Below are 57,671 nucleotides of genomic sequence, written 5' to 3' on the forward strand. Positions count from 1 at the left end.
AGGTTATTTGCATGGATTTATCGTATGCACAATAAATCATAAGGGCAAAATCCAGATGTTGCCAAACTTTGCGTTTACATCTGACCGAGGGTATCCAATACCTTGTGTCCCAGCCCTGTATCATCCCCTCTCAATTTGCCCCCGACCTATTCTCGATCGCCTGCACATCCGCGCATTAGCATGCAGCGCTTTGCAGCGGTCAATGGAGTGACAGTGATGTACAACACCCTGGAACAGGTTTTCGGTTTTACACAGTTTCGCGCCGGGCAAGAGGCGGTCGTCAGTGCCGTGCTGGCCGGGCGCTCAGCGGCGGCTATTTTCCCGACAGGTTCGGGCAAGTCATTGTGCTACCAGCTATCGGCCTTGATGTTGCCGCACCTGACGCTGGTGGTGTCACCGCTGTTGGCGCTGATGCAGGATCAGCTGGCGTTTTTGCAGCGCCACGGTATCGCTGCAGCCAGTATCGACTCGGCGCAGAGCCGCGAAGACGCAAGCGCGGTGATGGCCAAGGCCAAAGCCGGTGAGCTGAAAATTTTGATGATTTCGGTCGAGCGGTTGAAGAACGAGCGCTTCCGTAACTTTTTGCAGCAAGTGCCCATTTCCTTGTTGGTGGTGGACGAAGCGCACTGCATTTCCGAATGGGGCCACAATTTTCGCCCGGATTACCTCAAGCTGCCCGACTACCAGCGTCAGTTCAATATCCCGCAAGCCTTGCTGCTGACCGCCACCGCCACGCCGAATGTGATTGCGGATATGCAGGCCAAGTTCGCCATTGCCGAGTCGGATGTCATAACCACCGGGTTTTACCGCGCCAACCTCAATCTGTGGGTTGAACCGGTGACCGGCGCGGCCAAGCGCGAGCGTCTGGTGCAGTGGATGGGTGAGCGCATCGATCAGCCAAGTATTGTGTACGTCACCCTGCAAAAAACCGCCGAGCAGATCGCCGAACACCTCAGCCGACACGGTATCGGCGCGCACGCCTACCACGCCGGCATGCCCCACGATCAGCGCGAACATATTCAACGCCAGTTTATGGATGGCCAACTGAACTGCATCGTCGCCACGATCGCGTTCGGGATGGGCATCGATAAAAGTGATATTCGCAACGTGGTGCATTTCGATTTGCCCAAGTCGATTGAAAACTACAGTCAGGAAATCGGCCGCGCCGGGCGTGATGGTCAACCGTCGGACTGTCTGGTGCTGGCTAACCGTGACAGCCTTAACGTGCTGGAAAACTTTGTGTACGGCGACACGCCCGAACTGCAAGGGATTCGCTACGTGCTGGACGAGTTGCGTGCGGCAATTCCCGAAGGGCAGTGGGAGTTCATGCTGCTGCCGCTTTCGGACAAGAGCAATATCCGCCAGCTGCCGCTCAAAACCTTGTTGGTGCAACTGGAACTGCGCGGGCTGATTGCCCCACGTTATGCCTACTTCGCTGAATACCGTTTCAAATTTCTTATTGAGCCCGAGGCGTTACTGGCGCGTTTTGAGGGTGAGCGACAACAGTTTGTGTCGGCCATTATTCAGACCTCCACCCGTGCCCGTACCTGGGCCACGGTCAATTTCGACGCGCTGTATAACCAGCACCAGGCCGACCGTAATCGAGTGGTCAAAGCGCTGGATTATTTCCAGGAAAAAGGCTGGATCGAGCTGGAAAGCAAACAGATGACCGAGGTGTACAGCCTGTTGGTGTCGCAGGTTGATGCCGAGGCGCTGAGTCTGGAGCTTCATCAATATTTCAGCGCCCATGAGCGCGGCGAGATTGTGCGAATTCACGCCATGCTGGCGCTGTTTTCCAGTGACACGTGCCTCAGTTACCGGTTGGCGCAGTACTTTGGTGACCAGCAAGCACCGCAGCAGTGTGGGCACTGTTCAGTGTGTGCCGGGCAGGTGGCGCAATTGCCGGAGCCGCCACCGTTAACGCCGCTTGTGGATAAAAACTTCGACGCCCAGTGTGGCGCTTTTATCCACAGGCATCAGGAATACACGGCAAGTTATCCCCCGGCCGAACGCTTGACCCGTTTCCTGTGCGGGATCAGCGTACCGATGTTCACCAAAATGAAAGCGCGTGCCATTCCGGGCTTCGCGGCATTGGAAAACTACCCCTATGCCGAAGTGCGGGAATGGGCTGAGCAACATCTGCAGGTTTTATCCCAGTAATTCGCGCAGGACGCGGGTGAAGTTGCGGCAGCTCGCCTCTTCATCGGCGTGGCGGCCGTCGCGCACCACCTGCTGGCCATTGACCCATACGTCGCGCACCTGACGGTCGCCTCCGGCGAATAGCCATCGATTGAGAATGGCGTCGTCTTGCGCAGTGGCCAGATAGGGGTCATTGCCATCGAGCACCAGCCAATCGGCGCGCTGGCCTACCGCTAGCCCGGCAACGGGTTGGCCCAGCGCTTGTGCGCCGCCTGCCTGCGCGGCGTCAAACAACGTGCGGCCGACCATCGGCTGGTCACTGCGGTACAGCCGATTGCGCCGTTGATCACGCAGGCGCTGTCCGTATTCCAGCCAGCGCAATTCTTCGACCACGCTCACTGAAACGTGGCTGTCTGAACCAATCCCCATTCGCCCGCCTTGGGCGAGGTAATCCACCGCGGGGAAAATACCGTCGCCCAAATTGGCTTCGGTGGTCAGGCAAAGCCCGGCCACCGCTTGGCTCTGTGCCATAAGGCGCACTTCATCGGCGTTGGCGTGAGTTCCATGCACCAGACACCAGCGCTGATTGACCTCAACGTTGTCATACAGCCATTGAATCGGGCGTTTGCCACTCCAGCTCAGGCAGTCGTCGACTTCCTTTTGCTGCTCGGCAATATGGATATGCACCGGGCAACGTGTATCGCTGGCGCGCAACACCTCGTGAAGCTGTTCGGGGGTAACGGCGCGCAACGAGTGAAAGCACAGTCCGACATGTTGTGCAGGCTGTTGCGCCAGCAGCGGCTGTAACTGTTGCTGCAACCTCAGGTATTGATCGGTGCTGTTGATAAAACGCCGCTGGCTGTCATTCGGGGCCTGAGCGCCAAAACCTGAATGGCTATAGAGCACCGGCAGCAATGTCAGGCCGATGCCCGTCGAGCGGGCAGCCTCGCTGATGCGCAGCGCCAGTTCTGCCGGGTTGGCATAAGGCTGGCCAGAAACCTCATGGTGCACGTAATGGAACTCGGCCACTGAGGTGTAACCGGCCTTGAGCATTTCGATGTACAGCTGGCGGGCAATTACGCCGAGCTGTTCGGGGCTGATTTTACCGACAAGGCGGTACATCAAATCACGCCATGTCCAAAAGCTGTCATTGGGGTTGCCTGCCACTTCGGCCAGCCCGGCCATGGCGCGTTGAAACGCATGGGAATGCAGATTAGGCATGCCGGGCAGCAGTGGGCCCTTCACGTGATGAGCGCCTTGCCCGTGCGTATCGGCCTGTACCTGAGTCAGGCGGCCATCGGTGCCGACCACGATTCGGACATTGGTCGCCCAACCTGTGGGTAACAGCGCACGTTCGGCGAAGAAGACGGACATCGGCACCCCCCTGCTTGTAATTTGTATATACATATACGGACGTTTGCCTGCTCGGTAAACTCCGGCAAGCTGCGTCCCTCATGTCTCAACAAGGATTGTCTGTGTCGACTTCGCCCGTCGTGCCCTCGCTGGCTGCCCACGTGGGCGATAGCCCAGCGCCACTTTACGCCCGTGTAAAGCAGATGATTACTCATCAAATCCAGAGTGGAAACTGGCCACCGCATCACCGTGTGCCCTCCGAAAGCGAACTGGTCAGCCAGTTGGGGTTCAGCCGCATGACCATTAACCGGGCGCTGCGCGAAATGACCGCCGACGGTTTGTTGGTGCGCATGCAGGGTGTAGGCACCTTCGTGGCCGAGCCAAAAACCCAGTCTGCATTGTTTGAAGTGAACAACATCGCCGATGAAATTGCGGCTCGCGGGCATCTGCACAGTTGCAAAGTCATCAGCCTGACGGAAGAAACTGCCGGCTCGGAACGTGCTGCGGCGCTCGGCATGCGCGAAGGGCAGAAGGTGTTTCATTCGTTGATCGTGCATTACGAAAACGGTGTTGCCGTGCAAATCGAGGATCGTTTCGTCAACGCCCTCGTGGCGCCGGACTACCTCAAGCAAGACTTCACCGTACAAACCCCCTACGTCTACTTGTCTCAAGTCGCCCCCCTGACGGAGGGCGAGCACGTGGTCGAAGCGATTCTGGCTGACCCGCAAGAATGCGTAATGCTGCACATCGAGCCGGGTGAGCCCTGCTTGCTGATTCGTCGTCGTACCTGGTCAGGGCGTCAGCCTGTCACCGCAGCCCGATTGATTCATCCCGGTTCCCGTCATCGGCTTGAAGGGCGCTTTAGTCAATAAAAGGACGACGCTTGAAGCTCTTTTGCGCGCCCCAACCTGTTACCGACTGCCTCAAAAAAATGCCAATCCCTCTCCAGTAACACCTCATATTTATACCGTTGGGTTGAGCCAGATATGTCCCACGCCTTGATTCACGGGCTTCACGTCGGGTCTGAATAATTTGTTGGGCCCTTCGCTGGCGTTGGTCATTTACTTGCATATGCTTGTATGTACAAGTTAATAGGGGCGCATGACCTATCTCATTCAGCGCCTCTGCCCATCGTTGAGGAGTGCCCCGTGACGTCAACCACCCCACACGTGTCTGCCGGTTTCACCCGTCACCGCGAGGGCGAAATTCGCGCCGCCCGTGGCACTCAGCTCACGGCAAAAAGCTGGATGACCGAAGCACCGTTGCGGATGCTGATGAACAACCTCGACCCGCAAGTGGCCGAGAACCCGACGGAGTTGGTGGTGTATGGCGGTATTGGTCGGGCAGCGCGTAACTGGGAGTGCTACGACAAAATCGTCGAAAGCCTGACTCACCTCAACGATGACGAAACCCTGCTGGTGCAGTCGGGGAAGCCGGTAGGTGTGTTCAAAACCCACAGCAACGCGCCCCGGGTGCTGATCGCCAATTCCAATCTGGTGCCGCATTGGGCCACGTGGGAGCACTTTAACGAGCTCGACGCCCAAGGCCTGGCCATGTACGGGCAGATGACGGCGGGCAGCTGGATCTATATCGGCAGTCAGGGGATTGTGCAGGGCACGTACGAAACCTTCGTAGAAGCCGGTCGCCAGCATTACAAAGGCAGCCTCAAAGGCAAATGGGTGCTGACCGCAGGACTGGGCGGCATGGGAGGTGCGCAACCGTTGGCCGCTACCCTGGCCGGGGCATGCTCGTTGAACATCGAATGTCAGCAAAGCCGTATCGATTTCCGCCTGGCCACCCGCTATGTCGATGAACAAGCCACAGATCTGGATGACGCACTGGCACGTATCGCGACCTACACCGGCGAAGGCAAGGCGATTTCCATCGCCCTGTGTGGCAACGCCGCCGAACTGCTCCCTGAAATGGTTCGCCGTGGCGTGCGCCCGCACATGGTCACCGATCAAACCAGCGCTCACGATCCGCTCAACGGCTACCTGCCCAAAGGCTGGACGTGGGAGCAATACCGCGCCCGCGCCGTGACCGACCCGGCAGCGGTGGTCAAAGCCGCCAAGGCGTCAATGGGTGAGCATGTGCAAGCCATGCTGGCCTTTCAGAAAGCCGGCATTCCGACCTTCGATTACGGCAATAACATTCGTCAGATGGCTAAAGATGTGGGCGTCGAAAACGCCTTCGACTTTCCGGGCTTTGTACCCGCCTATATCCGCCCTCTGTTCTGCCGAGGTGTCGGCCCCTTCCGTTGGGTCGCGTTGTCGGGTGAGGCCGAAGACATTTACAAAACCGACGCCAAGGTCAAAGAACTGATCGCGGACGATGCCCATTTGCACAACTGGCTGGACATGGCCCGCGAGCGCATCAGCTTTCAGGGCTTGCCGGCGCGCATCTGCTGGGTCGGCTTGGGTCAGCGCGCCAAACTGGGGTTGGCCTTCAACGAAATGGTGCGCAGTGGCGAGTTGAAAGCCCCCATCGTGATTGGCCGCGACCATCTGGATTCCGGCTCGGTGGCCAGCCCGAACCGCGAAACCGAGGCGATGCAAGACGGCTCGGACGCGGTGTCCGATTGGCCGCTGCTCAACGCCTTGCTCAATACCGCCAGCGGTGCGACGTGGGTGTCTTTGCACCACGGCGGTGGGGTGGGCATGGGCTTCTCGCAGCATTCGGGCATGGTCATTGTGTGTGACGGCACCGACGAAGCAGCCGAACGCATTGCGCGCGTGTTGCACAACGACCCGGCCACGGGGGTGATGCGCCATGCGGATGCGGGTTATGACATCGCCATCGACTGCGCCAAGGAACAAGGCTTGAACCTGCCGATGATTAGCCAGGCTCGTAGCCGCTGCTGAAGAGCGCGAACCCTGCGGCAGCGGCTACATCGCGGTTTTTTCATTTCGCCAAGGAGTCCACCGTGTTTGAGCTAAATTTGATCCCCGGCCAGTTGAGCCTTGCTCAACTGCGTGACATTTATCAGCAACCGGTAAGCCTTCGTCTGGACGACTGCGCCAGCGCACCGATTGATGCCAGTGTGGCGTGCGTTGAGCAGATTCTTGCCGAACACCGCACGACCTATGGCATCAATACCGGTTTTGGCTTGCTGGCTTCGACCAAAATCGCCAGTGAAGATCTGGAAAACCTTCAGCGTTCATTGGTACTTTCCCACGCGGCCGGCATTGGCGAGCCGATCAGCGATGCATTGGTGCGCTTGATCATGGTGCTCAAGGTCAACAGCTTGAGCCGTGGTTACTCAGGGATTCGCCGCGTTGTGATCAATGCATTGATCGCCCTGATCAATGCTCAGGTGTATCCGCATATTCCGCTGAAAGGCTCGGTGGGTGCTTCCGGCGATTTGGCACCCTTGGCACATATGTCGCTGGTGCTGCTGGGCGAGGGCAAAGCGCGTTATCGGGGCGAATGGCTGGATGCGGTCAGCGCCCTGAAACAAGCCGGGCTTGAGCCGCTGACACTGGCGGCCAAGGAAGGGCTGGCCCTGCTTAATGGCACGCAGGTGTCAACGGCCTACGCTTTGCGCGGTCTGTTTGAGGCAGAAGATGTATTTGCAGCCGCGATCACCTGCGGCAGTTTGACGGTGGAAGCCGTACTGGGTTCGCGCTCGCCGTTCGACGCTCGCATTCACGAGGCGCGTGGCCAGCGCGGGCAAATCGATGTGGCGGGCATGTACCGCGACCTGTTGGGCGCGAGCAGTGAAGTGTCCTTGTCGCATAAAAATTGCGACAAGGTGCAAGACCCCTATTCGCTGCGCTGTCAGCCTCAAGTAATGGGCGCGTGCCTGACCCAGTTGCGGCAGGCCGCCGAGGTGCTGGGCATTGAAGCCAATGCCGTGTCGGATAACCCGCTGGTGTTCGCCGAGCAGGGTGATGTGGTCTCCGGTGGTAACTTCCACGCCGAACCGGTCGCCATGGCGGCTGACAATATGGCGCTGGCGATTGCCGAAATTGGGGCGCTGAGCGAGCGTCGCATTTCGTTGATGATGGACAAGCACATGTCGCAACTGCCGCCGTTTCTGGTGGCCAATGGCGGGGTCAACTCTGGTTTTATGATCGCCCAAGTCACCGCCGCCGCCTTGGCCAGCGAGAACAAGGCGTTGGCCCACCCTCACAGCGTCGACAGCATTCCGACCTCGGCCAATCAGGAAGACCACGTATCAATGGCCCCGTCTGCGGGCAAGCGTTTGTGGGAAATGGCTGAAAATGTACGCGGTGTATTGGCTATTGAATGGTTGGCGGCGTGTCAGGGCTTGGACCTGCGTGGCGGCCTGAAAACTTCCGCCAAGCTCGAAATGGCCCGCTCCACCCTGCGCAGCAAAGTCGCGCACTACGACAAAGATCGTTTTTTTGCCCCGGATATAGAGATCGCCCTGCACCTGCTGGTCACCCGCAGTCTGAACACTCTGATACCGACTGGCGTATTGCCTAGTCTGTAGTGTCAAAGAATGGCGTCTCAAACAAGGACCGATTGAATGAAAACCCTTTGGCAACACTGCAATATTGCGACTATGGCTGATGGCGCTTACTCGATTATCGAAGACGCGGCCATCGTGACGTACGAGGGGTTTATTGAGTGGATCGGCCCGCGGGTGCATGTACCAGAGGCCGAATACGCACAGACCCACGGGCTGGAAGGTGCCTGGGTGACGCCGGGCCTGATCGATTGCCATACCCATGCGGTATTTGGGGGCAACCGCAGCGACGAATTCGAGCAGCGCCTGCAAGGGGTGAGCTACGCCGACATCGCGGCGGCGGGCGGCGGCATTGCCAGCACTGTGCGTGCGACCCGGGCGGCGACAGAAGATGAGTTGTTCGACAGTGCCCGACAACGTCTGGCGTGTTTGCTGCGTGACGGTGTAACCAGCGTCGAGATCAAATCCGGTTATGGCTTGAGCCTTGAGAGCGAACGCAAGATGTTGCGGGTGATTCGTCGTCTGGGCGCCGAGTTGCCGGTCACTGTGCGCAGCACTTGTCTGGCGGCCCATGCATTGCCGCCGGAATACAAGGATCGTGCTGACGACTATATAGAGCATATCTGCACCGAAATGCTGCCTGCGCTGGCGGCTGAAGGGTTGGTGGACGCGGTGGATGCGTTCTGCGAGTACCTGGCCTTTTCCCCTGCGCAGGTTGAACGCGTGTTCACGGCGGCAAGGCAAATGGGCTTGCCCGTCAAACTGCATGCCGAGCAGTTATCGTCCTTACACGGTTCCAGTTTGGCGGCGCGCTATCGGGCGCTGTCGGCGGACCATCTGGAATTCATGACTGAAGAAGATGCCATTGCAATGGCCCGCGCGGGCACCGTGGCGGTGCTGTTGCCGGGCGCGTTCTACTTTTTGCGTGAAACGCAGCAACCGCCGATGGATGCCTTGCGCAAGCACGGGGTGAAAATCGCCATTGCCAGTGACCTTAATCCGGGGACATCGCCAGCGTTGTCGCTGCGTCTAATGATGAACATGGCGTGCACCTTGTTTCGCATGACCCCGCAAGAAGCCCTGGCAGGCGTTACTTTGCATGCGGCGACGGCGTTGGGCATGGGAGAAACCCACGGTTCGCTGGAGCCGGGCAAAGTGGCCGACTTTGTGGCCTGGAACATAGATCGTCCGGCAGACCTGTCCTATTGGTTGGGCGGCGATCTGGACAAACTCGTTGTACAAAAGGGTGTTGAGCGTTAGGAGACGGTTGTGGACAAGGTACTGACATTCAAACAAGGCCGAGTGCCCTTGCTGATCAGCATGCCCCACGCGGGCTTGAAGTTGACGCCTGCGGTCGAGGCCGGGCTGGTGGATGAGGCGCGTAGCTTGCCGGACACCGATTGGCATATGCCACGGCTCTATGAGTGTGCAGCAGAGCTGGGCGCCAGTACGTTGGCGGCTGAGTACTCACGCTTTGTGATCGACCTTAATCGTCCTGAAGACGATGCGCCGCTCTACGTGGGGGCGACCACGGGGTTGTTTCCGGCCATTCTGTTTAGTGGCGTGCCGCTGTTCCGTGAAGGGCAAGCGCCTGGCGCTCAAGAGCGTGCGACGTACCTTGAGTTGATCTGGAAGCCTTATCACCAGACTTTGCAGCAGGAATTGGAGCGCCTGAAGAACGAGTTCGGTTATGCCCTGTTGTTTGATGCGCATTCGATTCGTTCGCGCGTAGCGCTTTTATTTGACGGGCGCTTACCGGATTTCAATGTGGGTACTTTTAGTGGGTTGAGCTGCGATCCGGGGTTGGCTCATGAGCTTGAAGCGATCTGTGCGCAGCATCCGGCGTACAGCCATGTGCTGAATGGGCGTTTCAAGGGCGGGCATATCACGCGTTATTACGGCCGCCCTGTGGAAAACATCCATGCGGTGCAGCTGGAGTTGGCGCAGTGCACCTATATGGAGGAGTTTGAGCCGTTCAACTACCGGGAAGACCTGGCGGGGCCAACGCAGGGGGTGCTTAAGCAATTGCTGGGGCGGATGATTGAGTGGGGCGCTGAACACAAAAGCCCCTCACCCTAACCCTCTCCCGGAGGGAGAGGGGACTTAATAGTGGCGGTTTCAAGTTTTGTACAAATCAGCCCCCTCTCCCTTTGGGAGAGGGTTGGGGTGAGGGCAGGCATGCGCCGCCAATCCCAAGTCCATACCCCGACTAAGCGAATGCTCATTCCGACAATCGGGTTTATGATGCCAGACGGCAACATTTTCCAGCCTTCCCCATGGAGTGCGTAATGCAGACCTTGTTCCCGCAGATCAAACCTTACGCCCGGCATGAACTGGCCGTTGACGGGCCGCATGTGCTGTACGTTGACGAAAGCGGTACACCTGACGGCTTGCCGGTGGTGTTTATCCACGGCGGGCCGGGGTCGGGCTGCGATGCCAATAGCCGCTGTTATTTCGATCCGGGCGTGTACCGCATCATTACGTTCGATCAGCGCGGGTGCGGACGCTCAACGCCTCACGCCAGTCTTGATCGCAATACAACGTGGGATCTTGTCGCCGACATGGAGCGGATTCGTCTGTTCCTGAACATCGACAAGTGGGTGCTGTTTGGCGGCTCATGGGGTTCCACGCTGGCGCTGGCCTATGCACAAAGCCATGCAGAACGCGTTCATGGCCTGATTCTGCGCGGGATATTCCTGGCCCGGCCGCAAGAAATCGAATGGTTTTATCAAGCGGGCGCCAGCCGGATTTTTCCGGACTATTGGCAAGATTACATCGCGCCTATTCCCGAGGACGAACGCCACGACCTGCTGAACGCTTTTCACAAACGCCTCACAGGCAACGACCAGATTGCTCAGATGCACACCGCCAAGGCGTGGTCGACCTGGGAAGGCCGTGCTGCAACGTTGCGACCCAACCCGCAAGTGGTTGAGCGCTTCTGCGATCCGCATCGGGCACTGTCCATTGCCCGGATCGAATGCCATTACTTTGTGAACAATGCCTTTCTGGAACCCAATCAACTGTTGCGCGACATGCACAAGATTGCCCACTTGCCGGGCGTGATCGTGCATGGACGTTACGACATGATCTGCCCGCTGGATAACGCCTGGGCGCTGCATCAAGCGTGGCCGGGCAGCGAACTGCAAGTGATTCGCGAAGCTGGGCACGTGGCCTCTGAGCCGGGCATCACCGATGCCTTGGTGCGTGCCACCGAACAAATGGCGCGAAGCCTGCTCAACTTGCAGCCGGACGAAGCATGAAGGGGCTTTTACAGCGTGTGACGGGCGCACGGGTAGAGGTAGCAGGAGAGGTTGTTGGTTCCATTGATCAGGGTTTGCTGGTGCTGGTCGCCGTCGAACCCGGTGACACGCCAGCCAATGCCGCCAAGCTGTTGCACAAGCTGCTCAACTATCGGGTGTTCAGTGATGCCGACGGCAAGATGAACCTTTCTTTAAGTGATGTGGGCGCAGGGTTGCTACTGGTATCGCAATTCACGTTGGCCGCCGACACTCAAAGTGGCCTGCGGCCAAGCTTCTCTACGGCAGCCCCGCCTGCACTGGCCGAAACGTTATTCAACCACCTGCTCAGTGAGGCCAAACGGCTTCATCCAACGGTCGCATCCGGGCGTTTTGGCACCGACATGCAGGTGCATTTGGTCAACGACGGGCCTGTTACGTTTCTGTTACAAACTTAAAACGTTAAAAAACCCTGTTTTCACGTGAAAACAGTGGTTTTTCACGTGAAATACTTGCTGACAGTAGATGCGTTGTCACGCGGGCTGCTAGATAATCCCACGTTACACAGAGGCTAATCCGACGCGCCAAAGGAATTATTCTTCCCCTGAGCAGTCGGAACAGTGCTCGCCAACCCGGCATGTAGATCGCTGGCCGTTGGTTTCATCATCTGTTTTCGGCGAGGTTGCTCGTGATTGTTAGACCATTAAATGCACCAAAAATGTCTGCCAAGCGGTTACGCAACGCACTGGTGACGGGCTCAGCGCTTTTCTGCTTGCTCGGTGCGGGTCAACTGTGGGCCTTCAGTCTGGATGACGTGGCGGCAGAGGCTAAAACCCTCGCCTCACAGAAATACCAAGCACCGCGCAGCAATTTGCCCAACGAGTTCCGCGACATGAAGTTCGCGGACTATCAAAAAATTCAGTTCAACCGCGACAAGGCTCAATGGGCGGGCGATAAAACACCGTTCAAGCTGTCCTTCTATCACCAGGGCATGCACTTCGACACGCCGGTGAAAATCAATGAAGTGACCGCCACCAAGGTTGAAGAGATCAAGTACGACCCGAGTCGTTTCGATTTCGGCGACGTCAAATTCGACCCCAAAGCCACTGAAAACCTGGGCTGGGCTGGTTTCCGCGTGCTGTATCCGATCAACAAGGCGGATAAGCAGGACGAAATCATGACCATGCTGGGCGCGAGTTACTTCCGCGTTGTGGGCAAAGGTCAAACCTACGGCCTGTCGGCCCGTGGCATGGCAATCGACACCGCATTGCCCTCTGGCGAAGAGTTTCCGCGTTTCACCGAGTTCTGGATCGAGAAGCCAAAGCCGGGTGACAAGCATCTGGTGATCTTTGCCTTGCTGGATTCGCCACGTGCCACCGGCGCCTACCGCTTTACCCTGCGTCCAGGTGTAGACACCGTGGTCGACGTGAAAGCGCAAATGTTCCTGCGTGACAAGGTGGGCAAGCTGGGCATCGCTCCGCTGACCAGCATGTACCTGTTCGGCGCGAACCAGCCGTCCAAAGTGCTGAACTACCGCCGCGAACTGCACGATTCGTCGGGTCTGGCCATTCATGCCGGCAACGGCGAGTGGATCTGGCGCCCGCTGAACAATCCGAAACACTTGTCGGTCAGCAACTTCGCCGTTGAAAACCCGCGTGGTTTCGGCTTGCTGCAACGTGACCGTGACTTCAGCAATTACGAAGACCTCGATGACCGTTACGACAAGCGCCCAAGCGCGTGGATCGAGCCGCAAGGTGATTGGGGCAAAGGCTCCGTTGACCTGGTAGAAATTCCGACTGCCGACGAAACCAACGACAACATCGTTGCGTTCTGGAGCCCGGCGACTCTGCCTGAGCCACTCAAGCCTTTCGACTTCGCCTACCGCCTGCACTGGACGCTGGACGAAGCCGCGTTGCACCCGACTGACAGCGCCTGGGTTGAGCAAACCCTGCGCTCGACCGGCGACGTCAAGCAATCCAACCTGATCCGTCAGCCGGACGGCAGCGTGGCTTATCTGATCGACTTCAAAGGCCCATCGCTGAGCGCCTTGCCTGAAGACGCCGCAGTGCGCAGCCAAGTCAGCGTCGGCGACAATGCTGAACTGGTTGAAAACAACGTGCGTTACAACCCTGAAACCAAGGGCTGGCGCTTGACCCTTCGGTTGAAAGTCAAAGACCCGAGCAAGGCCACAGAAATGCGTGCTGCGCTGGTTCAGGATGTCGAGCAAGCCCCGGCGGCCAAGCCGGCAGCGCCTGCAACCAAGGCTGAGAAAGCCGCGGCAAAGGCTCATGACAAGCACGCCAAGGACGCCAAAGCCCCTGCGGCCGACGCTACCTCCGCCACCCTGGAACCGGTGAAGACTGAAAAAGTCCTGACCGAGACCTGGAGCTACCAGTTGCCTAGCGATGAGTAATGTTCAAGCCCGGCCAGACTCGCTTGCCGAGTACCTGGCGCACCTGCCACTGAGCGAGGAGCAGCGCGCCGAACTGGCCGACTGCACGTCGTTCGACGAACTGCACGCACGGTTGTCGGCGCAAACCGACCTGGACACCGCCGAGGCCGCAGAGGCCTCGGTGGGCTCGCGCCTTAAACTGACTTCGGCAGCTGAACTCGAAGAAGCAGAAATGCTTGTGCTCGATGCCAGCGGCCGGGTGATGCTCAAGGCCACGCCACCGATCAAGCGCACCAAAGTGGTGCCTGAGCCGTGGCGTACTAATATTCTGGTACGCGGTTGGCGGCGCCTGACCGGGCGTAGCAATCCGCCCAATCCGGCCATTGACGAGCGCGTTTTGCCCAAGGCCCGCTGGCGTACGGTGGGTTCGATCCGCCGTTACATCCTGCTGGTGCTGATGCTGGGTCAAACCATCGTGGCCGGCTGGTACATGAAAGGCATCATGCCGTATCAGGGCTGGTCGTTCGTTGACCTGGACGAAGTGCTGCACCAGCCGTTGATGCAAACAGCGGTGCAAGTGCTGCCTTATGCCCTGCAAACCAGTATTTTGATCCTCTTCGGGATTTTGTTCTGTTGGGTATCGGCGGGTTTCTGGACGGCCTTGATGGGCTTCCTTGAGCTGCTGACCGGGCACGACAAATACCGCATTTCCGGCGCCAGCGCTGGCAATGAGCCGATTCCTGAGCAGGCGCGTACCGCACTGGTCATGCCGATCTGTAACGAAGACGTGACCCGCGTATTCGCTGGTTTGCGGGCGACCTACGAATCGGTCGCAGCCTCGGGCGACCTGGATCGCTTCGACTTCTTCGTTCTCAGTGACAGTAACGATCCTGACATTTGTGTCGCCGAGCAACAGGCCTGGCTGGATGTTTGCCGCGAAACAGAAGGCTTCGGCCGGATTTTCTATCGCCGTCGTCGCCGTCGTGTGAAACGTAAAAGTGGCAACCTCGACGACTTCTGCCGTCGCTGGGGCGGCGATTACAAGTACATGGTGGTGCTCGACGCAGACAGCGTGATGAGCGGGGAATGTTTGACCAGCCTGGTGCGCTTGATGGAAGCCACGCCAGATGCCGGCATCATTCAAACCGCGCCACGTGCGTCGGGCATGGACACCTTGTACGCACGCATGCAGCAGTTTGCGACCCGGGTATACGGGCCGCTGTTCACCGCCGGTCTGCACTTCTGGCAGTTGGGTGAATCCCACTACTGGGGCCACAACGCCATCATCCGCATGAAGCCTTTTATCGAGCATTGCGCCTTGGCGCCGTTGCCGGGTAAAGGCGCGTTTGCGGGCGCGATCCTGTCCCACGACTTCGTTGAAGCCGCGTTGATGCGCCGTGCCGGTTGGGGTGTGTGGATTGCCTACGACCTGCCGGGCAGCTATGAAGAATTGCCGCCGAACCTGCTGGACGAACTCAAGCGTGACCGCCGCTGGTGCCACGGTAACTTGATGAACTTCCGCCTGTTCCTGGTTAAAGGCATGCACCCGGTTCACCGTGCGGTGTTCTTGACGGGCGTGATGTCATACCTGTCAGCGCCGTTGTGGTTCTTCTTCCTGCTGCTGTCGACGGCCCTGCTGGCGGTCAACACGCTGATGGAACCTCAGTACTTTATGGAACCGCGTCAGCTGTATCCGCTGTGGCCACAATGGCACCCGGAAAAAGCGGTTGCGCTGTTTTCGACCACGATCGTCCTGTTGTTCCTGCCCAAACTGCTCAGCATCATTCTGATTTGGGCCAAGGGCGCCAAGGAGTTCGGCGGCAAGTTCAAAGTCACGCTGTCGATGCTGCTTGAGATGCTCTTCTCGGTGCTGCTGGCGCCCGTGCGCATGATCTTCCACACCCGTTTTGTACTGGCCGCGTTCCTCGGCTGGGCAGCGACCTGGAACTCACCGCAACGTGACGATGACTCCACGCCGTGGAGCGAAGCGGTACGTCGTCATGGCCCGCAGACCCTGTTGGGTGCCGCGTGGGCTGCTTTGGTGTTGTGGTTGAACCCAAGCTTCCTGTGGTGGCTGGTGCCGATTGTCGGTTCGCTGATGCTGTCGATCCCGGTGTCGGTGATCTCCAGCCGGGTCAAGCTGGGCCTGAAGGCGCGTGACGAGAAACTGTTCCTGATTCCTGAGGAATACGCTCCGCCGCGTGAATTGTCGGCGACGGCTGAATACACCGTCGAAAACCGCTACCACGCGTTGCATGACGGGTTTGTTCGGGCTGTGGTTGACCCGCAACAGAACGCATTGGCTTGCGCTTTGGCGACCTCGCGTCACCGTGAGGCCGAGCCGATTGAGTGGCTGCGTACTGAACGGGTGCGTCACGCGCTCAAAGTAGGGCCTAAAGGAGTTACCAATAACGAGCGTATGGCGTTGTTGAGCGATCCTGTGGCGCTGGCTCGCCTGCACGCGCTGGTATGGAACGAAGCGCATGAAGACTGGCTGAATGCCTGGCGTGAGTCGGTGACTGCCGACGCCCACGCGCCTTTATTGCCGTTGCAGCCTGCGGCTTGATGTAGACACAAACCCCGCTTCGGCGGGGTTTTGTTTTTATGCGCGCGCTATCTCCCGCTTGTCGCGCTTTTATCGTTCAAAACTCGTCTCGTTACCCTTGTGTGGGGTAGCATCCGTCTCCGAACAGGTGAGTGCCCGGGTTTATGGTTTTTGCCCAGGCCAACACCTTTAATTGAGTCGTGTGAGGGGAGTGAGGATGAAGGCGTTTCTATCGAAACTGTTGGTCGGGGTCACGGCGGTATTGGCGATCAGTACCGCTCATGCAGGCGCTATTGATGACGCCGTTAAACGCGGCACGCTCAAGGTGGGCATGGACCCGACTTACATGCCGTTCGAGATGACCAACAAACGCGGTCAGATCATTGGTTTCGAAGTCGACATTCTCAAAGCCATGGCCAAGTCCATGGGCGTTAAGCTGGAGCTGGTGTCCACCGGTTATGACGGCATCATCCCGGCGTTGATGACCAACAAGTTCGACATGATCGGCAGCGGCATGACCCTGACGCAGGAGCGTAACCTGCGCCTGAACTTCAGCGAACCCTTCATCGTTGTGGGTCAAACCCTGTTGGTGCGCAAGGAACTGGCTGACAAGATCAAGTCCTACAAAGACCTCAACGACCCGCAATACCGCCTGACCTCGAAAATCGGCACCACGGGCGAAATGGTTGCTCGCAAGCTGATGTCCAAAGCCCAATACCACGGCTACGACAATGAGCCTGAAGGCGTTCTGGACGTGGTCAATGGCAAGGCCGATGCCTTTGTCTACGACGCGCCTTACAACGTTGTCGCCGTGAACAAGTTCGGCAATGACAAGCTGGTGTTTCTCGACAAGCCTTTCACCTACGAACCTTTGGCTTTTGGTCTGAAGAAGGGTGATTACGACAGCATCAACTTCATCAACAACTTCCTGCACCAGATCCACGAAGACGGCACCTACGATCGCATCCATGACAAGTGGTTCAAAGACACCGCCTGGCTCAAAGACATGGAATAAGCGCAGTTCCCTGTAGCCGCTGCCGCAGCCTTCGGCAGCGGCCACAAATAGCAGACCGCGCTGCCCTTTACGGAAATATTTAAGTGATCAAACAGAAAAAAGCCCAATGGCCCTGGCACGTATTGACCGTGCTGGTGCTCATCGGCCTGGCCGGTGCGTTGTATTACGCCACTTCGCTGATGTCCTATGAATGGCGTTGGAACCGGGTACCGCAATACTTCGCCTATCAGGCAGAAGAAGCCCAGCGGGCCGCTGAAACCTCCACCGTCACTGAAGTGATACGCAACGGCGGCAAAGCCGAAGTCGTGCTGCGTGGCGACGATGGTCAAGAGCAACGCCTCACCGTTGCCGACAACAGCCTGCAACTGGCCGAAGGCGACGATGTAGAAGAAGGTGAGGTGGTTGGCGTGACCCGGCACTGGGCGGCCGGGCCGTTGTTGCTGGGGTTGTGGACCACCATCTGGTTGTCGCTGGTATCCGGGGTGTTGGGCTTGATTATCGGGCTGGCCACGGGGCTGTGCCGGTTGTCGAATAACCCGACTCTGCGTGACCTTTCGACGTTGTATGTCGAACTGGTACGCGGCACACCGCTGCTGGTACAAATTTTCATCTTCTATTTCTTTATTGGCACGGTGCTCAACTTGTCCCGCGAATTTGCCGGGATTGCCGCACTGTCGCTGTTTACCGGGGCCTACGTGGCCGAGATTGTGCGTTCGGGCGTGCAGTCCATCGCCCGTGGGCAAAATGAAGCGGCGCGCTCGCTGGGGCTTAATGCCAGCCAGTCGATGCGTTACGTGGTGTTGCCGCAAGCGTTCAAACGCGTGCTGCCGCCACTGGCCGGGCAATTTATCAGCTTGGTCAAAGACACCTCGCTGGTGTCGGTGATTGCCATTACCGAACTGCTCAAAAGCGGTCGTGAAGTCATCACCACCTCGTTTTCGCCGTTCGAAATTCTGTTCTGCGTCGCGGGCCTGTACCTGTTGATTAACCTGCCGCTGTCGCATTTGGCCAGCCGGCTTGAGCGGAGGCTCGCGCAAAGTGATTGAAGTTCGCGAACTGGTAAAAATCTACGATACCCGCGGGCATATCGTTCGTGCGGTGGACAACGTCAGCACCTCGGTGGCCAAGGGCGAAGTGCTGGTGGTGATTGGCCCGTCCGGTTCGGGCAAATCGACCTTTCTGCGTTGCCTGAACGGGCTGGAAGAGTTTGACTCGGGTTCGGTCAGCATCGGCGGCCTGGATTTGGCCGACCCGAAAACCGACGTTAATGCCTATCGGCGTGAAGTCGGCATGGTGTTCCAGCATTTCAACCTGTTCCCGCACATGACCGTGTTGGAAAACCTCTGCCTGGCGCAAAAAGTGGTGCGCAAGCGCGGCAAGGCCGAGCGTGAGGCCAAGGCCCGCGAGCTGCTGGAAAAGGTGGGTATCGGGCAAAAGGCCAATGAGTTCCCGTCACGGCTTTCGGGCGGACAGCAGCAACGTGTAGCGATTGCCCGTGCGTTGGCGATGGACCCCAAGGTGATGTTGTTCGACGAGCCGACCTCGGCGCTGGACCCGGAAATGGTCGGTGAAGTGCTGGACGTGATGAAGACCTTGGCCCGCGAAGGCATGACCATGGTCTGCGTGACCCATGAAATGGGCTTTGCTCGAGAAGTGGCGAACCGCGTGTTGTTCTTTGACCACGGTAAATTACTGGAAGATTCAGCGCCGGAAGCGTTCTTCAACGCACCCAAAGACCTGCGCGCTCAGGCGTTTTTGCGTCAGGTGCTTTAAAAGCCCCTCACCCTAACCCTCTCCCAAAGGGAGAGGGGACTGATCTGCTTTGGGCTTTAGCCCCCTCTCCCTCCGGGAGAGGGCTGGGGTGAGGGTCAGCTTTTTTAAACTTTAAACCGCCCCACTAACCCTTGCAGATGCGAGCCCAGTCGCGCCAGCTCAACACTCGACGCGGCAGTCTCTTCACTTGCCGCTGCGGTCTGTTCCGACACATCCCTGACATTCAATACACTGCGGTTGATCTCTTCGGCCACGGCGCTTTGCTGCTCGGCGGCGGCCGCAATCTGCTGGTTCATCGCCTGAATGGCCGACACGGTGCGGTTGATATTGCCCAGCGATTCACCCGCACGGCGAGTCAACTCAACACTGCTGTCCGTTAAGGCACGGCTGTTATCCATGCTGCTGGAGACTTGCAACGTACCGCTTTGCAACCCGGCGATCAGTTCTTCGATTTCTTCCGTGGATTTTTGTGTGCGCTGGGCAAGGCTGCGCACTTCGTCGGCAACCACCGCAAAACCACGACCTGCCTCACCGGCGCGCGCCGCCTCGATGGCCGCGTTGAGCGCCAGCAGGTTGGTTTGCTGGGCCACAGATTTGATCACATCAAGCACACTGCCAATCTTGTCACTTTCGCGCTTGAGATGGCTCATGGCTTCTGTGGAGTGACCCACTTCGATGGCCAGTTTTTCAATCTGGGCAATCGCCTCGCCCACCACTTTGTCGCCTTCGCGTGCTTGTTGATCCGCCGCCACAGCCGCTTCCGAGGCTTCTTCAGCATTGCGCGCCACTTCCTGCACCGTGGCAGTCATTTCATGCATGGCGGTGGCGACCTGGTCGGTTTCAACTTTCTGACTGTTGACCCCGGCACTGGTTTGTTCCGTCACGGCCGAGAGTTCTTCAGCCGCGCTGGCAATCTGGGTCACGCCATCGCTGATGCCGCCAATCAACTCGCGCAGGCCTTCGGTCATGCCTTGGACCGCTTGCTGAAGCTGGCCCAGTTCGTCGCGCCGATCCGTACGGGTGTCCTGCGTCAGATCACCGGCAGCTACGCGTCTGACGGTCTTGAGGGTGTGTTGCAGCGGGATAACGATCTGCCGGGTGATGGCCCATGCGGCCATGATGCCTACCAGTAAGGCCAGCACGGTGCAGATTGTCAGAAGACGTTTGGCCTGATCACTGTCCTGGTCGCGCTTGGCGGCTTGCAGTGTGGAGAGCTTTTGGCTCAACTCGATCAGGTTAGTACCTTGGCGGTGCATGCGCGCAATCGACTGTTCGCCCTCTTGAGCAAGACTGGCCAACGCCTGCCGGTAGTCGCTCACGGCAGCCACTTGCTGCTGCACCAGCTCGATGTCATCGGGTGAAATAAGCTGATTGCGCGATGTCTCAAGCGCAGTGTCCAGTTCATCTAAGTGCTTATTGACGTTGTTCAGGTTGGCTTCGCTTGCTTGCAGCTCATAGTCGAGACGAGCAATGCGCAAATCTTTGGTCAGCCCGATGATCTTTGAAAGATTGGCCAGTTTATCGCCCCGGTCAATCACCGAGACCAGTCCGTTCCAGCCTGTCGCCGCGATCAGCAAGGTCAAAACAAGCACGAGGCCAAAGCTGACACTGAGTTTGCGGTTGACGCTGATATTGCCGAGAAGTTGAACCAGCCGACGGTACATGATGACGCTCCTTTGATGGGCTCGACGACAAGCCGTCCATTGCCTACAGAAGGCATCGGCTTGTTAGGGAGGAACTGTAGGCGCTTGGCTTTAAAGTGTGACGAGCGTCACCTGTAGTCGCTGCCGAAGGCTGCGATAGGTCCGCAGGACCTTCGTATTGGGCAATCTCGCAGCCTTCGGCAGCGACTACGAGAGGGGGTAGAGTCAGAACAATCTGGCAAGCAGGGCGGTGACGGCGGTTTCGACCCGCAGGATACGGGCGCCCAATTGCACCGGTTGTAAACCGGCCTTGGCCAGCAGGTCGATTTCGTAAGGAATCCAGCCGCCTTCAGGGCCAATGGCCAAGGTCACAGGCTGTTCCAGTCCCCGTGGACACGCCGGGTAATCGCCCGGATGGCCGACCAGCCCCAATGTGCCCTCAACCAGCGCGGGCAGACGGTCTTCGACGAAGGGTTTGAAGCGTTTTTCGATGACAATCTCGGGCAGTACGCTGTCGCGGGACTGCTCCAAGCCCAGAATCAACTGCTCGCGAATAGCTTCGGGCTCCAGGAATGGCGTTTGCCAGAAGCTCTTTTCAACCCGGTAACTGTTGACCAACACCACTTTGGGGACGCCCATCGAAGCGATGGTTTGCAGGACGCGGCGCAGCATCTTCGGGCGTGGCAAGGCCAGTATCAAGGTCAGCGGCAGCTTTTCGGGCGGTGGCTGGTCAAGGCTGAGGATTTGCAGTTCGGCTTCCTTGGCCTCCAGCCGCAGCAACTGCGCATTGCCCATCAAGCCACCAATACGTCCGACTCGCAGGTTGTCGCCAACCACCGCGCGGTGAACGTCCTGCATGTGCGTCAAACGGCGGTCGCGCAGGATGACGCGGTCGTCAGCGATGAAGTCAGCCTCTTCGAGGAGCAGCAGGTTCACGCTTGCGGCGCTGGCGGTTGGGCGTTGTTATCACGCTCGGACTGCTCGTCCGGGTGGTCGCCACGCTTGTTCTTGCTGACCAGGCTGCCAAACAGGATGCCAATCTCAAACAGCATCCACATCGGAATCGCCAACAAGGTCTGCGAGAAAATATCCGGCGGGGTCAGAATCATCCCGACCACAAAGCAGCCGATGATCACGTAAGGGCGGATTTTGCGCAGGTATTTGACGTCGACAATGCCGATCCACACCAGCAGCACTACGGCCACGGGTATTTCAAAGGCCACGCCAAAGGCGAAAAACAAGGTCATGACGAAATCAAGGTAGCTGCTGATGTCGGTCATCATGGCCACGCCTTCGGGCGTGGCGGCAGCGAAAAATTTGAACACCAGCGGGAACACCAGAAAGTAAGCGAAGGCCATGCCGGCGTAGAACAGAAAGATGCTCGAAACCAGCAGCGGCACGGCAATGCGTTTTTCATGCTTATACAGGCCGGGCGCGATAAAGCCCCAGATCTGATGCAGGATCACCGGAATCGCAATAAACAGCGACACCATCATGGTCAGTTTCAGGGGCGTCAGAAAGGGCGAGGCCACATCAGTGGCGATCATGGTGGCGCCCACCGGCAGGTATTCACGCAAGGGCGTGGAAACCAGGGTGTAGATCTGCTGAGTGAAGGCGAACAAGCCGGCGAAGATGATGAAAATCGCGGCGATGCAGCGCAACAGACGGGTACGCAGCTCAGTCAGGTGCGAGACCAGCGGCATTGGCTGGTCGTGTTCAGGCTTATCGCTCATGCGCTTAAGGGGCTCGCGGTGGCAGGGTGGGGTCGTGGGGCGCTGCCGGTTGAGACACTGTGTCGGATGGCGTCTTGTTCAGGCTGATCGGCGTATGGCTGACCGTTTCGACAGGCACTGACGGCTCGGGTGTGTGGTTTGGCGTGAGCGGTTTTACGGCGTCCTGAAGCGGGGCCAATATCTTCTTGGCTTCCTCTTCCATCGACAGAATGTGCTCGTTGTGCAACTGACGACGAATCTCGTCGGCACCGATTTCACGCTCCACTTCTTGTTTGATCGCATTGAAACTGCGCTTCAAACGACCGATCCACAGGCCCGCCGTGCGTGCAGCTCCTGGCAGGCGCTCGGGGCCGAGTACCAGCAAGGCCACCAGGCCAACGAGCAGCAGTTCACTGAAGCTGATACCAAACATTAGAGTCTGCTCACACGTCTTTGCGGGTCGGCTCTTCGACTTTCTGCGCCTGCACATCAATGGTGTGCGGCTCGTTCAGCGTCGAAGTGGTGTGGGGTTGCGGCGCAGCGGTGGGCTGTGCAGGCGGAACCACAGGCTCGGCAGGCTTATCGTCGTCGTTCATGGCTTTGCGAAAGCCCTTGATCGATTCACCGACGTCCGTGCCCAGGTTTTTCAGTTTTTTGGTGCCGAAGACCAGTACCACGACTACCAGAATGACGATCCAGTGTTTCCAGTCAAAAATACCCATGATCTTTTGCTCTCCAAAACAAGGTTAGGCGGATGGCCGCGAGGCTTTTTCCACGTGGCCGGAAGTGCCGATACGACGCTCCAGTTCATCCAGTACAGCCTGAGGGTGCTGACCCAGTTGGGCGAGCATGATCATGCTGTGGAACCATAGATCGGCAGTTTCATAGATAACATCGCTGCAATCGCCGCTGATCGCAGCATCTTTGGCGGCGATGATGGTTTCAACCGACTCTTCGCCGACTTTTTCCAGAATCTTGTTCAAGCCCTTGTGGTACAGGCTGGCGACATACGAGCTGTCAGGCGTGGCGCCTTTACGTGCTTCGAGCACTTGGGCTACACGGCTCAGGGTGTCATTCATGGGAGTGTCCTGCGTGGTAAATGGCGTGCGGGTCTTTAAGCACTGGATCGACGGTCTTCCACTCGGCGTTTTCATACACACGGTAGAAGCAGCTTTGACGTCCGGTATGGCAGGCGATGTCGCCGATTTGCTCGACCATCAGAATGATCACATCAGCGTCACAGTCCAGGCGCATTTCATGCAGCTTTTGCACGTGCCCTGACTCTTCGCCCTTGCGCCACAGTTTGCCACGCGAACGTGACCAATAAATGGCACGGTTCTCAGCAGCAGTCAGGCTCAGCGCTTCGCGGTTCATCCAGGCCATCATCAAGACGCGCCCGGTTTTGTGATCCTGGGCAATTGCCGGCACCAGGCCGTCGCTGTCCCATTTGATTTCGTCCAGCCACTCTTTCATGTTCGACTCCGACAACCGGCCTTAACCCTCTGGTCAAGGCTCGGTGAATTCACAGTTTGCCAGCCTCGCCCGGGGCTGGCTATCGGCGCACGATCAGATACAAGCCTACCGCCAGCATGATCCCGGCGGGCCAGTAGCCCAAGGTGTGCAGCGGGCCAACACTGGCCAGTAACGCACCTGCGGCCAAATGCCCGGCACCGAGCAAGCGCAGGAACCAACTGTCCCTCGGCTCGCTGATCACCAGCTTCTGATTTTTGGCATGGGGTTGCGACATACGCTCCAGCAAATCGCGGGTCATGTCGGCCAAATGCGGTATCTGCTCGACCTGACTGTGCAGGTTGCGCAATACGGTTTTAGGGCTGTAGCGCTCACGCATCCAGCGCTCCAGGTACGGCTGGGCGGTGCTCCACAGATCTAGGTCCGGGTACAGCTGGCGACCCAGCCCTTCGATGTTCAACAGGGTTTTTTGCAACAACACCAACTGCGGCTGAACTTCCATATTGAAGCGTCGGGCCGTCTGGAATAGACGCATCAACACCTGACCAAAGGAGATTTCTTTCAAGGGTTTTTCGAAAATCGGTTCGCACACGGTACGAATGGCCGCTTCAAATTCATTGAGTTTGGTGTGCGCAGGCACCCAGCCCGAATCGATATGCAGTTGTGCAACGCGGCGGTAGTCGCGCTTGAAAAAGGCAAACAGGTTGCGCGCCAGATAATCCTGATCTTCAGGGGTCAGGCTGCCGACGATGCCGCAGTCGATGGCGATGTATTGCGGGCTCCACGGGTTGACGGTGCTGACAAAAATATTGCCGGGGTGCATGTCGGCATGGAAAAAGCTGTCGCGGAACACTTGGGTGAAGAAGATTTCGACCCCGCGCTCGGCCAACAGCTTCATATCGGTGCGTTGATCGGCGAGGGCGGCCATATCCGTGACCTGAATCCCGTAGATGCGCTCCATCACCAACACTTTTGGTCGGCACCAGTCCCAGTAAATCTGCGGTACGTACAGCAGCGAAGAGCCTTCAAAGTTGCGTTTGAGCTGGCTGGCGTTGGCCGCTTCACGCAACAGGTCAAGTTCATCGTAAATCGTCTTTTCGTAATCGCTGACCACGTCGACCGGGTGCAGCAGACGTGCGTCTGCGCTCAGGCGTTCGGCAATCCTGGCCAGAATGAACAGCCAGGCCAGGTCTGAACCGATAATCGGTTTTAGACCGGGGCGCACTACCTTGACCACGACCTCTTCGCCAGTCTTTAGCTTGGCCGCATGAACTTGCGCCACAGACGCCGAGGCCAGAGGCTCAATGTCAAATCGGCTGAACACGTCGCTGATTTTGGCGCCGAGTTGCTCTTCGATCAGCTTGACCGCAACCTGCGGGTCGAACGGCGGCACGCGGTCTTGCAACAGCATCAACTCATCGGCGATGTCTTGCGGGAGCAAATCGCGGCGAGTGGAGAGAATTTGCCCAAACTTGATAAAGATGGGTCCCAAATCCTGCAAGGCCAGACGCAACGCAGCGCCGCGGTTCAGCTCTAGCTTTTTGCGCGGGAACCAGCGCCACGGCAGCACGAAGCGCAGTGACAGCATCCACCACGGCAAGGGCAGTGCGAACAGCAGGTCATCCAGACGGTAGCGAATGACGACGCGCTGGATACGAAACAAACGGCGTATGGCAAGCAACTTCATGCGTTATCGCTGGTATTGAGGGACCGGCAGAGGCGCTCGAAGCGGGCCTCAAGACGATCCAGGTCGAGTTTGAGTTGGTCGAGTTCATCAAAGCGCGCTTGCGCTTCTCGTTCTCCGACCAAAGTGCGAGCTTCTTCACTCAGGTATTCAGCGAGGTTCTGATTGAGGCTGGCAAAACCTTGCTGATACCAATTGGCGCGGCTGCGCACATGGCCACCGACCAAGGCAGTCGCAACAGGGCCGATCCAGCGCGAGAGCTCGTATTCCCAGTCCAGTTCCAGATCTTGCAGAACAGCTGCCAGTGCCATCAACACATGGCTGTCGCCTTCAAGCTCGACCTCAGGGCCGTGCAGTATGCTGGTTTTGTCTTTGCTCAAGGCCAAGCGCAGCAGGCTGGAGGCAGGGGCACGCAAGGTGCAATCGGCTTCGGCTGCCCAGTGGGCAGCCAACAACAGGCCTTCATCGCTGGGCAGAATAAACAGGCGCAGCGCGGGGCTGGCGCATTCAACGGCAATGACCTTGCCGGTCAGCGGCCGCAAGCGAGCCAGCGCGGTGCTGTCCAATCGCAAGACACGATTGATGCCGGTTTCAACGCTGGCGAGAAGGCCCCTGAGCAACATCAGGGTTTGATGCCGCGGTGCAGTGCAACGATGCCGGACGTCATGTTGTGATAGGTCACACGGTCAAAACCGGCTTCAACCATCATCGACTTGAGCGTCTCTTGATTCGGGTGCATGCGGATCGACTCAGCCAGATAGCGGTAGCTTTCCGGATCATTGAGGATCAGCTTGCCGACCATTGGCATAAAGGCGAACGAGTAGGCGTCATACACCTTGGACATCAGCGGGTTGGTCGGCTTGGAGAACTCCAGTACCAACAAGCGGCCGCCCGGCTTGAGCACGCGCAACATGGAGCGCAGCGCGTCTTCTTTGTGGGTCACGTTGCGCAGCCCGAAAGCGATGGTCACGCAATCGAAATAGTTGTCCGGAAACGGCAGCTTTTCAGCGTCGGCCTGAACGAACTCGATGTTGCCTGCCACACCTTTGTCCAGCAGACGGTCACGGCCAACCTTGAGCATGGAGGCGTTAATGTCGGCCAGCACCACTTGGCCGGTCGGGCCAACAAGGTGCGAGAACTTGCGTGCCAGATCGCCGGTACCGCCAGCGATGTCCAACACCTTGTTGCCCGGACGCACGCCCGACAATTCGATGGTGAAACGCTTCCACAAACGGTGCATGCCACCCGACAGAACGTCGTTCATCAGGTCATATTTACCGGCTACGGAGTGGAAAACCTCGGCGACTTTTTCCGCTTTCTGGCTTTCGGGAACGTTTTTGAAGCCGAAGTGTGTGGTGGGTTCGGCATCGCTGCCTTTGCGCTGATCAGTCATATCGCTGTCACCAAAAGAGAATGCTGGCCATTCTAATCCTGCTGACCGGCTTTGTCTTGGCCGGGCTCGGCTGACGTGTCGCAGGCAATGCCCGTATAGTGGCTGGCTTTTCTATCAGGAGTGAGTAATGGCCCGCATCAACGTTGAACGTGCCCACAACCTTGGCCTTGAAGCCGCCCGCGAAAAAGCCCAACCGCTGGTTGAAAAGCTCGCCGGGCAATACGGCCTGACCCCGACTTGGCAGGGTGACACGGTCAAACTTAAGCGCTCCGGCGTTAACGGCACGCTGGAAATCGGCGAAAAAACAGTCAAGGTCGATGTAGAGCTGGGCATGCTGATGTCCGCGATGAGCGGCATGATTCAGTCAGAAATTGAACGTTCCTTGGACAAAGCGCTGGCTTGAGCTTGGCGCCTGCCCAGCGGTCAACCTGACGATGTGTCAAAGGGCGATGTCACGCACTGGCATCGCCTTAAATGACACTTGAGAGTCGCTTGGGAGTTTTGATAGGTAGGAAAGTGCAAGTGGTGACGTAAACTTATTTAAAGAGTTAAGAGTGAATAAGCCAAGATGCGCTATCTAGCGCTGTTATCAAATTTTTTAGTGTGATTTGGCTAAGTTGGCAAATTTCAATGAGTGACTAGTATGGGTATTGAGGAAGCACAATAACCCTACTAGGAATTCAAAATTTCTCTGTATTTAAATGCTGTTGTTCATAATCCAAAAAACATGTCTGCCACTGAAATTTCTGCAAAAGTTGAAGAGGTTCTTGAGGAGTTTGTTTCTTCGCGTGATTTGAAATGGACGCCGGTTGTTGAAGTTAAATCTGGTATTAGCTACGTGGTTCAAACTGAAGCAGGGGACATGACGGGTTTTGTCAGCATCAATGGCTTCCGTGTCGTCTTTCTGATGGCGGGTGCAGCGGCTGCGGATGATGCCTGGACTGCAGAGGGCGATGCCATTGAGCTGATGGAGCGGGCATTCCCCAATTCTGTTGAAGTCTGAGTGCTTGGCGCGTGTCATGTCCAATCGTGATGTGACAGCTGTTAGCGAAATGATCAACGGCTAACGGATTTATTTAAAGGGCAATTAAAGTGTCGCCTTTTTTAAAAGGCGCACTTTAATTGCTTGTGGTTAATTGTTCATTCTTTAGGGAGCAAAGAATGTCTCATTATATATTTACCATTGCGCGGAATTCTGGAAGTCATCACGCAGGTGCACGCGAGCAAGCCGAGCGTGTCCTTAAACTTTTTATCGCCGCTCACCATCCTCTTGTGTACCGAGAGAAAGTCAACGCCGACGATAACGTGGAATATTTGATTTATGAGCCCGAGGGGGCCGAGTTCGGAAAGATTCTTGTCTATATCAATAGCGTTATATTTATGGCTTACGGACCTTTGGCGGAAGCTGAAGCTTGGAACACTGAAACTGAGATCACTGATTTGATGGACGGTGAATTCAACACTGGCAAGGTGAGTGCTTAGGCTGAATCTTGCAATTGAGAGCGACCCTCTTTCTTTGGATATTTCCGCTTTTGGTGGCGTCATCTTTTTCTAATGCAGGCGGTGTTTTTTCAGCCTTCTTCAATAAACAGAGATTCAAGCTTGAATCGTGGGCAATTTGCGTCTAAGCCTGATTGAGGTGAACACCGTGTTCATTTTGGTGAGTTGCCACGTTGGCTGATCGACGTCACCACTGGGTATAAAGGGGAATACGATGACTGCAAAAAAATCGACTGCACAACAAAGCCCTTCATGGGTAGGTAAAGTTGAAGAGTATTCCCGCAAAATCTGGTTGGCGGGTTTGGGTGTTTATTCAAAAATTGATACGGATGGCAGCAGTCTGTTCGACAGTCTGGTCAAAGAGGGTGAAAAGGCCGAGAAGCTAACCAAGGCAGGCGCGCCTAAAGCAACATCATCAACAACGCGCTCCAAAGTGGATGACGTTAAAGAATTGGCATTGGAGAAGTGGAGCGAGTTGGAAGAGGCATTCGACAAGCGTTTGAACAGTGCCATTTCACGTTTGGGCGTGCCCAGTCGTGAGGAGGTGAAAGCACTGCACGCTAAGGTTGAGGCGCTCACTCAACATATTGAAAAGCTCACTGCTGCCGCCTCCAAAGTAGCGGCGAGCAAAGCACCTGCTGCGAGCAAGCCTGCACCCGTCAAGGCGGCTGCCAAACCTGCGGTCGCCAAGTCGGCTTCCAAACCAGCAAGCCGCGCCACCGCGCCCGCTAAACCTGTTGCTGCAAAGCCTGCCACTAAACCTGCGGTTAAACCGGCAGCCAAAGCGCCTTCAGCCACCAACAAGGCTGTTGCCGCGAAACCCGCTGCTGCCAAAGCGGCTCCTGAAAAGCCCGCTACCCGCAAAAAAGCTGCCGCACCGAAAGCGGCCCCGGCAGTGGTCACACCGCCACTTGAAAAAACCTCAAGCTAAAGAGCTTCGCCAAGGCCAGCTATGCCCGACGCTCCGTAGTAGCGGGTGCTTAAAGCATCAGCTTCACAACGGAGACTGCGGGGTCCCGAGATTTTCCGGCTTTTTTCAGCTCATCGAGATAATCCGCCCATAAAGCGTCCTGACGTTTACCCAGTTCATAGAGGTAGTCCCAGGTAAACAAACCGCTGTCATGGCCGTCATCGAAGGTGAGCTTGAGCGCGTATTGGCCCGCAGGTTCGACTTTGCTCAAGCCGACATTGATTTTGCCGTATTGCAGTATCGGCTTGCCGTGGCCCTGAACTTCGGCAGAAGGCGAATGCACACGCAAAAACTCGGCAGGCAAGGTGTATACCTCGTCTGGCCCATAGGTGAGCGAGAGGGTTTTAGAGACTTTGTGCAGTTTGATAGCTGTAGGAAGCTTGGTCATTGCCTTGGGTCCGTCAGAGTTAATGTGCCTTTAGCCCAGGTACAAACACAGTAGCCGCTGACGCAGGTTACGATCGCCAACCGTGTCGGCGCAGGATCCAGAGATCACTGAAGGCTTTTGAGCCTTATCGCAGCCCTCGCAGCGGCTACATGTACTGTGTACACCCTTGCGGGTTGAGGCTTACAAGATGTAGCGCGAGAGGTCTTCGTTCTCGGCCAGTTCACCCAGGTGGCTGTTCACATACTCGGCATCAATGCGGATTGGCTCCTCTTGATGAGCGCTGGCGATATCACCGGCACTGAAAGACACCTCTTCAAGCAGGCGCTCAAGCAGTGTGTGCAGGCGGCGAGCACCGATGTTTTCGGTTTTCTCGTTAACCTGCCAGGCGATTTCCGCCAAGCGCTTGATGCCCTCTGGCATGAACTCGATGTTCAGACCTTCGGTCTTCAGCAGCTCGCGGTATTGCTCGGTCAAAGAGGCATGCGGCTCGCTGAGAATGCGTTCGAAGTCTTCAGGCGACAAGGCCTTGAGTTCAACGCGGATCGGCAAACGGCCTTGCAGCTCAGGCACCAGATCGCTTGGTTTGCTCAGGTGGAAAGCACCCGATGCGATGAACAGGATATGGTCTGTTTTGACCATGCCCAGCTTGGTATTGACGGTGCAGCCCTCGATCAATGGCAGCAAGTCGCGCTGCACGCCTTCGCGGGATACGTCGGCGCCGCCGACATTGCCACGCTTGGCCACTTTGTCGATTTCATCGATAAACACAATGCCGTGTTGCTCTACGGCTTCCAGTGCTTTGGCTTTGAGTTCTTCATCGTTAACCAGGCGGCTGGCTTCTTCGTCACGCACCATTTTCAGGGCTTCTTTGACTTTCAGCTTGCGGTTTTTGCGCTTGCCTTTGCCCATGTTGGCAAACAGGCTTTGCAACTGGTTGGTCATTTCTTCCATGCCAGGCGGCGCAGAAATATCGACACCGGCGATGTCCGCCACTTCGATTTCGATTTCTTTGTCGTCCAGCTGACCTTCACGCAGGCGCTTGCGGAACAGCTGGCGCGTGTTGGAATCCTGTGGCACTGCGGCTTCTTCACCAAAAGTGCGAGGAGGCGGCAGCAGGGCATCGAGGATGCGCTCTTCGGCCGCTTCTTCAGCGCGGTGGCGAACCTTGACGATTTCCTGTTCGCGTAGCAGTTTGATGGCGGCATCGGCTAGATCACGAATGATCGACTCGACGTCGCGGCCGACATAGCCGACTTCGGTGAATTTGGTAGCTTCCACTTTGATGAACGGGGCGTTGGCCAATTTGGCCAGGCGACGTGCGATTTCGGTTTTACCGACACCGGTCGGGCCGATCATCAGAATGTTTTTTGGCGTCACTTCAACGCGCAGCTCTTCGGGCAGTTGCATCCGGCGCCAGCGGTTACGCAGGGCGATGGCAACGGCGCGTTTGGCGTCGTCCTGGCCGATGATGTGGCGATTGAGCTCGTGGACAATTTCGCGGGGAGTCATGGACATGGTAGTTGGCGTTCCTCTAGCTAAAGTAAGGGTCACAAACGGGCAGGCATACCGGCCCGGCAGGCGTCTTAATTAGCGAGGTCCTGCTCCTCGATAGTAATGTTGTGGTTAGTGAATACGCAGATGTCGCCAGCGATACCGAGTGCGGTTTCCGCGATTTCTCGGGCCGAAAGGTCGGTTTTCATCAGCAGGGCGCGGGCTGCCGCTTGAGCAAATGCACCGCCAGAGCCCATTGCGATCAAGCCGTCTTCAGGCTCAACGACGTCACCGTTGCCGGTAATGATCAACGAGGCATCTTTATTGGCGACTGCCAACATGGCCTCCAGGCGGCTCAGTGAGCGATCGGTACGCCATTCTTTGGCTAACTCGACCGCGGCACGAACCAGATGGCCTTGATGTTTCTCAAGCTGGCCTTCAAAGCGTTCGAACAAGGTAAATGCATCGGCGGTCGCACCGGCAAAGCCGGCGATAACCTGACCGTGATAGAGGCGACGAACTTTTTTCGCGTTGCCTTTCATCACGGTATTGCCAAGGGAAACCTGGCCGTCGCCAGCCATGACGACTTTGCCGTGACGGCGTACTGAAACGATGGTGGTCAAGGGAGAGTCTCCACGCAGCGGGGCGAAAATGCCTGATGGAATTACATATGGGGGTTGTAGTCGGTTTTTCAACCGCGGGAAGGGAATGTAGATGAGTGGGGCAAGACGAGGAAGGGATAAAGCATCGCGAGCAAGCTCGCTCTTACAGAATTCATGCATCTCTGTAGGAGCGAGCCTGTAATCGGTTTTAGCGGCGCTGTTGCAACAGCAAATTATTGAAGCCGCTACCGGCCAATTGCTTTTGAGCAACGGTCAGTTGGTCGCGGTTAGTAAACGGCCCGACCAGCACGCGGTACCAGGTTTCATCCTTGACGGTGCCCGCCTCAACAGTGGCGGTTTGCCCCAACAAAATGATTTGCGCACGTACCCGTTCAGCATCGGCCTGTTTGCGGAACGAGCCCGCTTGCAGGAAGAACTTGGTCACAGGGGCCGCTTTTATCACAGGCGGCGCCGGTGGTGGCGTGACGCCGCTCAGCGCCGCTTGAGCGCGAGCCGTGTCGATTTTCGCGGCTTCTGCAGGCGTGACTGGTACTACAGGTGCTGTTTGCGGAGTGGGCGGAGTTTTTTCCGGCACGGCATCGGGCGGCACGATCACTTCTGACTCGGGCAACAAGGTGTAGAAATCGTACTTGGGCTTGGCCGGCTGAGTCGGGCTAGGTGCCGTTTTATTGGCTTGCTCGACCTGTGAGGCCTTTTGCTGCTCTTGCTTGACCCGTTTGACGTCGTCGCCCTTACCGGGTTCGAGTTTCATCAAGAACACAATAAACGCGCCCACCGTGAGGCCGATAGCCATCCACAGCCAGCCCGGAATCGGCTGTTTGGCGGGCGCTTGATACCGGCTGGCGCCTCGCTTGGGTACAGGCTTCTTTTTAGCGGCCAACTTACATGCGCTCCAGAGTTTCCAGACCCAGCAGTTCCAGGCCTTGCTTGAGGGTGCGGCCCGACAATGCGGCCAAACGCAGGCGGCTTTGCTTCTGTGCTTTGTCTTCTGCGCTCAGGATCGGGCAATTCTCGTAGAAGCTGGAGAACAGGCCGGCCACTTCGTACAGGTACGTGCACAGGGTGTGCGGGGTGCCTTTTTCGGCCACGTGATTCAGTACTTCGCCGAACTGCGCCAATTTGGCTGCCAGCTCTTGTTCCTGCGGTGCTTGAAGAATGATGTGGCCTTCAACTTCATTGAAGTTCTTGCCCAGCTTACGGAACACGCCCGCAACACGGGTGTAGGCATACAGCAGGTAAGGTGCGGTATTGCCTTCAAAGTTCAACATCAGGTCGAAGTTGAAGCTGTAATCGCTGGTGCGGTGCTTGGACAAGTCGGCGTATTTCACAGCGCCAATGCCAACCACTTTGGCAATGGCACGCAGTTCTTCTTCAGCCAGCTCGGGGTTCTTCTCTTTAACCAGCGTGTAAGCACGTTCTTTGGCTTCGTTGAGCAGGTCGATCAGTTTGACCGTGCCACCGTCGCGGGTTTTGAACGGGCGGCCATCAGCGCCATTCATGGTGCCGAAGCCCATGTGCTCCATTTCCATCGGGTGGGTAATGAAACCGGCTTTGCGGGCGACGGCAAACACTTGCTGGAAGTGCAGGGCCTGACGCTGGTCGACAAAGTACAGGGCGCGGTCGGCTTTCAGTACGCCGCTGCGGTACCGAATGGCTGCAAGGTCGGTGGTGGCATACAGATAGCCGCCGTCCGCCTTGACGATAATCACCGGCAATGGCTCGCCTTCAGCGTTTTTGAATTCGTCGAGGAACACGCACTGGGCGCCGTTGCTCTCGACCAACATGCCTTTGGCCTTGAGGTCGTTGACGACGTTGATCAGGTCGTCGTTATAGGCGCTTTCGCCCATCACATCGGCCATGGTCAATTTGACGTTCAACTGCTCGTAGATTTTTTGGCAGTGCGACAGCGAAATATCTTTGAACTTGGTCCACAACGCCAGGCAGTCGGGGTCGCCGGCTTGCAGCTTGACCACCAGGCTACGGGCACGGTCGGCGAACTCGGGGGACTCGTCGAAGCGCTTTTTGGCCGCGCGGTAGAAGTTTTCGAGGTCAGACAGCTCGTCGCTGGTGATCGGGTTTTCTTCCAGATAGGCCATCAGCATGCCGAACTGGGTGCCCCAGTCGCCGACGTGGTTCTGACGGATCACGTCGTCGCCGAGGAATTCCAGTACCCGTGCCACGCCATCGCCAATGATGGTCGAGCGCAGGTGGCCCACGTGCATTTCTTTGGCCAGATTAGGCGCTGACATGTCGATTACGGTGCGCATGGCAGGTGTCGCCTTGCGCACACCAATTTTCTCATCGGCCAGTGCCGCATCGAGGCGCGAAGCCAGGGCTTGGGTGTTTTGGAAGAAGTTCAGGAAGCCCGGACCGGCGATTTCGGTCTTGCTGATTTGCTCATCGGCCGGCAGGGCAGCGATGATTTTCTCAGCCAGGTCGCGCGGCTTCATACCGGCTGGCTTGGCCAGCATCATGGCGATGTTGCTGGCGAAGTCGCCGTGGGTTTTGTCACGGGCGTTTTCCACCTGAATCGCTGGCGTCAGGCCTTCAGGCAACACACCTTCTGTGACGAGTTGATCCAGGGCTTGTTGAATAAGCTGGCGAATGGTGTCTTTCATGGTCTTCTCTTTCAACCGCAAGCGCGGTAGCGCTTTAGTGCGCAGGTGGAAAAAGTGGGGATTATCCGTTGCTGGGTCGGCCTTGCCAACCTTAGCCGACGGGCTTTGTTAAATCTGTCGCCGCTGCCTCAGGCAGCGACTCTGCTTTTGAATAAAACTTTATCGCAGCCTTCGGCAGCGGCGCCATGGACGTGGGTCAATAAAGATCGACCGGGTCCACATCCAGCGACCAGCGTACCTGTCGGCCGCTGGGCATTTGCTCCAGCACCAGCAGCCACTGGTTCAGCAGGCGATGCAATGGGGCACGGGCATTGGCTTGAAGTAATAGCTGGGCACGGTAGCGTCCGGCGCGCCGTTCCATCGGCGCGGGCACCGGGCCAAGCAACTCAATCCCGCTTAAATTCAGCTCGCCCAGCAAACGCTCGGCCTCGCTGCACGCTTCGTCCAGAAAACCTTCAGCTTGCCCCGGCTTGTGAGCCTCGGCGCGCAACAGGGCCAGATGAGCGAAGGGCGGCAAGCCTGCGGCACGGCGCTCGCTCAAGGCTTGCTCGGCAAAGGCGAAGTAGCCTTGCTCCGTCAGCTGAATCAGCAGCGGATGGTCGGCCAGATGGGTCTGGATGATCACCTTGCCCGGTTCCTCGGCGCGGCCTGCACGGCCTGCAACCTGAACGATAAGCTGGGCCATGCGCTCGCTGGCGCGAAAGTCGCCCGAGAACAAACCGCCGTCGGCGTCCAGAATCGATACCAGCGTTACCCGGGGGAAGTGATGGCCTTTAGCGAGCATTTGCGTGCCGATCAAAATGCACGGCTGGCCTTTTTGAATCGTGGCAAACAGCTGGTTCATCGCGTCTTTACGTGAGGTGCTGTCGCGATCAACCCGCAACACGGGGTAGTCAGGGAACAAAATCCCTAGCCGTTCTTCCGCGCGCTCGGTGCCAGCACCCACAGGGCGCAAGTCGACTTTGTGGCACTGCGGGCAGTTGCGTGGCACTCGCTCGACGTAGCCGCAGTGATGGCAGCGCAGCTCGTTAGAGCGTTGATGGACCGTCATGCGCGCATCGCAACGCTGGCACTCCGACATCCAGCCGCAGTCGTGGCACAACAAGGTCGGGGCAAAGCCGCGGCGGTTGAGGAACACCAGCACCTGCTGGCCCGCCGCCAGCGTTTGGCCGATGGCTTGCTGCATGGGGCCGGAAATGCCGCTGTCCAGTGGGCGGCTTTTGACATCCAGTCGCAGGAAACGCGGCTGTTTGGCACCACCCGCCCGTTCATTCAAACGCAGCAAGCCGTAGCGGCCGGTGTAGGCGTTATGCAAGCTTTCAAGGGACGGCGTGGCCGAGCCAAGCACAATTGGTATGTTTTCTTGTCGGGCGCGTACCAGTGCCAGGTCGCGGGCGTGATAGCGCAGGCCTTCCTGCTGTTTATAAGAACCGTCGTGCTCTTCGTCGATGATGATCAGGCCCGGGTTTTTCATCGGGGTGAACAGCGCCGAGCGCGTGCCAATAATAATGTCGGCCTCGCCATCACGAGCGGCCAGCCAGCTTTCCAGCCGTTCACGGTCGTTGACCGCCGAATGCACCAGCGCGATGCGTGCGTTGAAGCGCTGCTCGAAGCGGGCCAGGGTTTGCGGGCCGAGGTTGATCTCCGGGATCAACACCAGCGCCTGTTTGCCGGCCTGCAGGGTTTCGCGAATCAGCTGCAAATACACTTCGGTTTTACCGCTGCCCGTGACGCCCGCCAATAAAAAGGCATGGAAATGATCGAATCCTGCACGAATGGCCTCGTAGGCGGCCCGTTGTTCAGCGTTGAGCGGCAGCTCGGGCTGGGCCAGCCAGTGCTCATGTCGTTCACTGGGTGCATGGCGACGTATTTCGACCGTCACCAGCCCTTTGGCCAGCAACAGGTCGAGGCTGTCTTTGCTCAGCATCAATTTGCTCAGCAGTTGATGCGCCACACCGTGGGGGTGCTGGGCCAGTGTGGCCAGCGCTTCACGCTGGCGCGGCGCGCGGGCGACACGCGGATCGTCAAGCTGGGCACCGGGGGCGATCTGCCAAAAGCGCTCCTGCCGGGTTTCAGCCAGCTCACCCTGACGCAGTAAAACCGGCAGCGCCCAGCTCAGGGTGTCGCCCAGGCTGTGCTGGTAATACTGCGAAGTCCATAAACACAGCTTGAATAAAGAAGCCGGCAGCGGTGGCGTCGCGTCAAGCAGAGCGATGGCTGGCTTGAGTTTGTCGGCTGGCACGTCGCTGTGATCGACCACCTCAACTAAAATGCCGATCATTTCACGCCGCCCGAACGGTACCCGCAAGCGCATCCCGGGCTGCAATTGCTCGCGTCGAACGCCCGCAGGCGCCCGGTAATCGAACAAACGGCGCAGGGGGGAAGGCAGGGCAAGGCGCAAAATGGCGTCGGGCACGCGGGGCTCTCAAGTGATGAACGGCGAAGATGGCCCGGAGCCTAGCAGACAACGTGCCCCGGGACTAAAAAGCTGGGCAGTATTAGATGAAAGAATTGGGTTGGAGCATGATTGGCCGCTTGCGTCAATGCAAAGGTCTGGTATTATCGGCGCCCTAAATTTACGTGCGGTATTCAACAATGGTGTTGAGTGGCGGCACGCTAGCCTGAGGAATACCCCATGAAAGCCGATATCCATCCAGCGTACGAAACAATCCTGGTAACTTGCAGCTGCGGCAACAAGTTCGAAACTCGTTCGAACCTGTGCAAGCCACTGGGCACTGACGTATGCAACGAGTGCCACCCGTTCTACACCGGTAAGCAAAAAACTCTGGACATTGGCGGTCGTGTTGATCGCTTCAAGACTCGTTTTGGTGCTTTCGGCGCTAAAGCAGCCGCTCCAGCAGCAGAAGCAGAAAAAGCAGCCGAGTAAGGCTGATGACCTTGGGCAGCCTTTCGAGTCTGGCCGGGTTATTGAAAAAGGCGTCCCTTGCGGGCGCCTTTTTTGTGCCCGCGATCTGGCTTTCGGCGGTGCAGGCGCAAGCGTTGTGCCCCGCACCTCAGCCGCTGTCGTACGCGCAGGTAGAGCGCGTGGTCGATGGCGACACCCTGCGCCTCAAGGATGGTCGCAGCGTGCGCATGATCGGCCTCAATGCCCCCGAAACCGGCAAAAAGGGCCAGAGCGCCGAACCGTTTGCCGACGCGGCCCGCAAGCGTCTGCAAACCTTGGTGGCGCTCAGTGACGGGCGCGTGGGGTTGCTGCCCGGCAAGCAGGCCAAGGACCGTTACGGCCGTACCCTGGCTCATGTCTTTGGTGCCGATGGCAGCAATCTGGAAGCGCAGCTGTTGGCCGATGGCCTGGCCTATCAGGTCGCGATAGCCCCCAATGTCGAGTTGGTGGGCTGCCAACAAGCTGCCGAACGCCGTGCCCGGACGAACGGTGTCGGGCTATGGCGGCAGTCGCCGGTTATCTCGGCCCATAACATCAGCCGCTCAGGTTTTGCCGTGGTCGGGGGCAAAGTCAGCCAGGTGCAGCGCAATCGCGGCGGACTTTGGATTGATCTGCAAGGCGGATTGGTCGTGCACATTGCACCCAAAGACCTCGGCTATTTCGATCAGAAAACCCTCGGCAAGCTACAGGGCGCTCAGGTCGAGGTGCGTGGCTGGGTGCTGGATCGCTCGCGACGCGGCGGATTGAAAGCGGGACAAGCACGCTGGATGTTGCCAGTGACCCATCCGGGGATGCTTCAGGTCATTTCCGAATAAAATTGTAGACAATTTTAAAGTGTGATTGTGGACACTCTAGCCCTTGCGCCACGCGGGTCTTGGTCCAAAGTCGTAGGGTAAAGCCCTTGACACTGCTGACCGGTCAGTCTTGTCGGGACTTTGCGACACGCGTATGCTCGGCGATCCGTCTGTCCAACAGCAAAAAAGCGGAACGCCCTTATGTCTGATTTGAAAACCGCTGCTCTCGAATACCATGCCCAGCCCCGCCCAGGGAAACTGAGTGTCGAGCTCACCAAACCTACCGCTACTGCCCGCGATCTCGCGTTGGCCTATAGCCCGGGTGTAGCCGAACCAGTGCGCGAAATCGCCCGCGATCCTGAACTTGCCTACAAATACACCGGCAAGGGCAACCTGGTCGCCGTTATCTCTGACGGCACCGCCATTCTGGGCCTGGGTAACCTCGGCCCGTTGGCTTCCAAGCCTGTGATGGAAGGCAAGGGCGTTCTGTTCAAGCGCTTTGCCGGTATCGACGTATTCGACATCGAAGTTGACGCCGAAAGCCCGCAAGCCTTTATCGACACCGTTAAACGCATCTCCATCACCTTCGGCGGTATCAACCTCGAAGACATCAAAGCCCCTGAGTGCTTTGAGATCGAGCGTGCGCTGATCGAACAATGCGACATCCCGGTGTTCCACGATGACCAGCACGGCACCGCCATCGTAACGGCAGCCGGCATGATCAACGCGCTGGAAATCGCTGGCAAAACCCTGTCCGACGCCAAAATCGTCTGCCTGGGTGCTGGCGCTGCGGCCATCTCCTGCATGAAGTTGCTGGTGAGCATGGGCGCCACGATCGAAAACATCTACATGATCGACCGTACCGGCGTGATCCACTCCGGCCGTGACGACCTGAACCAGTACAAGGCGGTCTTCGCTCACGCCACTGAAAAACGCACCCTGGCTGACGCCATGGACGGCGCAGACGTGTTTGTTGGCCTGTCGGGTCCAAACCTGTTGAGCGCTGAAGACCTGCTGCGCATGGCGCCTAACCCGATTGTGTTCGCCTGCTCGAACCCGGATCCGGAAATCTCGCCAGAGCTGGCTCACGCCACCCGTAACGACGTGATCATGGCCACCGGCCGTTCGGACTACCCGAACCAGGTCAACAACGTATTGGGCTTCCCGTTCATCTTCCGTGGTGCACTGGACGTTCGCGCCAAGCGCATCAACGAAGAAATGAAAATTGCAGCGGCCAATGCACTGCGTGAACTGGCCAAACTGCCGGTGCCACAAGAAGTGTGCGACGCCTACGGCGGCATCAAACTGGAATTCGGTCGTGAATACATCATCCCGAAACCGATGGACGTGCGCCTGATCACTCTGATCTCGGACGCGGTGGCCAAAGCGGCTATCGAGACCGGCGTTGCGACCCTGCCGTACCCGGCAAACTACCCGCTCAAAAGCGTGGATGACGTGTTCAACGGCTAACCCCGTCTAGCGTCAAACCAAAGCCCCGGCGCTGAAAAGCGTCGGGGCTTTTTGGTTTTTTCTTCTCTGAACCGTTGCTTGAATATGTCGCCGAACCGAACTAGCAACTTCTTTTAAAAATTTCAGAATCCCCCTACAAAGGCACCGCCGGTCTGTCCGTTAGTGTTCTTCCTTTATCAAGGAGGAATTCAGGATGTCAGCATCAGCCCGCCAGCACCGTTTCAGTTTGACGATCCAAGGCTGTCAGCATGAGCTTCGGGTTTTAGCGTTTAACGGTGATGAGTCCATCAGCAGACCTTTTTGCTTTGCGCTTGAATTGGTGAGCGAGCACCCGGCACTGGATTTCGACCTCTTGATGCACCACACCGCCTTTCTGGCGTTCGATGAGCAGGGCAGCGGGATTCACGGGCATATTCACAGCGTTAAACGCCACAGCCCCGGTGCCCGGCTGACCCGCTACGACCTCACTCTTGTGCCCAGCCTGGCCTACCTGGCGCACCGCACCAATCACCGGATTTTCCAGAACCTCTCTGTTGCGCAGATCATCGAACAGCTCTTTAACGAGCACGGCATTCTCAGCAATGCTTATACCTTTGCTGCCTTCTCTCCTTCACCCCCGCGCGAGTACTGCGTGCAGTACGGCGAGTCTGATTTGTACTTTATTCAGCGCTTGTGTTTTGAAGAGGGTTATCACTATTACTTCAAGCATTCGCCTGACGGCCACCTCTTGGTGTTCGGCGATAAGCAGCAGGCGTTTACCCCGCCAAAAGAGGTCACGCCTTTCGTGCAAAACGACGGCATGGTGGCGGCAGGGCCATCGATTAATCACTTCGCAGCGAGCGTGAGCAACTGCATCAAGCGCACCGTACAACGTGATTACGATTTCCAGACTGCCAGCCGCACACTCGAGGCTGACAGCAGTGGCCCCCTCGATGGCTCTCCCTTTGAAAGCTACATTTACCCCGGTGGCTTTAAAAATAAAGCCCGCGGCGAGCAGCTTTGCCAGATCGTCCTTGAGCAGCACCAAACCGGTTATTACCAGTCCCGGGGCAGCAGCGATCAGCCGATCTTGAGCAGTGGGCACTTCTTGCAGATGAGTGAATCCCCGCGTGAGGACTGGAACCGCCGCTGGCTGCTGACCCGCGTGCATCATGAGGGTAAGCAGCCGCAGGTGCTGGAAGAGCAGGGCCAGGTTTCCCCGCCCGGCGAGCCGGGTGAATGGACGCTGGGCTATCGCAATACCTTTAAGGCGATCCCCGCTGACGTTACCTACCGGTCGCAGGAGATTTACCCTAAACAGCGTATTGCAGGCAGCCAAACGGCTCGCGTGACCGGGCCTGTGGGTGAAGAAATTCACTGCGATGAATTCGGCAGGGTTCGGGTGAAATTTCACTGGGATCGCAGTGGTATTGAAAACGAGCAAAGCAGTTGCTGGGTGCGCGTGTCGTCCAGTTGGGCAGGGGAGTACTACGGGGCCGTGACGACTCCACGCGTGGGCATGGAAGTGCAGGTGGTTTACATCGAGGGGGATCCAGAAATGCCGGTTATTTCGGCGTGCCTGGCCAATAGCATCAACCCTGTCCCGCTTGACCTGCCCGCCGAGCAAAGCCAAAGCGTCTTTCGCAGCCACAGCACGCCCGGCGGCAGGGGCCACAACGAACTGCGTATCGAAGACCGCCAAAGGCAAGAGCTTATCCGTGTGCATGCACAGCGCGATATGCAACAGCACATCAGGCACGACAGTCACGTACACATCGAGGGTCAACACCAGGTCACGGTGGTCGGCGATAGCGTGACCGTGCTGCAGGGCGAGGAGCACCTCACGATCACCAGCGACCGTGCCGTGCACATCAAGGCCAGCGATCACCTGCAAGTCGCAGGCAGCAGTCATACACGTGTAGGCAGCGTAATGACAGTCGAGGCCGGGCAGCACGTGCATATCAAGGCCGGCGCCCATTGTGTAGTCGACGCTGGGGCCAACATGTCATTGATGGCGGGCGGGGAGCATCTGGTCATCAACCCCTCCGGCATTTTTACCAGCAGCTCCATTCAGGAAGGCGGCAAGCCAGTGCGGGGCGTACCGGCCATGCCCTTGTTGCCGGGCCAATTCGCCCATGACTTGCCCCCAGAGGCCCTGCCGCTGCACATCGCTCCCTCGCAATTGGCGCTGATGGCAGCCACGCACGACCTCGGCGCCGACATTTGCCCTTTATGCGAGGCCTGCCGTAACGGCCTGTGCGTGCCTGAAGGAGCTGCGCAATGAAATTGCCATCACCTGTTCAATGGATAGAAGCACAGCGCAAGCGGGGTCATGAACTGTGCTTGATGTTGGACACGTTCGATCACAAGCCGGTGCTTCAGACGCTCTTGAAGGACCGCACCCATGACCGTTACAGCAGCCTCTACAGCCAGACGCCCATCGCTGAACTGGCCGGCATCGGACCTTTTCTGATCATGCTCGACAGCGGCGACACCCAACCCCTGACCGAGCTGTTAAACAGCCCTGAACGTCACTGGGGTTGGCTGGTGAGCATCGCCGCGCAGGATTTTCCTGCACTGGTGCAGCATTGGCGCGAGCGCATTCTGGTGGGGCAACGGCCCGATCAAGGGATCTATCGCTTTCACGACAACCGCGTACTGGGCAGGGCGCTGTCGTCTATGCCGCCAGAGGCAAGGCCAGCCTATTTGGGACCTGCACATAGTGTGTGTTACGCCCAAGGCGAACATTGGCTCAGCGCCGACAACCGGGCCCCGGGTCAGCACCCTTTGCCTGAGCAACCGCACTGGTTGCAAGTGCCTGTGCCGCCCGAGCAACGGGCGCGTATACGAGAAACCAATGCCCATCGTTTTTTGCTGGCCCATCATCAGGTCGCCTACCTGCAATTGGCGGAACATCGTGACCCTTTCGACTGGCTACGCCTGCAACGGGGAAGGGCTGAAGGATGGGGCTGGCATGCGCCCCGCCAGCTGGAATTTTTACTGGTCAGCAGCCTGAGCACCCCTGAATTCGAAATACCTATGCAGTGGCATCCGCGCGTTTACGAAGAACCCAGTGAACACTTTGAACGGGTATGCCAGGAAGCGAAGTTGCTACAAGGCAAGGGCATCGCATGAAGCGCTGGTTAATTGCGTGTGCAGGGATAGTCGGTATTGGGGTGGCTGCTTATGGATACTTTAAAGAGCCCAATACCTTCACCTTCACCGTCGATATGCCGCCGGGGTTTAAATATAAAGCGGCGGTGTATTACGTGCCTGCGCCGGGTGAGACGTGCACGGTGGCGAGAAAAGATAATTTGGCACCTGTATTCAATTACTGGTGGCGAGAGGATTATAAACCTGACTCGGTAATAGAAATTCGCAGGACTCGCAAAGGGTGTCCGTTAGTTGTCTATAACATCAGATTGGAGATATTTGCGACCTATGGAAAGTCGAGAGGGGACTTTAGCTCTACGACTGCTCAGGTGGTGATTAAAGAAGGGTTGGATGAGATAGATATAGAAGAATTCAACGAAGCTGGGGAAAGTGTTTTCTTCGGTCAATGTGATTGGAGTTTTCAAACATATGGGAAGACAAGAGTGCTACGGAAGCTACTTGACTGCAAAGATGTAAATATCGGTCGTCCTGCGACACGTGGAGGGCCTGTGGCGGGTTACTTGCCTGATCAGCCTCCCGGGAAGAGTATTAAAATGAAAATAACAGTGGACAAAGAGGAGCAACCTTCCAGTATTAATAAATGGGTGAAGTTTCCCAATGGATGGAAGCGCTGTATGGGTAAAGGGTTTGAAGACCCTTATGCATTTTGCGTTGAAGATAATGAAAGCTTCAGTAGTTTTATTTTGCACGATGGAACCCCGTGTACTATTTATCCAGCTTGTAAAGAGTATGAGGGTGAGAATGAATAGTTCCTTTGGTACTAGTATGAGTTTTCAAGAACGTATGCTTTTTTGTCCTGTACAAGGCAGTGAGTCTAGCTTTCAATTAACGGATGAATTTGGTGCGGGCGAACCCTACGCGGGACTTGCTTTTAAAGTTACTGATGCTGAGGGGTTTGAATACAGCGGCTTTCTGAACTCTTCGGGGGTCGGGTTAGTGATCAATCATTTTGCGGGTCCATTAGCTTTGAAAATGGGAGCTGATTATAAACAAGTTAGGGATTACTACAGTCAGCTATCAATTCGTAAGCACTATCCTCTTAGGATAACCGAGCTTCAAGTTCGAGCAGAACAAACCCGTTACGCCAATGAAGATGGCAGCCGTCCCCGGGCATTGCCCACTTCACAGCTTTCAGACGCTGATTTTTGCCAAGTTGAAGTCCGAGACTTGGTCGAGCATGTGTCACATTTGCCGCCTGAGGTTGAACGTCACTACCCGCCCAGTACGGGTGCCCGTCGATTAATGGGGGAGCATGGCCTGCGAGGCGTCTGCATAGCGGGGAATCGGCATACAGTTCTACAAGTTCGGCCATTGCGCGCATTGCGCCCGATGCTTTCGACGGACCCGCAATTCTGTGCGCTGAACCTTTACCAGTTGGCGTTGATGTCGACGCTGAGTTATTGCCCGTTTGGTCAGGCGCCCGACAAACATCCCATAGTTGAGCCGATGGTCACTTTTGCCGAAGAGCCGAGTTCGGGCAACTGGTTTGCCGATTCGCTCGCCAAATTCAAGGAAATATGGAAAGTCGATGTTGGCCAAACTCAGGCCTATTACCCGTTGTATGAAGACGTGGCCTATTCCAGGCGTTTTGAAGTCGTGCCCTTTGATCCTGAGTTGTACCCAAAAAATAACCCGCAATTAGGGCCCGATCAGGATAGTCCCATCAAAATCCATTTTCTGGATGATCGCGGCGAAATTGTCGACACCGATACTCAAGCGTTTGCGACCCATAGCGATGAAATCATCTTGATCGTGATACGGGGTACCAGTGAGATGTGGCGTGATGCGCTTCGAGACCTTGATGCGTTTCAAGTTCCTTTTGAGGAGGGAGTAGGCACGGTACATCGCGGGTTTTATGAGGCCGCCAAACAGGCCTATGATTTCGCATATAAGTACCTCGAAAAATTCTACGCTGGCCAAAAGCTCTTGATCTGCGGCCACAGCCTCGGAGGTGCCATCGCCCTGATTCTGTCTGAAATGCTGCGTCGCATGCCTGAACGCTACGACATCCTCCTCTACACCTACGGCGCCCCCCGCGCGGGCGATTCAACCTTTGTCGAAGCGGCCAAACCTCTCGTCCATCACCGCATGGTCAATCACAACGATCCGGTGCCCAGTGTGCCCGCGCCGTGGATGAAGTTTAAGCCTTCGGAATTTGATTACGGTGCCGCTATTCGCTTCAAGAATGTGCCCGCGGAGTTCATTGCCTATGTCGCCGGCATGATCAATATGGACGCCGATCCCTATACCCACCACGGGCAGTTGCAGCATTTCATGCGGGTGAATTTTGGTGGCAATGAGGTTTCCCACATTCTTTGGGAGCCGGGCTGCGAGACATTGGCCGAGCACGCTGCCTGTTTAATGGCCCTGGATCAGTATGAAGGGCTGCCCGTTCGCGACGGGTTAGGGCGCCAATTGCTGGATGCCGGTGATCATTCGATGGTGAGCAGCTACGTGCCACATTGCTGGGCCACGCTACGCCGCTGGCAAGAAGCGCAGGAGGGCGCACGGCCACTGGTTACCAACCGTGAGGTGGGCAGGAGGGCGCACGGCCACTGGTTACCAACCGTGAGGTGGAGTGGGTGAGGTTGATGCTGTCACGGGTCGAGGAGCAACTGAACCAGCGGGTCGGCCATCTCAAGGAGGCCAGTGACCCGTTTCCGCGGATTACCCGAGCCACCGTTCAAGCCATGACCAAGGAACTGTCGAACATACGAATGACCGCCAAGCGCTTGTCATCGTTGGCCTATCACGTGGTTTCGGCTGAGGATGTCTATGGCGCCCACGCGGCGCACCCCGAGTGTCTGGCTGAGGCGTTGAAGCGCTGGCTGGATCACGCCGACAACACCCGCAGTGTGCAACTGGCCATGGCCCCTCAGGGCATGTCGATGGCCGAGTTTGATATTTCCATGGGGTTTGCCCGCGATACCGGGCCGTATTACGGCGATATTCTGGATCTTTAAGGGTGGCAAGCCGCACGCGCCATGACGCGCAGCTTGCCGCTCTGGGGATCAGAACAGGTCGATGGGGGCCCCGTCATCAGCAGGCAACGGGCTGCCCGGTGCCGGGTTGTTGCCCAGTTCGCTATTGGTCGGCGGCGTGTCTTCGCTTTTGAACAACTCAAAGTAGGCGCCCGGTGTACCCGGTGAGGCGATGCGGCCGCTGGTCGGGTCGATGCGCAGGCTGAGGATGCCTTCTGGCTCCGCTTGGGTGTGCGCTGGCTTGTCTTTAAGTGCGCCCGCCATGTAGGTCATCCAGATCGGCAGGGCGACCGTGCCACCATATTCGCGGCGGCCCAGGCTTTCAGGCTGGTCGAAACCGGTCCATACCGTGGTCACGTAGTCCGCGTTGTAGCCAGAGAACCAGGCGTCCTTGGACTCGTTGGTCGTACCGGTTTTACCCGCCAGGTCCGTACGGCCAAGGGCCAGTGCGCGGCGACCGGTGCCCAGCTTGATCACGTCCTGCAGCATGCTGGTCAGGATGTACGTGGTACGCCCGTCGACGATGCGTTCGGCCACGGCCTGGGTTTCGGTGGTCGGCAAGCCCGGTGCGGCGTTGATGGTGTCGATGGTCAGCGCTGCGGCTTCTGATGGCGCGTCTTTGCGGTCACTTTTCGGCACGCTGGGCGGGTTGGCGACAAACAAAGTCTCGCCGTTGCGGCTTTCAATCTTGTCGATCAGGTACGGTGTGATTTTGTACCCGCCGTTGGCGAAGGTGCTCCAGCCGGTGGCGATTTCCATCGGCGTCAGCGTGGCCGTGCCCAGCGCCAGCGACAAGTTGCGCGGCAGGTCCTGTTTGTTGAAGCCGAACTTGCTGATGTAGTCGATGGTGCGGTCGACGCCCAGGCTTTGCAGCAAGCGGATCGAGACCAGGTTGCGCGACTTGTACAACGCTTCGCGCACACGGATAGGACCGAGGAAGGTGTTGGTGTCGTTCTTCGGGCGCCAGACCTTGTCGAGGTATTCGTCGACAAACACGATGGGGGCGTCGTTGACCAGCGTGGCGGCGGTGTAGCCGTTGTCCAGCGCTGCGCTGTAGATGAACGGTTTGAAACTTGAGCCGGGTTGGCGCTTGGCCTGCATCGCCCGGTTGTAGTTGCTTTGCTCAAACGCGAAGCCACCGACCAGTGCACGAATGGCGCCGTTGTTCGGATCAAGCGAGACCAGCGCGCCTTGTACGGTAGGCACCTGGCTGAATTTCAGGCTGCCATCGGCTTGCGGTTGCACACGGATCAGGTCGCCCACTTGTGCCACATCGGATGGCTGCTTGGGCATCGGGCCCATGCTGTTGGTGTTGAGGAATTTGCGCGCCCATTTCATGGTGTTCCAGGCCACACGGCCTTCGCCGTTACGGGTCAAGACATGCAGGCCGTCTTTATCGACCTGAGTGACGATGGCCGGTTCCAGCCCGCTGATGGGGCGCTGCTTGGCGAGTTCTTGAGTCCACACCGCCAGGGTTTTACCGGGGAAGCGGGATTCAGGGCCGCGGTAGCCGTGACGCTGGTCGTAGGCCATCAGCCCTTCGTGGACCGAGGTGTTGGCCAGCTCTTGCAGGTCGCTCGGCACGGTGGTGGTCACACGGTAGCCTTCGGTGTAAGCCTCGCTGCCGTAGCGGCCGACCATCTCGGCACGGGCCATTTCGGCGATGTACGGTGCGCTGACTTCCGGGGTTGGCACGTGATAGCTGGCGTCGACCGGCTCGGCGATAGCCGCTTCATAGCTGGCCTGATCGATTTTGCCCAGTTTATACATGCGGCCCAAGATCCAGTCGCGGCGCTCTTTACTGCGCACCGGGTTGGCCAGCGGGTTGAAGCGCGACGGTGCCTTGGGCAGGCCGGCAATCATGGCCATCTGCGCCAGGCTGAGGTCGCGGATCGACTTGCCGTAGTAAACCTGCGCAGCCGCTTCGATGCCGTAAGCACGGTTGCCCAGGTAAATCTTGTTCACGTACAGCTCAAGGATTTCGTCCTTGGTCAGCTCGCGTTCAATTTCCAGCGCCAACAGAATTTCGTTGGTTTTGCGGGAAAAGCTCCGCTCACTGGACAGGAAATAGTTCTTCGCCACCTGCATGGTGATGGTGCTGCCCCCTGATTGAATGTGTCCGCTTTTTACCAGTTGGGTAGCGGCACGCATCAGGCTGCTCGGGTCGACCCCGTAATGATTGGCGAAGTTGTCATCTTCTGCCGAAAGCAGGGCATTGATGAAATTGGGCGGAATGTCGGCGAACTTGATCGGGGAGCGGCGCATTTCGCCAAACTCTGCGATCAATTTTCCGTCGCTGGTGAAGACCCGCAAAGGAATCTGCAACTGGATGCTTCTCAACGACTCTACGGACGGCAAGCCAGGACTAAGATAGAGAAACGCGCCGCTCAACACGAGCAACAGCCCGCAGAACACAGCAACGAAAGACCACCCGAAAAACTTCAGCAGACGAATCAAGGCTTTTGGATTTCCAGATTAAGAAATGGATGTGCACGTCAGGGCAGTGCGCAGGTGCGACGGGTCGACAATGCGGAAAAAAACGCCCGGCATTATAAGCATTTTTCGCTTACAGGCGTCATGGACCGCATGTCAGAACGGGTTTTGAACGGATCTCAATTTTTACCCTCCGTAAGTCACGGAATGCATTAGGGAAAATAACAGTGCCAGAATTTTTGACCACTCGCCGCCACCATTGTGTTGGCATTGATATCAGTGCTAACGCTGTCAACATTGTCGAATTAAGCCGTTTGAACACGACGTTCACGCTTCACGGCTATGCCATTGAACCCTTGCCCACACAGCCCGCAGATGATCAGACCCGCGCTCATCCGAAAAGTGTCGCTCAGGTGCTGCTTCGGGTGTTGAAAGAGCAGGCAATGCTCGCCCGTGATGCGGTTGTAGCGGTTGCCGACGGCCAGTTGATCTGTAAAAACCTGGAGCTGGACGCGGGCCTTGCAGGTACCGAACTGGAGTTGCACGTGCGCCTCGAAGCCGAGCAGCATGTGCCCTATGCGCTGGAGAGCGCCGCGCTGGATTTTGAGGTGCAAGGCTGTTCCCCTTTGAACCCGCAGTTGATGAGCGTACTGCTGGTGGCGTGCCCCATGGAAACAGTGGACTGGTATCAGGCCGTGTTGAGCCATGCGGGGCTCAAGGCCAAGGTCGTTGAGGTGCAGTCCCATGCTCGGGCGCGAGGCATTGACGCAATGGTGCCTGCATCAGGTGCGGTGGCTGTGGTCGATTTCGCCGCGCACACCACGCGGTTAAGCATTCTGCATCAAGGTCGGGTGCTCGATTCGCGCGAACTGCTCTTCGGCGATGGCCTGCAGCATCAGGACACCTTCAAAACCACAGCCGTGCAGCACATCAGGCGCGGCCTTGAACAATCAGTGGCAAGCCCCAGGGCCGAATCGATCATTTTGGCCGGTGCGGTGGCGGCACAGGCGGGGTTGAGTGAGTGGCTCGAAGCGCAACTCGGGATACCGACTCAACCAGCCAATCCGTTTATTCACATGGACATTAGCCCGTCACTGGTCCCTCAAGCCTTGTGCAGTCATGCCCCAATGTTGTTGACTGCCTGCGGCCTGGCCTTGAGGGGATTTGATTAATGGCGAGAATCAACTTGTTGCCCTGGCGGGCAATGTTGCGCGAACAGCGTTACCGGCGTTTTGTAATGGTGCTGCTGGCGCTGACAGTGCTTGTGGTGGCAGGACTGTTTGCGCTGGATCAGTTCATCGATCGTGCCGTTGAGCGGCAATTGGTGCGCAATGACTTGATCAGAAGCGCCACTGTGCAGCTGGATGGGCGAGCCGAGCAAATCGATCAACTGAAAGTGCGCCGTGAGCAGCTGCTTGAACGCATGCAAACGATCGAGACGCTTCAAGGCAGTCGCTCTGACAACGGAATTATTCTGGAGCAGCTGGCCCGCAGCTTGCCGCAAGGCGTGTATTTCACCGACGTGAAAATGAGCAACAGCCTCATCGTGATCACCGGGACTGCCCAGTCGCCGAGTCTTGTGGCCGAGCTGATGCGCAATCTGGATGCCTCCCATTGGCTAGAGGCTCCAGTACTGATTGATGTGAAAGCAGAGGCTGCCCCGGCAGGCGGGCAAGAGCGGTGGTTTCAGATGACCGTCGGTCAGACCCATCATCCCGTTCATGCGGGCGGGCAACTCTGATGGCGGCGCATTGGCTGGAGCGTCTGCGCGGTGTTGAGTTACAGGATTTTGGGTTGAGGAATGCGGGGGTTTGGTCACTCAGGCATAAAGCGCTGGTGGCAATGGCCTGGGTAGGCGCTTTGTTTGGGCTTGGGTACGGGCTGGTGCTTGAGGGGGCAATGACCCGGCTTGAGGTGCAGCGCGAGGCTGAAATGGCCATGAAAACTGTGTTCGAGACCAAGGCGAAGGCGTTGCCCGGCCTCGTCTCATACACCTTGCACGTGCAGGCATTGGAAGGCGCCTATCAAGGGTTAATGACTCTCTTGCCTCGTCAAGCAGAAGCCCCTGGGCTGCTGGATGATATTTCGCGCATGGGGTTGGCCAGCGGCCTGCTGATCGAACAGATGCAGTGGTCCCCGCCGGTGACGCATAGCCTGTACATCGAGCAGCCGTTGCAACTGTCACTGGTCGGGCGTTATCACGATGTTGGCCTTTTTCTGAGCAGCCTCTCGAACCTGCCACGTATTGTCACCTCCCATGATTTTGCGCTGGAGCCTCTCAATACCTCGGGCGATGGTCGGTTGCGCATGACCTTGCTGGCCAAAACCTACCACGCCCCAGGGGTGGCACCATGAACCGGGTTTCTCGGCTGTGTGTGGCGGGCTTCTGCGCGGGTATGGCTGGGTGCGACAACCCACAGAGTACAGCGCAATTACAGGCGTTTTTGCAGGCAACCCAACATCACGAAGGGCCTGCCATTGCTCCGCTCCCACTGTTCGTGCCCCCGCCTGAATTCGTCTATGACGCGGCTCACCTGCGCAGCCCGTTTCAAAGGGTGCATGAGGACGCCTCCGGCAGTTGGCAGACAAGCCTGGTCGAGGAAGGGGTAGACGACAGTCGTGTCAGGGCATTACTGGAAGGCGTTGACCTCGAACAGTTCGAGCTGGTCGGCACAATGTCCAACGATCGGGAAAGTAACGCCTTGCTCCGTGCCAAGGGGGTTGTCCACCGTGTGAAGGTGGGCGATTACCTGGGTCGAAATAACGGTCAGATTGCCTGGATCGACAAGGCCCACGTTGAAGTGTTTGAAATGGTTTCGGATGGTCAGGGTGGTTGGCTGGAAAGGTCTCTGACGATCCCTCTAAAACAGCAGTCTTAACGGAAATACACCATGAAAAGGATTTTCCCGGTCTGTGGACTGGCGCTATGGAGTGCGCTGAATTCACAGCAGTTACTGGCGCTTGCGCCATCCATTCCCCTTTCGCCCCCGCCCATTGAAGCAGCGAAACCTGTGTACACAGGGGAACTCATATCGCTTAACTTCCAGGACATCGAGGTGCGCACGCTGCTTCAGTTGCTGGCCGACTTTACCGAGTTCAATCTGATTGTCAGTGACTCCGTGCAGGGCAACATGACGCTCAATTTGCAGGACGTACCGTGGGATCAGGCGCTGGATGTGGTGCTTAAAAGCAGAGATCTGGGCAAACGCATGGAGGGCAATGTGTTGCTGATTGCACCCTTTGACGAAATGGCCGCCCGCGGGCGGCAGGCCCATGAGGCGCACGAGCAATTGGCCGATCTGGCTCCGTTGCGTAGAGAACTGGTGCAGGTCAACCATGCGAAGGCCAGCGACATCGCCAAATTGTTCCAATCAGTCACCGCTTACCCGGCAGGCGCCGATGGGCGCGGTTCGATTACGGTAGATGAACGCACCAATCACATCATCGCGTTTCAGTCGGCCGAGCAACTGGAGGAGTTACGCCGCATCGTGGCGCAACTGGATGTGCCGATGCGCCAAGTAATGATTGAGGCCCGTATTGTTGAGGCGGGCGTGGACTTTGAGCGCAACCTCGGTGTGCGCTGGGGAGGCGCCGTCAATAAAGGCGGTAAATGGAGCGCTGGTGGCATGGGGGCGTCGTCTTCTTCAACGGGGGAGGCTGGGGAGGTGAGCGCCCCGTTTGTGGATATGGGGGTCAAGGGCCATTCCTCGGGGTTGGGGATCGCCTTTATCACCAACAATGTGTTGCTGGACCTTGAACTGAGCGCCATGGAGAAAACCGGCAATGGCGAAATCATCTCCCAGCCCAAGGTCGTTACCTCAGACAAGGAAACCGCCAAAATCCTCAAAGGCACTGAAATTCCGTACCAGGAGACCAGTGGCAGCGGCGCCACCTCGGTCTCGTTCAAGGAAGCCTCGCTGTCGTTGCAGGTGACGCCGCAAATCACTCCGGACAACAGCGTCATCATGGAAGTGGTCGTCACCAAGGACGAACCTGATTACCTCAACATGATCAACGATGTGCCGCCGATCAAAAAAAATGAGGTCAAGGCCAAGGTGTTGGTTAAAGATGGCGAAACCATTGCGATTGGGGGCGTTTTCTCAAATTCTCAAAGCAAAGTGGTAGATAAAGTGCCATTTTTGGGCGATGTGCCGTATGTTGGCCGGCTTTTCCGAAAAGATGCTGTGCTCGAAAAAAAATCCGAACTGCTGGTGTTCCTGACTCCGCGTATCATGAACAACCAGGCGATTGCTGTGAGCCATTGATTCTGTGCGAAATTTAATCCTTGTTGGGCCAATGGGGGCTGGAAAAAGCACCATCGGACGTTTACTCGCTAAAGAGCTGCACCTGCCATTCAAAGATTCCGACAAGGAAATTGAAGTGCGCACCGGTGCCAATATCCCGTGGATCTTTGATAAAGAAGGCGAGCCGGGGTTTCGCGAGCGTGAAACGGCAATGATTGCCGAACTGTGCAACGCCGATGGCGTGGTGCTGGCTACCGGTGGGGGTGCGGTCATGCGCCCGGAAAACCGGCTGGCACTCCGTAACGGCGGGCGTGTGGTGTATTTGCATGCTTCTATTGAGCAGCAAGTGGCCCGAACCGCGCGTGACCGCAACAGGCCGTTGTTGCGCAGCGCCAATCCTGAAAAAATCCTGCGCGACTTGCTGGCCATTCGTGATCCGCTCTATCGGGAAATCGCCGACATCATTGTCGAAACCGACGAGCGGCCACCGCGCATGGTGGTGCTGGATATTCTCGAACGTCTGGCGCAACTGGCACCGCGTTAACTCAGTCGCGGCTTCGCTCTACAAGCCATTAAAGTGCGCTACGAAATGCGCTATTCTCGGCGCCGATCCTGCCTGTTCGCAGGGTGCCATCATTTGATAATTGCGAAACAGGGCGCCGGGCCCTGTTTCAACGCGGGGATTCATGCAGACACTGACGGTTGATCTAGGCGAGCGCAGCTACCCGATTCATATTGGCGAAGGTTTGTTGGATCAGCCGCAGTTGCTGGCCCCGCACATAGTCGGGCGCCAAGTGGCCATAGTGACCAATGAAACGGTCGCGCCGCTTTACCTTGAGCGTCTGACCCGCAGCCTTGCGTCGTACTCAGTGGTGCCGATCATCCTGCCCGACGGCGAAGCCTTCAAAAACTGGGAAACCCTGCAACTGATTTTCGATGGCCTGCTGACCGCACGTCATGACCGACGCACCACGGTGATCGCTCTGGGCGGCGGTGTGGTGGGCGACATGGCCGGTTTTGCTGCTGCGTGCTACCAGCGGGGCGTCAACTTTATTCAGGTGCCGACCACGCTGCTATCGCAAGTCGATTCCTCGGTGGGCGGTAAAACCGGCATCAATCACCCGTTGGGTAAAAACATGGTGGGTGCTTTCTATCAGCCCCAGCTGGTACTGATCGATACCCAAACGCTGAACACGCTCCCGCCTCGCGAACTGTCCGCAGGCCTCGCTGAAGTCATCAAATATGGGCTGATCTGCGACGCACCGTTTCTGACCTGGCTAGAAGACAACATGGACGCGCTGCGTGCGCTGGATCAGGTCGCTCTGACGGCTGCCATTCATCGTTCCTGCACAGCCAAGGCCGATGTCGTCGGCGCGGATGAGCGCGAGTCTGGCGTACGCGCTACGCTTAACTTGGGCCATACCTTTGGCCATGCCATCGAAACCCACATGGGCTATGGCGTATGGCTACACGGCGAAGCTGTTGCTGCGGGCACCGTGATGGCGCTTGAAATGTCTTGCCGTTTGGGCTGGATCAGCGCACAAGAGCGTGATCGGGGCATTCGGTTGTTCGAGCGTGCCGGGTTACCGGTTGTGCCGCCTGCCGAAATGAGCGTAGCCGACTTTATGCAACACATGGCAGTAGATAAAAAAGTGATCGACGGTCGTATGCGACTGGTGCTGCTACGGCACATGGGCGAAGCCATTGTGACTGACGATTATCCACAAGAAGTTCTACAGGCCACGCTGGGTGCGGATTATCGTGCGCTGGCTCAGCTTAAAGGTTAATAAAATCCCGATGACAAGTTTGCATGCCGACGAGGCGTTTCTCGGTCACTTCCAGCTCAACCACGACCCTTTTGCGCCACGGGTGCCGGGTTTCAAGTTTTTCCCCGCCCAGCGCAAGCCAGTACTGGGGCAATTGCATCACCTCGCCCGCTACAGCCAGTTGCTGTTGGTGGTGGCCGGGCCAGAGGGCAGCGGCAAGACCTTGCTGCGTCAGGCGCTGGTGGCCAGCACCAATAAACAGTCTGTGCAAAGTGTCGTCGTTTCGGCGCGAGGCGGGATGGATGCAGCGGGTGTGTTGCGTCAAGTCGCGCAAACCCTGAACGCCGCCAGTGCCGATGTCGGGGCGATTCTGGCGCAAGTGGTGCAGTTGGCGCTGACCGGGCAGGAAGTCTACCTGCTGGTCGATGATGCCGAGCAGCTTGACGAGTCCGCACTGGAAGCCCTGCTGGCGCTGGCCGCCGGTGCGCCGGAAGGCCGTCCGCATGTGTTCCTGTTTGGCGAGCCGTCGATGATTGACGGGCTTGAGCACCTGAGCGCGGAGGAAGAGCGCTTCCACGTGATCGAGTTGCAGCCTTACACCGAGGAAGAAACCCGCGAATATCTGGCCCAGCGCCTTGAAGGGGCGGGTCGCGGAATCGAACTCTTTAGCGCCCAGCAGATCTCAGATATACACGAGAGCTCCGAGGGTTGGCCTGGCATCATCAACCAGGTGGCCCGCGATGCAATGATCGAAGCCATGATAGCGAGCCGCTCAGCGGTCAAGCGTCCAAGTATGGGGTTCAACATGCCTAAGAAACACGTATTGGCCATTGGTGCCGTGGTGGTAGTGGCTGTGGCCGCCGCCATCCTGATTCCGGGTCGCGGTAAAACACCGACCGCGCCTGCCACTGAGCAGACGCAGCTGGGCCAGGCAACACCGAAAGACGGCGCCAACCCGTCGATAGATTTCGCCGGTAAAACGCAACCGATGCCATTGCCGCTGGTGGGTCAGTCGCAGCCGGTCATGCGCGGCCCGTTAGCTGAAGAAGCCGGTGGTATTGCCGAAGGTGATGATGGCGGTGTGCCTGCCGTTGACGGCGGCGTGGCTCAGCCACCGACAGTGACCACCACTGCACCACCTGTGGGTGTGCCTGCGGGCCCGGCCGCAGCACCAGCGCCTGCGCCTGCTCCAACGGTTGCTGCCGCTAAACCCGCACCTGCTCCGGTTGCCAAGCCGGCCCCAGCGCCTGCGGCCAAGCCTGTGGTCAAACCGGCCGAGAAGCCGGTGACGTTGGCCAAAGCCGCCCCAGGCGGTAGCTGGTACAGCAGCCAGCCAGCCGGTAATTACGTGGTGCAGATTGTCGGCACCAGCTCCGAAGCCTCTGCGCAAAATGTGGTCAAAGAGCTGGGGGGCGAGTCTCGCTACTTCAAAAAATCGCTTAACGGCAAACCCTTGTTCGTCGTGACTTACGGCAACTATCCGAGCCATGCCGCAGCAACTGCGGCCATCAAGAACTTGCCAGCGAAGATCCAGACTGGTAAACCTTGGCCTCGCACTGTCGCCAGCGTCCAACAAGAGCTGGCAACCGCTCGCTGATGATCCGGCGACCTTACCCAGGTCGCCGTTCTACTCCATCAAATTCCTGCCTGTGCATGCAGCTCTAATCAGCTGTGTGCCTTGTGGTGTTTGCGCCGTGCAGCAGTCAACATCAAAAATGTTTTGACTAGCACGAGTAATCGCTTTAAACCTTTCATAAATGCGACACGAATTTACGGCAAAGCGCCGCTTAATTTGTGGGTCTTTGTGACGGTGTGTAGAATGACCACCCTTTTGCCCCTGCCAAGCTGGCGTACGTTCAGCGCGGGAAGCAAGTGGTTGAATTAAAAGAAATTTGCCCTTTTTTGGGGCAGCCTGGTGAGAAAGTGTCTATGAAAGCAGGTCTGTACCACCCCGATGAATTCAAGGATAACTGTGGTTTCGGCCTGATTGCCCACATGCAGGGCGAACCCAGTCATACCCTTCTGCAAACCGCCATTGAGGCCCTGACCTGCATGACCCACCGCGGTGGGATTAACGCAGACGGCAAGACCGGTGACGGTTGTGGTCTGCTGATTCAAAAGCCTGATCTGTTCTTGCGCGCCGTCGCCCACGATCATTTCGGTACCGATTTGCCCAAGCAGTATGCCGTGGGCATGGTGTTCTTTAATCAGGACCCGATCAAAGCCGAAGCGGCGCGCGCCAATATGAACCGCGAGATCCTCGCGGCCGGCCTGCAACTGGTGGGCTGGCGCAAAGTGCCGATTGATACCAGCGTGCTGGGTCGTCTGGCGCTGGAGCGTCTGCCCCAAATCGAACAAGTGTTCATTGGTGGGGACAGCCTGAGCGATCAGGACATGGCCATCAAACTGTTCAGCGCCCGTCGCCGTTCCTCGGTGGCCAACGCAGCTGACAGCGATCACTACATCTGTAGTTTTTCCCACAAGACCATCATTTATAAAGGCCTGATGATGCCGGCGGACTTGACCGCCTTCTATCCAGACCTGAGCGATGAACGCCTGCAAACCGCCATCTGCGTGTTCCACCAGCGTTTCTCCACCAACACCTTGCCGAAATGGCCGCTGGCGCAGCCGTTCCGCTTTCTCGCCCACAACGGCGAAATCAACACCATCACCGGCAACCGCAACTGGGCGCAGGCCCGTCGCACCAAGTTCGCCAATGATTTGATCGGCGACCTCGACGAGCTCGGCCCCTTGGTCAACCGCGTGGGTTCTGACTCCTCCAGCATGGACAACATGCTGGAGCTGATGGTCACTGGCGGCATCGACCTGTTCCGTGGCGTGCGCATGCTGATTCCACCGGCGTGGCAGAACGTTGAGACCATGGACCCCGACCTGCGGGCGTTCTATGAGTACAACTCGATGCACATGGAACCGTGGGACGGCCCTGCGGGCGTGGTCATGACCGACGGCCGTTACGCCGTCTGCCTGCTCGACCGTAATGGCCTGCGCCCCGCGCGCTGGGTCACGACCACCAACGGCTACATCACCATCGCCTCGGAAATCGGCGTGTGGGACTACAAGCCTGAAGACGTGATCGCCAAAGGCCGTGTGGGCCCGGGTCAGATCCTTTCGGTTGATACTGAAACCGGCCAGGTGCTGGACACCGATGCCATCGACAACCGCTTGAAGTCGCGCCATCCGTACAAACAATGGCTGCGCAAGAATGCCCTGCGCATTCAAGCCACTATCGACGACCATGACCACGGTTCGGCGTTTTACGACGTTGACCAGCTCAAGCAATACATGAAGATGTATCAGGTCACGTTTGAAGAACGTGACCAAGTGCTGCGCCCGCTGGGTGAGCAGGGCTACGAAGCGGTCGGCTCCATGGGCGATGACACGCCGATGGCGGTGCTGTCGCAGCGTGTGCGTACGCCGTATGACTACTTCCGCCAGCAATTCGCGCAAGTCACTAACCCGCCGATTGACCCGCTGCGTGAAGCCATCGTCATGTCGTTGGAAATCTGCCTCGGTGCCGAGCGCAATAT

The 57,671-nt window shown here is 57.6% G+C and carries 52 protein-coding genes and 1 pseudogene (2 of these 53 cut by a window edge); 34 read left to right on the plus strand and 19 right to left on the minus strand.

The annotated features are described in order from the left end of the window. Window positions 1-13 carry the 5' end (the start) of a BrnT family toxin gene (locus GHN86_RS09375; RefSeq protein WP_153378099.1) on the minus strand. 260 nt of this gene lie to the left of the window's left edge, so 13 of the gene's 273 nt are visible here — the first part of the coding sequence; its start codon is at window positions 11-13; its stop codon lies beyond the left edge, outside the window. Window positions 14-216: 203 nt separating this feature from the next. On the opposite strand from GHN86_RS09375, the gene GHN86_RS09380 reads away from it, so the two are divergent. Continuing rightward, the gene (locus tag GHN86_RS09380) at window positions 217-2,160 is read left to right on the plus strand and encodes a RecQ family ATP-dependent DNA helicase (protein ID WP_153386468.1); all 1,944 of its coding nucleotides are present in this window, start codon (window positions 217-219) and stop codon (window positions 2,158-2,160) included. On the opposite strand, the gene GHN86_RS09385 is transcribed toward GHN86_RS09380, so the two are convergent. Next, complete coding sequence (locus GHN86_RS09385) at window positions 2,149-3,513, minus strand: formimidoylglutamate deiminase (protein WP_153386470.1); 1,365 nt, start codon at window positions 3,511-3,513, stop codon at window positions 2,149-2,151. The two genes, GHN86_RS09380 and GHN86_RS09385, sit on opposite strands and share 12 nt — an antisense overlap. Before the next feature lie 182 nt (window positions 3,514-3,695). Here GHN86_RS09385 and hutC point away from each other — a divergent pair, with 182 nt between their 5' ends. The 12 genes from hutC to GHN86_RS09445 all read left to right on the plus strand — a co-directional run bounded on the left by hutC (window position 3,696) and on the right by GHN86_RS09445 (window position 18,885). Then, on the plus strand, window positions 3,696-4,364 hold the full coding sequence (gene hutC / locus GHN86_RS09390; RefSeq protein ID WP_397462741.1) for a histidine utilization repressor: 669 nt from the start codon (window positions 3,696-3,698) through the stop codon (window positions 4,362-4,364). 297 nt (window positions 4,365-4,661) lie between these two features. After that, the gene (hutU, locus tag GHN86_RS09395) at window positions 4,662-6,353 is read left to right on the plus strand and encodes a urocanate hydratase (RefSeq protein ID WP_323369236.1); all 1,692 of its coding nucleotides are present in this window, start codon (window positions 4,662-4,664) and stop codon (window positions 6,351-6,353) included. 62 nt (window positions 6,354-6,415) lie between these two features. Continuing rightward, entirely contained in the window at window positions 6,416-7,948 is a 1,533-nt protein-coding gene (hutH, locus tag GHN86_RS09400; RefSeq protein WP_323369228.1) for a histidine ammonia-lyase, read from the plus strand. Between the two features lie 36 nt (window positions 7,949-7,984). After that, window positions 7,985-9,184 (plus strand): imidazolonepropionase, encoded by a 1,200-nt coding sequence (hutI, locus tag GHN86_RS09405; RefSeq protein WP_153378095.1) that lies wholly within the window; start codon window positions 7,985-7,987, stop codon window positions 9,182-9,184. Window positions 9,185-9,193: 9 nt separating this feature from the next. Further along, on the plus strand, window positions 9,194-10,003 hold the full coding sequence (gene hutG / locus GHN86_RS09410) for an N-formylglutamate deformylase (protein WP_323369227.1): 810 nt from the start codon (window positions 9,194-9,196) through the stop codon (window positions 10,001-10,003). 209 nt (window positions 10,004-10,212) lie between these two features. Beyond that, the gene (gene pip, locus GHN86_RS09415; RefSeq protein ID WP_153378094.1) at window positions 10,213-11,184 is read left to right on the plus strand and encodes a prolyl aminopeptidase; all 972 of its coding nucleotides are present in this window, start codon (window positions 10,213-10,215) and stop codon (window positions 11,182-11,184) included. Further along, window positions 11,181-11,618, plus strand: a complete 438-nt coding sequence (gene dtd, locus GHN86_RS09420) for a D-aminoacyl-tRNA deacylase (protein WP_153378093.1) — start codon at window positions 11,181-11,183, stop codon at window positions 11,616-11,618. Before pip ends, dtd begins: the two co-directional genes overlap by 4 nt. 230 nt (window positions 11,619-11,848) lie before the next feature. Further along, a complete protein-coding gene (locus GHN86_RS09425; RefSeq protein ID WP_323369226.1) occupies window positions 11,849-13,573 on the plus strand; it encodes a glucan biosynthesis protein G in 1,725 nt (574 codons plus the stop codon). Then, entirely contained in the window at window positions 13,566-16,118 is a 2,553-nt protein-coding gene (mdoH, locus tag GHN86_RS09430; RefSeq protein WP_153386472.1) for a glucans biosynthesis glucosyltransferase MdoH, read from the plus strand. Before GHN86_RS09425 ends, mdoH begins: the two co-directional genes overlap by 8 nt. Before the next feature lie 196 nt (window positions 16,119-16,314). Then, window positions 16,315-17,112, plus strand: coding sequence for a transporter substrate-binding domain-containing protein (locus GHN86_RS09435; RefSeq protein ID WP_153378090.1), 798 nt, complete (start codon window positions 16,315-16,317; stop codon window positions 17,110-17,112). Between the two features lie 86 nt (window positions 17,113-17,198). Beyond that, entirely contained in the window at window positions 17,199-18,158 is a 960-nt protein-coding gene (locus GHN86_RS09440; RefSeq protein ID WP_397462740.1) for an amino acid ABC transporter permease, read from the plus strand. Continuing rightward, window positions 18,151-18,885, plus strand: coding sequence for an amino acid ABC transporter ATP-binding protein (locus GHN86_RS09445; protein ID WP_323369224.1), 735 nt, complete (start codon window positions 18,151-18,153; stop codon window positions 18,883-18,885). The genes GHN86_RS09440 and GHN86_RS09445 overlap by 8 nt, the downstream gene beginning before the upstream one ends. Window positions 18,886-18,989: 104 nt before the next feature. On the opposite strand, the gene GHN86_RS09450 is transcribed toward GHN86_RS09445, so the two are convergent. The 10 genes from GHN86_RS09450 to ubiE all read right to left on the minus strand — a co-directional run bounded on the left by GHN86_RS09450 (window position 18,990) and on the right by ubiE (window position 26,787). After that, complete coding sequence (locus GHN86_RS09450) at window positions 18,990-20,549, minus strand: methyl-accepting chemotaxis protein (protein ID WP_153378088.1); 1,560 nt, start codon at window positions 20,547-20,549, stop codon at window positions 18,990-18,992. Window positions 20,550-20,753: 204 nt separating this feature from the next. Further along, window positions 20,754-21,464: a 16S rRNA (uracil(1498)-N(3))-methyltransferase gene (locus GHN86_RS09455; RefSeq protein WP_323369223.1), complete on the minus strand. Its 711-nt coding sequence runs from the start codon at window positions 21,462-21,464 to the stop codon at window positions 20,754-20,756. Next, window positions 21,461-22,261 (minus strand): twin-arginine translocase subunit TatC, encoded by an 801-nt coding sequence (gene tatC / locus GHN86_RS09460; RefSeq protein WP_153378087.1) that lies wholly within the window; start codon window positions 22,259-22,261, stop codon window positions 21,461-21,463. The genes GHN86_RS09455 and tatC overlap by 4 nt, the downstream gene beginning before the upstream one ends. A gap of 4 nt (window positions 22,262-22,265) precedes the next feature. Then, window positions 22,266-22,673 (minus strand): Sec-independent protein translocase protein TatB, encoded by a 408-nt coding sequence (tatB, locus tag GHN86_RS09465; RefSeq protein WP_153378086.1) that lies wholly within the window; start codon window positions 22,671-22,673, stop codon window positions 22,266-22,268. Between the two features lie 10 nt (window positions 22,674-22,683). Continuing rightward, a complete protein-coding gene (locus GHN86_RS09470) occupies window positions 22,684-22,962 on the minus strand; it encodes a twin-arginine translocase TatA/TatE family subunit (protein ID WP_153378085.1) in 279 nt (92 codons plus the stop codon). A 24-nt stretch (window positions 22,963-22,986) separates the two neighbouring features. Further along, window positions 22,987-23,319, minus strand: coding sequence for a phosphoribosyl-ATP diphosphatase (locus tag GHN86_RS09475; RefSeq protein ID WP_153378084.1), 333 nt, complete (start codon window positions 23,317-23,319; stop codon window positions 22,987-22,989). Continuing rightward, the gene (gene hisI / locus GHN86_RS09480; RefSeq protein WP_122785219.1) at window positions 23,312-23,713 is read right to left on the minus strand and encodes a phosphoribosyl-AMP cyclohydrolase; all 402 of its coding nucleotides are present in this window, start codon (window positions 23,711-23,713) and stop codon (window positions 23,312-23,314) included. Before hisI ends, GHN86_RS09475 begins: the two co-directional genes overlap by 8 nt. Window positions 23,714-23,792: 79 nt before the next feature. Continuing rightward, window positions 23,793-25,397 (minus strand): ubiquinone biosynthesis regulatory protein kinase UbiB, encoded by a 1,605-nt coding sequence (ubiB, locus tag GHN86_RS09485; RefSeq protein ID WP_153378083.1) that lies wholly within the window; start codon window positions 25,395-25,397, stop codon window positions 23,793-23,795. Further along, complete coding sequence (locus GHN86_RS09490) at window positions 25,394-26,017, minus strand: ubiquinone biosynthesis accessory factor UbiJ (protein WP_153378082.1); 624 nt, start codon at window positions 26,015-26,017, stop codon at window positions 25,394-25,396. Before GHN86_RS09490 ends, ubiB begins: the two co-directional genes overlap by 4 nt. Continuing rightward, the gene (gene ubiE / locus GHN86_RS09495) at window positions 26,017-26,787 is read right to left on the minus strand and encodes a bifunctional demethylmenaquinone methyltransferase/2-methoxy-6-polyprenyl-1,4-benzoquinol methylase UbiE (protein ID WP_122785216.1); all 771 of its coding nucleotides are present in this window, start codon (window positions 26,785-26,787) and stop codon (window positions 26,017-26,019) included. The genes GHN86_RS09490 and ubiE overlap by 1 nt, the downstream gene beginning before the upstream one ends. A 127-nt stretch (window positions 26,788-26,914) precedes the next feature. Between ubiE and GHN86_RS09500 the strand changes: the two genes are divergently transcribed. The 4 genes from GHN86_RS09500 (at window position 26,915) to GHN86_RS09515 (ending at window position 29,218) form a co-directional block, all read left to right on the plus strand. Then, on the plus strand, window positions 26,915-27,190 hold the full coding sequence (locus tag GHN86_RS09500) for a polyhydroxyalkanoic acid system family protein (protein WP_122785215.1): 276 nt from the start codon (window positions 26,915-26,917) through the stop codon (window positions 27,188-27,190). A gap of 324 nt (window positions 27,191-27,514) precedes the next feature. Continuing rightward, window positions 27,515-27,790, plus strand: a complete 276-nt coding sequence (locus GHN86_RS09505; RefSeq protein WP_153378081.1) for a hypothetical protein — start codon at window positions 27,515-27,517, stop codon at window positions 27,788-27,790. Between the two features lie 158 nt (window positions 27,791-27,948). Continuing rightward, on the plus strand, window positions 27,949-28,269 hold the full coding sequence (locus GHN86_RS09510; protein WP_153386474.1) for a hypothetical protein: 321 nt from the start codon (window positions 27,949-27,951) through the stop codon (window positions 28,267-28,269). A gap of 232 nt (window positions 28,270-28,501) precedes the next feature. Further along, a complete protein-coding gene (locus tag GHN86_RS09515) occupies window positions 28,502-29,218 on the plus strand; it encodes a phasin family protein (protein WP_153386476.1) in 717 nt (238 codons plus the stop codon). Between the two features lie 49 nt (window positions 29,219-29,267). Here GHN86_RS09515 and GHN86_RS09520 read toward each other — a convergent pair whose 3' ends face one another. From GHN86_RS09520 to GHN86_RS09545, 6 genes are all read right to left on the minus strand, one after another. Further along, window positions 29,268-29,645, minus strand: coding sequence for a gamma-butyrobetaine hydroxylase-like domain-containing protein (locus GHN86_RS09520; RefSeq protein WP_153378078.1), 378 nt, complete (start codon window positions 29,643-29,645; stop codon window positions 29,268-29,270). 180 nt (window positions 29,646-29,825) lie between these two features. Next, a complete protein-coding gene (gene hslU / locus GHN86_RS09525; protein ID WP_153378077.1) occupies window positions 29,826-31,160 on the minus strand; it encodes an ATP-dependent protease ATPase subunit HslU in 1,335 nt (444 codons plus the stop codon). Between the two features lie 68 nt (window positions 31,161-31,228). After that, a complete protein-coding gene (gene hslV, locus GHN86_RS09530) occupies window positions 31,229-31,759 on the minus strand; it encodes an ATP-dependent protease subunit HslV (protein ID WP_122785209.1) in 531 nt (176 codons plus the stop codon). Window positions 31,760-31,946: 187 nt separating this feature from the next. Beyond that, a complete protein-coding gene (locus GHN86_RS09535; protein WP_153378076.1) occupies window positions 31,947-32,639 on the minus strand; it encodes an SPOR domain-containing protein in 693 nt (230 codons plus the stop codon). 1 nt (window position 32,640) lies between these two features. After that, complete coding sequence (argS, locus tag GHN86_RS09540) at window positions 32,641-34,377, minus strand: arginine--tRNA ligase (RefSeq protein WP_153378075.1); 1,737 nt, start codon at window positions 34,375-34,377, stop codon at window positions 32,641-32,643. 196 nt (window positions 34,378-34,573) lie between these two features. Next, complete coding sequence (locus GHN86_RS09545; RefSeq protein ID WP_323369222.1) at window positions 34,574-36,793, minus strand: primosomal protein N'; 2,220 nt, start codon at window positions 36,791-36,793, stop codon at window positions 34,574-34,576. A 219-nt stretch (window positions 36,794-37,012) separates the two neighbouring features. Between GHN86_RS09545 and rpmE the strand changes: the two genes are divergently transcribed. The 8 genes from rpmE (at window position 37,013) to GHN86_RS09580 (ending at window position 45,662) form a co-directional block, all read left to right on the plus strand. Next, the gene (rpmE, locus tag GHN86_RS09550) at window positions 37,013-37,264 is read left to right on the plus strand and encodes a 50S ribosomal protein L31 (RefSeq protein WP_019825265.1); all 252 of its coding nucleotides are present in this window, start codon (window positions 37,013-37,015) and stop codon (window positions 37,262-37,264) included. A 5-nt stretch (window positions 37,265-37,269) separates the two neighbouring features. After that, a complete protein-coding gene (locus tag GHN86_RS09555) occupies window positions 37,270-38,097 on the plus strand; it encodes a thermonuclease family protein (RefSeq protein ID WP_153378074.1) in 828 nt (275 codons plus the stop codon). A 180-nt stretch (window positions 38,098-38,277) separates the two neighbouring features. Continuing rightward, on the plus strand, window positions 38,278-39,546 hold the full coding sequence (locus GHN86_RS09560; RefSeq protein ID WP_153378073.1) for a malic enzyme-like NAD(P)-binding protein: 1,269 nt from the start codon (window positions 38,278-38,280) through the stop codon (window positions 39,544-39,546). Between the two features lie 193 nt (window positions 39,547-39,739). Continuing rightward, entirely contained in the window at window positions 39,740-41,809 is a 2,070-nt protein-coding gene (tssI, locus tag GHN86_RS09565; protein ID WP_153386478.1) for a type VI secretion system tip protein TssI/VgrG, read from the plus strand. Continuing rightward, complete coding sequence (locus GHN86_RS09570; RefSeq protein WP_153378071.1) at window positions 41,806-42,660, plus strand: DUF4123 domain-containing protein; 855 nt, start codon at window positions 41,806-41,808, stop codon at window positions 42,658-42,660. Before tssI ends, GHN86_RS09570 begins: the two co-directional genes overlap by 4 nt. After that, window positions 42,657-43,448 (plus strand): hypothetical protein, encoded by a 792-nt coding sequence (locus GHN86_RS23395; protein ID WP_194286197.1) that lies wholly within the window; start codon window positions 42,657-42,659, stop codon window positions 43,446-43,448. Before GHN86_RS09570 ends, GHN86_RS23395 begins: the two co-directional genes overlap by 4 nt. A gap of 16 nt (window positions 43,449-43,464) precedes the next feature. Next, window positions 43,465-45,285 (plus strand): lipase family protein, encoded by a 1,821-nt coding sequence (locus tag GHN86_RS09575; protein WP_194286196.1) that lies wholly within the window; start codon window positions 43,465-43,467, stop codon window positions 45,283-45,285. After that, on the plus strand, window positions 45,282-45,662 hold the full coding sequence (locus GHN86_RS09580; RefSeq protein ID WP_153378069.1) for a hypothetical protein: 381 nt from the start codon (window positions 45,282-45,284) through the stop codon (window positions 45,660-45,662). The genes GHN86_RS09575 and GHN86_RS09580 overlap by 4 nt, the downstream gene beginning before the upstream one ends. Before the next feature lie 48 nt (window positions 45,663-45,710). Here GHN86_RS09580 and GHN86_RS09585 read toward each other — a convergent pair whose 3' ends face one another. Further along, on the minus strand, window positions 45,711-48,134 hold the full coding sequence (locus GHN86_RS09585) for a penicillin-binding protein 1A (protein WP_397462739.1): 2,424 nt from the start codon (window positions 48,132-48,134) through the stop codon (window positions 45,711-45,713). Window positions 48,135-48,340: 206 nt separating this feature from the next. Here GHN86_RS09585 and pilM point away from each other — a divergent pair, with 206 nt between their 5' ends. From pilM to gltB, 9 genes and pseudogenes are all read left to right on the plus strand, one after another. After that, window positions 48,341-49,285: a type IV pilus assembly protein PilM gene (gene pilM / locus GHN86_RS09590; protein WP_323369221.1), complete on the plus strand. Its 945-nt coding sequence runs from the start codon at window positions 48,341-48,343 to the stop codon at window positions 49,283-49,285. Continuing rightward, window positions 49,285-49,854, plus strand: coding sequence for a PilN domain-containing protein (locus GHN86_RS09595; protein WP_153378067.1), 570 nt, complete (start codon window positions 49,285-49,287; stop codon window positions 49,852-49,854). Before pilM ends, GHN86_RS09595 begins: the two co-directional genes overlap by 1 nt. Next, complete coding sequence (locus GHN86_RS09600; RefSeq protein WP_153378066.1) at window positions 49,854-50,468, plus strand: type 4a pilus biogenesis protein PilO; 615 nt, start codon at window positions 49,854-49,856, stop codon at window positions 50,466-50,468. Before GHN86_RS09595 ends, GHN86_RS09600 begins: the two co-directional genes overlap by 1 nt. After that, entirely contained in the window at window positions 50,465-50,992 is a 528-nt protein-coding gene (locus GHN86_RS09605) for a pilus assembly protein PilP (RefSeq protein WP_153378065.1), read from the plus strand. The genes GHN86_RS09600 and GHN86_RS09605 overlap by 4 nt, the downstream gene beginning before the upstream one ends. 135 nt (window positions 50,993-51,127) lie before the next feature. Beyond that, window positions 51,128-52,378: pseudogene (locus GHN86_RS09610) on the plus strand (type IV pilus secretin PilQ); the annotation flags it as partial. A 4-nt stretch (window positions 52,379-52,382) separates the two neighbouring features. Then, the gene (gene aroK / locus GHN86_RS09615; protein WP_323369220.1) at window positions 52,383-52,901 is read left to right on the plus strand and encodes a shikimate kinase AroK; all 519 of its coding nucleotides are present in this window, start codon (window positions 52,383-52,385) and stop codon (window positions 52,899-52,901) included. A 142-nt stretch (window positions 52,902-53,043) separates the two neighbouring features. Beyond that, complete coding sequence (gene aroB, locus GHN86_RS09620; RefSeq protein ID WP_153378062.1) at window positions 53,044-54,144, plus strand: 3-dehydroquinate synthase; 1,101 nt, start codon at window positions 53,044-53,046, stop codon at window positions 54,142-54,144. A 10-nt stretch (window positions 54,145-54,154) separates the two neighbouring features. Next, window positions 54,155-55,720: an AAA family ATPase gene (locus tag GHN86_RS09625; protein ID WP_153378061.1), complete on the plus strand. Its 1,566-nt coding sequence runs from the start codon at window positions 54,155-54,157 to the stop codon at window positions 55,718-55,720. A 332-nt stretch (window positions 55,721-56,052) separates the two neighbouring features. Continuing rightward, window positions 56,053-57,671: the beginning of a glutamate synthase large subunit gene (gene gltB / locus GHN86_RS09630; RefSeq protein WP_153378183.1), read on the plus strand. It continues 2,830 nt past the right edge of the window; the window shows 1,619 of its 4,449 coding nt (coding positions 1-1,619); the start codon lies at window positions 56,053-56,055; its stop codon lies off the right edge, out of view.

The organism is Pseudomonas helleri, assembly GCF_009600315.1.
Taxonomy (GTDB): Bacteria; Pseudomonadota; Gammaproteobacteria; order Pseudomonadales; family Pseudomonadaceae; genus Aquipseudomonas; species Aquipseudomonas helleri_A.

Coding starts and splice junctions, on each gene's coding strand:
- ubiB (WP_153378083.1), bottom strand. CDS start 25,397: ATGAAGTTGCTTGCCATACGCCGTTTGTTTCGTATCCAGCGCGTCGTC.
- tatB (WP_153378086.1), bottom strand. CDS start 22,673: ATGTTTGGTATCAGCTTCAGTGAACTGCTGCTCGTTGGCCTGGTGGCC.
- GHN86_RS09600 (WP_153378066.1), top strand. CDS start 49,854: ATGGCGGCGCATTGGCTGGAGCGTCTGCGCGGTGTTGAGTTACAGGAT.
- hslU (WP_153378077.1), bottom strand. CDS start 31,160: ATGTCCATGACTCCCCGCGAAATTGTCCACGAGCTCAATCGCCACATC.
- ubiE (WP_122785216.1), bottom strand. CDS start 26,787: ATGACTGATCAGCGCAAAGGCAGCGATGCCGAACCCACCACACACTTC.
- GHN86_RS09560 (WP_153378073.1), top strand. CDS start 38,278: ATGTCTGATTTGAAAACCGCTGCTCTCGAATACCATGCCCAGCCCCGC.
- tatC (WP_153378087.1), bottom strand. CDS start 22,261: ATGAGCGATAAGCCTGAACACGACCAGCCAATGCCGCTGGTCTCGCAC.
- GHN86_RS09520 (WP_153378078.1), bottom strand. CDS start 29,645: ATGACCAAGCTTCCTACAGCTATCAAACTGCACAAAGTCTCTAAAACC.
- tssI (WP_153386478.1), top strand. CDS start 39,740: ATGTCAGCATCAGCCCGCCAGCACCGTTTCAGTTTGACGATCCAAGGC.
- argS (WP_153378075.1), bottom strand. CDS start 34,377: ATGAAAGACACCATTCGCCAGCTTATTCAACAAGCCCTGGATCAACTC.
- mdoH (WP_153386472.1), top strand. CDS start 13,566: ATGAGTAATGTTCAAGCCCGGCCAGACTCGCTTGCCGAGTACCTGGCG.
- GHN86_RS09470 (WP_153378085.1), bottom strand. CDS start 22,962: ATGGGTATTTTTGACTGGAAACACTGGATCGTCATTCTGGTAGTCGTG.
- hutC (WP_397462741.1), top strand. CDS start 3,696: ATGATTACTCATCAAATCCAGAGTGGAAACTGGCCACCGCATCACCGT.
- GHN86_RS09515 (WP_153386476.1), top strand. CDS start 28,502: ATGACTGCAAAAAAATCGACTGCACAACAAAGCCCTTCATGGGTAGGT.
- GHN86_RS09385 (WP_153386470.1), bottom strand. CDS start 3,513: ATGTCCGTCTTCTTCGCCGAACGTGCGCTGTTACCCACAGGTTGGGCG.
- GHN86_RS09605 (WP_153378065.1), top strand. CDS start 50,465: ATGAACCGGGTTTCTCGGCTGTGTGTGGCGGGCTTCTGCGCGGGTATG.
- GHN86_RS09380 (WP_153386468.1), top strand. CDS start 217: ATGTACAACACCCTGGAACAGGTTTTCGGTTTTACACAGTTTCGCGCC.
- hisI (WP_122785219.1), bottom strand. CDS start 23,713: ATGAAAGAGTGGCTGGACGAAATCAAATGGGACAGCGACGGCCTGGTG.
- GHN86_RS09510 (WP_153386474.1), top strand. CDS start 27,949: ATGTCTCATTATATATTTACCATTGCGCGGAATTCTGGAAGTCATCAC.
- GHN86_RS09625 (WP_153378061.1), top strand. CDS start 54,155: ATGACAAGTTTGCATGCCGACGAGGCGTTTCTCGGTCACTTCCAGCTC.
- GHN86_RS09555 (WP_153378074.1), top strand. CDS start 37,270: ATGACCTTGGGCAGCCTTTCGAGTCTGGCCGGGTTATTGAAAAAGGCG.
- GHN86_RS09595 (WP_153378067.1), top strand. CDS start 49,285: ATGGCGAGAATCAACTTGTTGCCCTGGCGGGCAATGTTGCGCGAACAG.
- GHN86_RS09435 (WP_153378090.1), top strand. CDS start 16,315: ATGAAGGCGTTTCTATCGAAACTGTTGGTCGGGGTCACGGCGGTATTG.
- rpmE (WP_019825265.1), top strand. CDS start 37,013: ATGAAAGCCGATATCCATCCAGCGTACGAAACAATCCTGGTAACTTGC.
- GHN86_RS09570 (WP_153378071.1), top strand. CDS start 41,806: ATGAAATTGCCATCACCTGTTCAATGGATAGAAGCACAGCGCAAGCGG.
- GHN86_RS09575 (WP_194286196.1), top strand. CDS start 43,465: ATGAGTTTTCAAGAACGTATGCTTTTTTGTCCTGTACAAGGCAGTGAG.
- GHN86_RS09475 (WP_153378084.1), bottom strand. CDS start 23,319: ATGAATGACACCCTGAGCCGTGTAGCCCAAGTGCTCGAAGCACGTAAA.
- GHN86_RS09490 (WP_153378082.1), bottom strand. CDS start 26,017: ATGTTGCTCAGGGGCCTTCTCGCCAGCGTTGAAACCGGCATCAATCGT.
- GHN86_RS09505 (WP_153378081.1), top strand. CDS start 27,515: ATGTCTGCCACTGAAATTTCTGCAAAAGTTGAAGAGGTTCTTGAGGAG.
- pip (WP_153378094.1), top strand. CDS start 10,213: ATGCAGACCTTGTTCCCGCAGATCAAACCTTACGCCCGGCATGAACTG.
- aroB (WP_153378062.1), top strand. CDS start 53,044: ATGCAGACACTGACGGTTGATCTAGGCGAGCGCAGCTACCCGATTCAT.
- GHN86_RS09450 (WP_153378088.1), bottom strand. CDS start 20,549: ATGTACCGTCGGCTGGTTCAACTTCTCGGCAATATCAGCGTCAACCGC.
- GHN86_RS09500 (WP_122785215.1), top strand. CDS start 26,915: ATGGCCCGCATCAACGTTGAACGTGCCCACAACCTTGGCCTTGAAGCC.
- GHN86_RS23395 (WP_194286197.1), top strand. CDS start 42,657: ATGAAGCGCTGGTTAATTGCGTGTGCAGGGATAGTCGGTATTGGGGTG.
- dtd (WP_153378093.1), top strand. CDS start 11,181: ATGAAGGGGCTTTTACAGCGTGTGACGGGCGCACGGGTAGAGGTAGCA.
- hutI (WP_153378095.1), top strand. CDS start 7,985: ATGAAAACCCTTTGGCAACACTGCAATATTGCGACTATGGCTGATGGC.